We start from the raw sequence: 50,552 nt of genomic DNA on the forward strand, positions 1-50,552 counted from the left end.
CCCACAATCGGGCTCATAACCCGAAGGTCGTAGGTTCAAATCCTACCCCCGCTACTAGCAAAGGCCCTGGTCAGAGCGTTTTCTGACCGAGGCCTTGTCGCGTGATGGGCCGAACTTTTAACGGATCTTCTAACGGGTTCTAACGGAGAAGTGTGCGAGTTCGGTTGATACTGGACATTGTGGCTCCGGTTGGTGGGTTCCACTTTGCGTCTGGAGCTGACGGACATTGCTGACATCTGGGTTCTCCAAAACGAAAGGAGAACTGATGACTGAGAGAGAGCATCAGCGACTGGTGAATCATCGTTTGGCGGTCATCCGCCACGCCGAGGAAGTGACCGGGAACGTCGCTCAGACGTGCCGAAACTTCGGGATCACCCGCCAAACCTTCTACGTGTGGCTACGCCGCTACCAGGAGAAGGGGCTGGAGGGACTCCGAGACAAGTCGCGTCGTCCGCATCACAGTACCAATGCCACCTCGGCTGAGGTGTTCGGAAAGATCATCTACCTGCGACAGATCGACGGGCTGGCCCTACGCCGATCCGCTCTTTGCGGCGCTCATCGGGCTTTTCATCCTTCTCAGAGCGTGGCGGCTCGGACACCAGGCGCTCCGCATCCTCGTGCAGGCGGCACCGTCGGGCCTCGACCTCGACAGACTTCGCTCGGATCTCGCCTCGATTTCAGGTGTGGTCGACGTTCACGACCTGCACGTAGGGGCCCTCACCTCCGAGATGGACGTGGCCACTGTCCACCTCATGACAAGCGATGGAAGGGACTCTCACCAGGTTCTCGATCAGGCGCATTCGGTCCTCGAGGACCGCTACCACATTGCTCACGCCACCCTCCAGGTGGAACCACACGCCCACCAGGGCTGTTCCGAGATGAGCTGGTAGACGGCGGCCACAGTTGACGTAGTCGCGTCGGTTGCTGGGCTTGGTCTACCAACTATCGACGCACTACCCATGATGCCGCCTCGGTTGTTATCGATTCTGATCTGAGCTTTACTCTTGTTCTATAGATTTATAAAATGATGAGATGTCTTCTACTCAAGGTGCCGGTCGGTTGGTCAAGGACGGGTTGTATGCGCAGTTCGCCCGGATCGGGAAAGCGGTTGCTCACCCGAAGCGGATCGAGTTGTTGGATGTGTTGTGTCAGGGGGAGCGCAGCGTCGAGGTATTGGCTGCGGCGGCGGCGACGACAGTGGTGAATACGTCGGCGCATTTGCGGGTGTTGCGTGAGGCCCGGTTGGTGGCGACTCGCAAGGAGGGGACCCGAGTCTTCTACCGGCTTGCCGACGACGCGGTGTGCGAGTTCTACTTCTCGTTGCGTGAGCTGGCTTCGGACCGGTACGCCGAGGTGGACAGGATCGTGCGGGACTTCTTCGACGCCCGGGACGAGCTGGAGCCGGTCAATCGCGATGAACTGCTGTCACGGGCAGGCGAGGGAGACGTGATCGTCCTCGATGTCCGTCCCCGCGAGGAGTACGAGGCAGGCCACATCCCGGGTGCGGTCTCGATACCGCTCGCCGATCTCAAGGGACAAATGGCCAGCCTGCCCCCTGGGGCCGAGGTCGTCGCCTACTGCCGTGGCCCCTATTGCGTGCTCGCCCCCCAGGCAATCGAATTGTTGCGCAAGGGGGGGTTCACAGCTCGACGCCTCGAGGACGGGTTTCCCGAGTGGCGGCGGGCCGGCCTCCCGGTGGCGACCGGAGAGGAACTCACAGCGGATCTGCACCCAACAACAACCACGGAGATGACAGGACCATGAGTGAGACGCTCTTTGTTCTCAACGACCCGCCCTACGGCACCGAACGCAGCTACAACGGTCTGCGTCTCGCTGGATCGTTAGCTAAGCGTGAAGGCGAAACTGTGAGGGTGTTCCTGATCGGCGACGCCGCCTCCTGCGCCAAGGGAGGCCAAAGGGTCCCTCAGGGCTATTACAACCTCGAGTTGATGCTGCGATCGGTGGTCCGCCGCGGCGGCGAGATCGGGGTGTGCGGCACATGTATGGACGCTCGGGGAATCACCAACACGGAACTGGCTGAGGGATGTCACCGCAGCACCATGGAAGAGCTGACCGACTGGACCCAACACGCCGACCGGGTCCTGGTGTTTTGACATGGCGGTCATGAACGAAAGGACTCCATCGTGAATGAAGCCAAAACTGTCGTGATCCTGGGTGGGGGCGTCGGCGGTGTCGTCGCTGCCACCACCCTCCGCAAACAACTCCCGACCCGGCATCGGGTGGTTCTTGTGGATCGTGAACCCGACCACCTGTTCGCACCGTCGCTGCTGTGGCTGATTACCGGTCAACGCACCGCCCGCCAGATCTCCCGGCCCCTCGACCGCCTCGCCAAGAAGGGCATTGAGGTGGTCTGCGGCGACATCGACCGAATCGACCCCGAGACACGCCGTGTTTCGATCGTAGAGCGGTCATCGACCGGCGACAGCTCAAGGGACATCGAGGCCGACCACCTGGTGGTGTCACTGGGAGCCGAACTCGCTCCCGAGACCATCCCCGGCTTGGTCGAGGCCGGTCACAGCTTCTACACGCTGGCGGGAGCCGAGAGCCTCCGTGACGCGCTACGAAGCTTCGATGGTGGCCGGATCGTGGTCCTCACTGCCGCCCCAGCCTACAAGTGTCCGGCCGCCCCCTACGAAGCCGCCATGCTGATCAACGACCACATCCACAAACGGAACCTGGGTGATCGGACCCAGATCGACCTCTACGCCGCCGAGCCCGGCCCGCTCGGAGTCGCCGGACCGGACGTGTCGGCCGGCGTACGTTCGATGGTCGAAGCGGTCGGGATTGGCTATCACCCAGAACATCAGGTTATCTCGGTCGACTCCACAGAACAGCGCCTCACTTTCGCCAACGGGACTACCGCCGACTTCGACCTGTTGGCGTACGTGCCACCGCATCGGGCGCCCCTGGTGGTTCGCGACGCGGGACTCGTGGACGACAGCGGCTGGATTCCCGTCGATCGAGACACTCTTCACAGCCGCTACCCGGGTGTGTACGCCATCGGCGACGTGACGGGGATCCCATTGAAGATGGGTAAACCGCTCCCCAAAGCTGGGGTGTTCGCCGAACGTGAAGCCAAAGTGGTCGCCCACAACATCATCGGGGACATCACCGGCCACGGTGAAACAGAGTCGTTCGACGGTCACGGCGAATGTTTCGTCGAAACCGGTGGTGGGAAGGCAGGGTTTGGACGCGGCGACTTCTACGCCGAACCGACGCCGCAAGTGGTACTGCGCCCGGTGGGCCGCCGCTGGCACTTGGGCAAACTGTTCTTCGAGAAGAATTGGTTCCGTCGATGGTTCTAGGAACCGATCGACGGCTCCAGGACTGCTATCGGATCCCATAGCCGGACTGTTGCGACCCAGTGGCGACTTCTCCGTCAGACGCTGTCGCGGTAGCTTCGTGTGGCAATGGAACACCCCCCGAGTCAGATCCCGCTACCCGATCATGCCGAGCGTGAGCATCGCGGTTTGATCCATCGGCTCCGCCACATGGTGGCCACGAACACGATCACGATTCGGCGTTCGGGGCTCGTCGCGTCCGAGACAGCAGCGACGACGACGCCCCGACGCCACCTGATCGTTACCGGCCCGACCGCGTCTTTCCGACGCCTGCGCCCAACGGGCTCATGGTGCGGGTTCATTGGCCGTTCTCTCGTTCGTCTCACCACCGGCATCAGCGTCCCGCTCGAGCCGCCGGAGCGGCACGCATGAGCTTGTCAGCCGAGGTGGTGGGAACGCCCTGCGAGCGGAGGGGTGAGGCCAGAGACGAGGAGGTGGGAAATCAGCGTTGGTCAACTATACGAGCCGTGCCCACTCGGTCAAGTACGGGTATCGCGCGCCGAAGTGTCTTGTCGCGGTGAGCCCCTTGTCAGCACGTTGTCAGCATGACTGGCACCAACGCACGCCAACCGGCGCATACGAACGGCCTCTCTTTCTCCGGTGATCGGTCGCCTGACCAGGACGTACACCTATGTCTCCCCATCCAAGCGGACGAGCGTCTGTGCGCTCATAACCCGAAGGTCGAGGTTCAAATCCTACCCCCGCTACGAACGAAGGCCCTGGTCAGAGCGTTTTCTGACCGGGGCCTTGTCGCGTTTCCGGTCGGCACCGAGCAGGTGTTCATGACCACTCACCTCGACGCTACGTCAAGCCTTCGGCCTTCCGTGTCCACGCAGAGGTGACTGTGGTCATGGACGGTCAGTACCGGAATGAAGACCGCCTTCTGCGTGCGTTTCAACAACGAACCCGACGAATTCGTCGACCCGCGTCTCGAGTATCCGACGACCACCGATGGATCGATCTCGTGTGCGCGGGGCAGGTGTTCTGGTTGGTTCAGCAAGTGAAAGCGGGTGATCTCGTTGTCTATTGTTGGAGTGTCTCGAGGGCGAGGGGTTGGTGTTGTGCGTATCCACGAGGAACAGGCGCGGCACATATCCTGCAGGGACGATCCTGCGCTTCTCGCCTCGGGGATGATAGTGAGGTGGCTGCCAGTCCGATGACCGGCGGGAGGTTGAAGGTCTGTTGTCTGACTACGAGCTGAGTTGGGCGTTCACATCGGTGGCGATCGGTGAGTTCGCTGGTCCGCGGTCGTACCTGCGCGGTGTGGGATACCAACGAGAGGGCAGGGTCGAGCTCGAAGCAGGGAACGACGTGCGGGTCCGAGCGACGGTGCGTGGGTCGATGCCCTACGCCGTCGAGCTGTGGGCCGACGACGGTGAACCCGGGTGGTCGTGCACCTGTCCCGCTGCCGAGGATGGATCGTTCTGCAAGCACTGCGTCGCAGTTGCCCTCTCGCTGGCCCCTGATGACGCCTCGGCCCCGAAACTCGTCCCGGTGCTGACATCCCCGACCGGCCCGTCGCCGGCCGATGAGCTGGCCGCGTTCGTGGAGGGTTTGTCGCACGAGCGCCTGGTGGAGATCGTGCTCGATCGGGCCGGGTCAGACTGGCGGCTCGGTGAGCGTCTGCTGGCTGAGACTCGCGCCGAGCGAGCCGCAGGGCTCGACCTTGACGTGTGGAAGCGTCGAATCGCCGACGCCTTCGCCCCGTACAGCGATTTTGTCGGGTACCACGAGGCACAGGGGTGGGCGGGCGACGTCGATGAGATGATCGACGCGCTCGAGGATCTCGCGGCGGCGGGCCATGCTGCGGCGGTGTTGCCGCTGGCGGAGTACGCGCATCGCCGGGCGGATGAGGCCGTCCAGTATGTGGATGACTCAGACGGCTGGTTGTCGAACATCTCGACCCGGCTGAGCGATGTACATCTCAGTGCGTGCATCAAGACCCGGCCTGATCCGGTCGAGTTGGCCTGCCGCCTGGTCGATCTGGAGCTCACCTCGGAGCTCGACGGATTCCATCGTGCCGCTGCTACCTACGCCGACGTGCTCGGTGAGGGCGGGTTGGCGGCTTTTCGCGAACAGCTCGAACCGCGCTGGCAGAAACTCGGCCCCGACGATGACGAGGTCGGTGACGAGGACGAGGAGGCGTGGCTGAGTTCGTTCGCAGTACGGCAGGCCATGGTCGGCTGGGCGCTTGGCACGGGTGACCCCGATGCGCTCATCGAGGTGCACAGCCGCGAACCGCTGCGAGTTGATGCGGTCCTGGAGATCGCTCGGTCGCTCACAGACGCTGACCGGGTCGAAGAGGCGGTCGAGTGGGCGACCCGCGGGTTGGAAGATCATGCTGATCGCTCGTGGCAGACCGGGCCGCTGCGGGAGTTCCTCGCTGGGATCTACCGCTCGCAGGGCGAGTCGGAAGCAGCCGTCGGCCTGTTCTGGGATGCATTCGTGGCCGCGCCGTCGCTCACGGCGTATCGGCGTCTGCTCGATGAGGCCACCGGTGAGGATGGTTGGTCGCAGCGCTGTGTCGAGCATCTTCGGCAGCAGCTGGCCGGCGTGGCGCCGCCCCGGTTCGCACCATCGCAGGGGCGTGGGTTCGGTGACGGGTCGGTGCTCGCCGAGATCCTGCTCTATGGGGGCCGCGCCGATGAAGCCTGGCAGGCAGCCACCGACCACGGGTGCGGACGGCGACTGTGGATGACCTTGGCGCGGGCCCGCGAGGACACCCATCCGCTCGACGCCATCGGAGTGTACGAACCCGAGGTCTTCGCGCTGATCGACCAGAAGAAGACGCCCGCCTATCGGTCGGCGGTCGATCTGATGAGCCGAATCCGGCGGTTGGCAACCGCTGCCCGTCAACCCGATCGTTTCGCGGTGGTGCTCGAGCGCGTCCGGGTCGAGCACCGCGCCAAACGCAACCTGAAGAAGCTGTTGGACGACAAGGGCTGGTGAGGCTCGACCCTCTACCGCTACTCCCTGGGTCCCGGCTGGTGCACTCGACCGGATGGTGGAGATCCCGAGCAAGCCAGCATGTACGACAAGACGGCGGAGCCCACACGGACGCGCTGATCGGTTCTGGCTCAGAGCACGGCGAGTAGGTCCGACACCAGGGCTGTCATCGACGCTGCGATCGTGTCGGGGTCGGCGTCGAGCCCAGCGGCACGGATGGCCATTTCGACGCCGACCGCATCGACACGACCGAACAACGGCTCAAGCTGGGCAGCAGCCTCGACGGTGACGGCTGCGCTCAGCTCATGGGCGCGTAGACGATCGATGCGCTCGGCCAGATCCGTGGTCACGGTGGCCTGGAGAAGCCGGAGCACGTCAAGCGCATCCTTGTCCCGCACCCGGTCGTCGGCGTTGGTGCGCTCCGTGATCTTGTGGACCTTCGCAACCAGGAGCGCGCCCGGCCCAGCGACCAGCATGGTGACGGATCGAGCATCAGCTGGATCGAGGGCGCCGATCGTCATCGGTTGACGGTCAACGAGTGCTGCTTCGAGTCCCTTGGCGCGTCGGGCGACGCGCTTGCCATGTGGTCCGAGCCGAGCGCCGCGAGTGCCCGGGCCGGCCAGCGCTTCGGGAACCATCAGATCGACGTAGATGCCATCGGGGTTGAGCCAGCCGCCGGGGTGCTCGCGGGTGGTGAAGCCACGCGCCGTCAGGAGGTCGGCTAGCAGCGGGAAGTCGGCGAGGTCAGCAGGGCCGATCGTGAAGTCGGCGTCGGTGGTGTACTCGACGGCGGCGAGGTCGGCGTCGCCGGTGTGGAGGTAGATGGCCTGGGCGCCGACGAGGACGATGGCGTCGAGATGGACAGCGAGCGCGTCGGTTGCGTCGAGCAGCGCCGAGCGGGCGCGGACATAGAGCGGATCAGGATCGCCAGGCATCCTCGTTCTCCCTCATCCACCGGAGTATCTCCTCGCCCTGTGACGGTTCTCGGCCCGGTCCTGTCAGCAGGTCGACTGCGAGCTGGCTCGGGGCGACGCATCGCAGGCCGTCGCGACTGATAGTCCGGTCGAACACAACCGGATCGAACGGTTCGAGCAGCACGACGTTCGCGCCCGCCTCGGCTTCGCGGAGGCCGAGTCGGTTGGCGGCCTTGGTCACGTCGACGACGTAGAGGGTGGCGGTTCTGGCAGGTGCGATTGGATCGAAACGCTGCGCCGCGAATGCACCGGTCGCGGCGTAGCTGAACTTCGCGTCTCGAACCTTCTTCTCGATCGCCGGGAGCCCACGCGGTTCCAGGAACGTCGCGGCCATGTTCGAGCCCACCTGGTCGTAGTCCGTCGCCCACCGACGAATGGCAGCCTGCCAGTCGACGGCCAGTACGAGACCGCGGGGCTCACGGGTGACGACGCCTTCTCGCTCCAAGAGTTCGAGCACACGCGAGACGGACGCCGCAGACGTGCCGGTCGACTTGGCGAGCTCGCGGACACCGAACGGGGGAGCGCTGTCGATGATCGCCCTCACCGCACGTGCCGCGCCGCGACCGCGAAGCGATTGGAGATCACTCTTCTGAGGCCACGGATCTCGATCCGCTCCCACCGTCGAGATGAACAGTCCAGGCGAGGACCCCTCGATTCGGACGTTCCCGGTCGTGTCGATGTAGCCGATTCTGAAGTCGTCGAGGATCTCCCGGGATCGAGGTGAAAGATACGCGGCGGCGATGACGGGCACAGCAGCCGGCAGGGCTTCGGTAGTGAGCATAGAGATCTGCTCGGCTGCCTCGGGCACGAGACGCGGTTCCAGCAGTCGCTTGATCTCGATCGCCAGGACGGCGCGCTCGCCACTCGGCGAGGTGATCTCGATGAGGAGGTCGATCCGGGAGTCCGCGGCGGACGCGCTGGTCCTCGGTCGGATCGACCAACCCGAGGGGAGGCGCTCGACCAAGATCTGCTCGACGCCGCGAGCGATACGCGTTTCACTGGGCAGCCGTTTGCTCGCCACAGGCAAGTCCTCCTTCCAGGCACCTCGGCTGTTCCAGAAAGGATACTGTTTCAGTGTTGGCGAAACAAGCGTGTTTCTGGAACACTTCCAACGGATCTTCTAACGGATAGGCTGGCACGAGGAGTTATCCACCGGCACAGGCCAGCAAGCCGATTCCGCGAAACCCCTGGTAGACGGTACTTTCCGGCACCAGCCGGCACCAGCCGGGATCACCAGAAAGGAACTCATAACCCGAAGGTCGTAGGTTCCTACCCCCGCTACGAACGAAATCCCCTGTAAACACAGGGGATTTCGGCTTTTCTGACTTCCCTCGGAACGGCCGTTGCGGGCGTCCATACCGCGTCGATACCCCGAACCACTGTGTGCTCCTTCGGTAGATACTGGACACTGTGGCTCCGGTAGGTGGGTTCCACTTTGTGGACGCGGTTCCGGTTGCTGGGCGACAGTGGCTCCGGTACGTGGACGACACCTTGCTGGTTGCATGCTCCTCGGTTCGTCTGAGAAGGTTGTCGCCCGGCCGTCAGACAAATCCTGATCTGGCCCGCCACAACGCCCGGTGGGTCGACCTCAGTTAATGCCTTGTATCCGGTCGACCACCGACAGGCGAGCCAGGTCCGGTTCGGAAGGTGCGACCGGGGTGGCGTTCATGTGAGGGCGCCGGTGAGCAGGGTCTGGAGTTCGGCGACTTTGGGAACCCGCCCGGTCAGTACCACTTGTTCGTCGATGACCAGGGCTGGGGTGGACATGACCCCGTAGGCGGCGATAGCGGTGTAGTCGGTGACTTTCTCGATCTCAGCGTCCAGTCCGAGCAGGTTGACTGCTTGGGTGGTGCGTTTCTCGAGGGTTTGACAGTTGGCACAACCCGAACCGAGCACTTTGATCTTCATGTGAGCCTCCTTATAGGACCAGATTGAATAGGAAACCGACCATCAGGATCCCAACTCCGACCACTCCGACGAAGACGCCGAGCAGGCGGGGTTTGAGGACCCGCCGTAACAAGACCAGTTCCGGGACCGAGAGGGCGACCACCGACATCATGAACGCCAGGACCGTACCCAGGGCGAGGCCCTTGGCATAGAGGGCTTCGACCAAGGGCAGAATGCCGGCGGCGTTGGAGTAGAGGGGGATCCCGAGACCGACCGCTACCGGTACCGCCAGGGGATTGTCGGGTCCGGCGTACTCCACAAAGAACCCCTCCGGGACCCAGCCGTGGATGACGGCTCCGATCCCTATCCCCACCAACAGGTACGGCCAGATCTTTCGAATGATGGTCCGGACCTCTTCACGGGCGATAGCGAACCGGTCTGCCCAGCTCAAAGCAGTAGACATGTCGACGGGTTGGCCTCGAAGGGTTGTCTCGAAGACGAAGGGTTCCACCCACTTTTCGAGGCGGAGACGGCCGATCACCCACCCGGCCACGATCGCCACCGCCAGTCCCGCGGTTACATAGAGGGCGGCGATCTTCCAACCGAACAGCCCGTACAGCAACACGATGGCGACTTCGTTGACCATTGGGCTGGCGATCAGGAAACTCATGGTGATACCCAAGGGAACTCCGGCTGCGACGAACCCGATGAATCCCGGTACCGCACTACACGAGCAGAAGGGGGTGACCACCCCCAACCCGGCCGCAGCGATATTCCCAACCCCCTCGCGGCGGCCCCCCAGCAGAGCCCGGGTGCGTTCCACGCTCATGAAGCTCCGCAAAACGGTCACCGCGAAAATGATCCCGCCCAACAGCAGCAGTATCTTGACGGTGTCGTAGAAGAAGAACTCGACCGCCGAACCCCACCGGCTGACCGAATCGAACCCGGCCAGGTCGAAGACCGCCCACTCCCACAAAGACCTGTTCAGCTGATACGCCACCAGCCAGGCCCCAGCAGCGGCCAGCAACCCACCCCACAGCCGCCACGGCGCACGCACGACCGGCGCAGACTGCAGGCCGGTGCTCACCGCCCGCCCTCAACAAGCTCGGCAGGGAGGGACCCGCGCACCAGGTCAGCCGCCGCGTCTGCGAGCCGGTAGTCGACCCAGCGGCCCCGCTTGGAGGCTTCCACCAAACCGGCTTCCCGCAGCACCCGCAGGTGATAGGACAGCAGATTGGGGGCGACGTCGATGGTCTCCTGTAACTCGCACACACACTTCAAGCCGCAGGTCAGTTCGTCAAGGACCTGCAAACGGATCGGGTCCCCCAACGCCGAAAACAAGGTCGCCCGCTCTTCAAGCGTTGTTGATTCAAGAATCATTGAACTCATAAGCACATTGTGACATGAGCACGGCCCAGCGGTTAGGGGCGAAGGTCCCGAATTGGCCACAGACCGGTGCCTGCAAGCCGCGGCCACCCCGGCAAAGGTCCATAGCGTGGTCTGCCCTGATGCAGTTGCAGAGGGGTCTTGCCAGACTCCCTTGTCGAGTTCTTCGATCTGGCCGCAACCGACAAGATGAGACCGGTGATTGCCGAACGCTTCCCTCTGCTCGAAGCCTCCCATGCCCACGAGTTCAGGGAGCGTGGCGGATATGCCGGCAAGGTGGTCTTGACCTCTGATGCCTGACCGGATCTTGCTCTCCGAACCTGCATGCAAATCCGGCGGTCCAGAACACCGGAACTGGCCGCAGGAACGGACTGGTAGCGAATCGCACAGAACGCCCAATATGCGCCGTATCGCCCGCCACTAGGGGCGCACCGCGGCTATGTAGAGCCGAGGGTTTCTCCCGACGAGAGCCTGCGGATGGTTTCTTCTATTCGGTTGGCACGGGCAGCCGGCCGTTTGGCGGTGTGAATCCACCACAGGTACTGCTTCTTGGCCGAGGCGTAAAGAGCCTGATAAGCGGCCCTAGCGGCCGGGGCGGCATCGAGGGCGGCTTGCAGATCAGCCGGGACAATCAGGGCATCGACCTGGTCGGTCTGAGACCACGAGCCGTCGGCCCTTGCCTCGTCGATCGTCGCCTGACCGACCTCGGTCATGAGTCCGTCGCGTACCAGCCGCTTGATCCGGTCCTTGTTGAGCGCCGACCACAAGCCGCCCTTTCGACGGGGGGAAAACCACTGCATCATTCGGTCGCCGTCAACGCGCCGGGATTGACTGTCGATCCACCCGAAGCACAGTGCTTCTTCGACCAGGTCGTCGTACACCGGACCGTCGAGGCTGCTCGACTTCTTGCGGTAAACGATCCACAGACCCTCTTGCCGGTCGGGGTTCGAAGCGAGCCAACTACGCCAGCCGGCACGGCTGACTGGCGCCATGACGTCTTTTCCATTCGGTGAAGGGGGATCCTCTAGGTCGGCGGTTCGTGTCATCGCTACCGACCCTACGCCGAGGAAGGGGGAGCGGCGCACTTTGCGGTCGTCCATGATCGTCGGCCGTAGCTCGCCCCCGATGTCGAGGCGCCCGGAGACGCCGTCGCGCAGGTCTCACTGGACGGCGTCAATGCTCGACCCGAGAGTCGATCGAACCAGCGTCCGGCGGAGGAGCGGTTCCATTCGCGGGCAAGGGGCGGCTGGACCGGTTCCAGCACCCGAGCGCACCGCTCATACATCTGAATATCTGAGCTCGTATTCAGGTGCTAGTGGTCCGTCGCGGATTTGGTGACTTGGTCTCCTGCCGGACGATCCCCGCTGTGGCAGGGTTCGTGGCACTGCCTACCCCGGTCATCAAATAGCAGACAGACCACTAGTGGCCATATTCTGCCCTGATGAGCCAGTCGAGTGATACTTCTGATCTCAGCCACGATTCGAAGCCTGGTCGGTTGTTGGGACTCGACGATGCCCACTTGCTGGCGGAACGGTTCAAACTTCTGAGTGATTCAAGGCGGTTGCGCATCATCGACGCCCTGCTGGAGACAGGCGATATCTGCGTGAGCGATCTGGCCTGCCTGGTCGAAGCCAGCGAGTCGGTGACCAGCCACCAACTCCGGCAGCTGCGGTTGGCCGGTCTGGTCCGGGCTCGTAAACGGGGCCGGGAGGTGTTCTATGGAGTCGCAGACACCCATGTGCGGTTGCTGCTCGACGTGGCAGTCGAACACTATCTGCACGGGCATGAGGAGCACCGATGAGCGTTCCGCACACTCACGTCCCCCGGGCCGGGCGCCGTCATCTCCGCCCCTTGGCCATCGCTTTCCTACTCGTGGCGTCATTCATGGTGGTCGAGGCGGTGGCCGGGTTCCTGACTGGTTCGCTGGCGTTGATCTCCGACGCCGGGCACATGGCCACCGATGCCCTCGGCTTGGGAATGGCGTTAGCGGCGATCGTCGCCGGTGATCGGGCGCAGACCGGCAACGGACGAACCTACGGGCTGTACCGGCTGGAGATCCTCGCCGCCCTCGCCAACGCGGTGCTGCTCTTCGCCGTGGCCGGCTACGTCATCTTCGAAGCCGTCCAACGGATCCAGGAGCCATCCGAAGTGCTGGCCACACCGATGCTGGTGGTGGCGGTCGCCGGCCTGGCGATCAATTTGATCGGTTGGAGGCTCCTCCGGTCGGGAGCAGAAGAGTCGATCAACGTCAAGGGCGCCTACCTCGAGGTTCTGGCGGATCTCGCCGGTTCAGTGGGGGTGATCGTCGCCGCCCTGGTCATGATCCTCACCGGCTGGCCCTACGCAGATCCGCTCTTTGCCGCACTCATCGGGCTGTTCATCCTCCCCAGAGCGTGGAAGCTCGGACACCAGGCGCTTCGCATTCTCGTGCAGGCGGCACCGGCGGGCCTCGACCTCGACGAACTTCGTTCGGACCTCGCCTCGATCCCCGGCGTGGTCGACGTTCACGACCTCCACGTGTGGACCCTCACCTCTGAGATGGACGTTGCCACCGTCCACCTCATGATCGGCGAAGGAACGGAACCCCACCAGGTCCTCGACCGGGCGCGTTACCTGCTCGAGGATCGCCACGACATTGCTCACGCCACTCTCCAGGTGGAGCCGGACACCCACCAGGGCTGTTCCGAGATGAGCTGGTAATCAGGCTTACAGATTCACTGGATCAGCCGTCGGTTTTGGCTGCCGCCCGTGCTCACGGAGAGGCGATCGAAAACCGGGCGGGGGCCGCGACTGTACTCCGATTTGGGTGGCAGGCCCGATGTTGCCCCTTGACATTCCAGTCGAATGGAAGGTGTATGGTGCTGGAGTGGCAAGTTCCCAACCTTCCCGATGGGTACGACGTACCGGTCGTGTTCGTTCCCGGCCAACCGGGCGAACCGATGTTGCCAAGTTTCCGTCTCGGGACACCGCCTTCGACACCGCGGTTGCCACCATCGACGATCGAAGAGGAGGATGACCATCGTGAAAGATCCTGTCTGTGGAATGGAAGTAGGAGAGGGAGCGATCCGCGTCGAGGGATATGACGACGTGGCCTTTTGCTGCGAACACTGCAAAAAGACCTTCCTTGCCGATCCGTCCGCCTATCTCAGCAAGGATCCCCACTGAGTTGACCGAAAGGAATTAACTGTGCGTTTAGCCAGAATGATGGTCGTGTTCGTGGTGTTGGTCATGAGCGCGGTGGCCTGCGGGGGTGGTGCTGCCCCGGAAGGCACCATCAAAGTGACGGCCTCGGACATGAAGATCGAAAGCAACTACACGACCTTCAAGGTTGGTGTTCCGTACCATTTTGAAGTCACCAACGAAGGGGCGATTCCCCATGAGGTCATGCTGATCCAACCTATTGAGGGTGGGATGATGACCATGGAAGAGATGGACGCAATGGCCCGGGGCATGGTGGAGGCAGATGACCTTCCGTCCGGCGCGACGGCATCCTTCGATTACACCTTCACTTCGGCTGATGTGGGGACTCCTTTGGAGTTGTCGTGCCATGTTGAGGGTCACTACGAGGCGGGGATGTTCCTACCGATTACGGTCGAGGAATAGAACCCTTCAGCTAATGGGGACCGGTGGGCGCTTCGGGTGGTTGTCCATCCGGAGTGTGGGGCGAGACCCGATCGAGCGAAGGAAAACCGTGCGGCGTACGACCCAGGGGTTGGCGGTCAGCGCGATGGCGATTGTCTTGGCAGGTTGCGGTGGCTCTGGTTCCGCCGTCGACATGGAGGTGTTGAATCAGGACCCCGGGTTGGTTGCCATCGGGGCTGACCTGTACGCCACGGCCTGTGCAAGCTGTCATGGTGATGACCTTCGAGGAACCGAGGAAGGTCCCTCTCACCTGTCGGAGGTTTATGAACCGAGCCATCACGCCGATGGGGCGTTCCTGTTGGCGGTCCGTCGTGGCGTTGCGCCGCATCATTGGTCGTTTGGGCCGATGCCGCCGGTCGAGGGTCTCACCGACGATGATGTCGAGGCGATCGTTGCGTTTGTGCGGGATGTCCAGGGTCGGGAGGGATTCGAGTCATACCCGCCCTAGCGGGTAGGTTCGCATACCCTTGGTGCATGCGAAGTGGGCTCTTGTTGGTGGTCGTTGCCGTGTTTTTGGTGTTGGCTGGGTGTTCGAGTGCGGCAGATACGACTACCACCTTCAGTTTGCCGGCCCTTCCGGGAAGCCCAACCGTGCCCGGGGGAGAGCCGTTGCGGGAGTTGGACTCGGATAAGATCGCGGCGGGCGAGGACCTTTACGCCGGTTTATGCGCCTCATGTCATGGCGCCGATCTGAAGGGTGATCCAGATTGGCAAGTGATGAACGCGGACGGCAGTTTCCCGCCACCTCCTCAGGACTCCTCCGGCCATACCTGGCATCACGGCGATGATCTTCTGGTCGAGATCATCCTGACTGGCTCCGAGTTTCCCCAGAGCAGGATGCCGGCGTTTGCGGGTCAGGTAACCGAGGCAGAGGTTCTTTCGATCCTCGAGTTCTTCAAATCGACGTGGGGTCCTCAGGAACGAACCCTCCAATGGGAGGTAACCCTCCGCGAGCGCGCTTCGTCCTGACCAGGGCTTGGTCGAAGCCGGGTCGAGTGCCCAGCGGACTCAGGTTCACCTTTATTGAAGCTTTACCTGTGCCCACATCCTGTCGTGACCTTGATCAGTTTGTATGGCGCCAAGAACAGAAACAGATGGGGGCACCTCAATGGGCGGCTCCCAGAATCAGGAGAGGAAGAATCAGATGCGTAGGTCGATCTTTGTAGGTGTTGTCGTCGCAAGCCTGGTAGCGGTCGGTGCAGCTGTGGCACTGGCCCAGCAGCCGGACCAGGGAAGTAGCCAACTGGATGAGGGGCTGCGACCTCCCAACGAGATGTACTCGCCGATGGCCGAGAACTGGGATGATATGCCCATGAACAGCGGCACTACTAGCGAGTGGATGTCCGGCAACTGGGATGAGATGCCCATGTTCGGCGGTTCGGGTGTGGTCGGGGAGGATTGGCAGCAGTTTCATGATGAGATGCATTCGTGGATGAGCGAGAACTGGAATGAGATACCGATGAACGGCGGTATTACCAGCGGCTGGATGTCCGGCAACTGGGATGAGACGCCCATGCACGGCGGAGGCTTCAGCGGATAGATGGTGGATTGCCGAGGTGAAGGTGAGGTTGGTAGGTGACCTCACTGGCGGACCACTTGCCTAATCCAGCGAAGGTAGGGGCGGACTCTCGCGAGCCGCCCCTACCATATTGGGCATGGAACGGCGAAGGGTCCTTATCATCGACGATGAGCGGGAGTTGCGCACGATGCTCAGCTCCTATCTCCAGGCGGAGGGATTCGAAACCCTCGAGGCAGCCGACGGGCAGCAAGGCCTCGAGTCCGCAACGAAAACCGAACCCGACCTCATCGTCCTCGACGTGGGGCTTCCGGGAATCGACGGCTTCGAGGTGCTTCGCAGACTGCGGCAGCGTTCCGATGTGCCGGTGATCATGTTGACCGCCCGAGCCGAGGAAATGGACCGGGTGGTCGGGCTCACCGTCGGGGCCGACGACTATGTCACTAAACCGTTCAGTCCCCGGGAGGTTTCGGCTCGTATCACAGCCATCCTCAGGCGGAGCTCGATGGCCATGCGGTCCTTGGATGATGCCGAGCCGGTGCTGCGCTTCGAAGGCTTAACGATCGATCCGGCCAGGCGGGAGGTGGTGCGTGACGGGATACCCGTCGAGATTTCGACTCTGGAGTTCGATCTGCTGGCCGCGTTGGCTACCTCACCCGGTCGAGTGTTCAGCCGCGAGCAGTTGATGGAGAAGGTGTGGGGTTGGGATTACTTCGGTGTGGACCGGGTGGTAGACGTCCACGTGGTCAACATCCGCAAGGCGCTGGGCGACGACCCGGCACATCCTCGCTTTGTCGGTACGGTGCGTGGGGTCGGCTACAAGTTCGTGGGAGACCGGCTGTGAAAGGCTGGTTCCGGAGTCTGCGAGTCCGGCTCTTGATCATGCAGCTGGCGGTGATCATTGTCGGGGTGGTGGCGCTGGTGGTGGTGATTGAGCCGCTGGCCAAGACTTTCTTTCAGGGTCACCTGGACACCATGAACCAGATGATGGAGGGGATGATGGGCGACGTGCTGGCTCGTGACCTCGAGTCGGCCTTCGACAATTCGCTGGGGCGGTCGCTAGCCATCTCGGTGGCGGCCAGCACGGTGACCGCTCTGGCTTTGAGTGCGTTCGCTACCCGCCGGATTCTGGCCCCGCTCGACAGCGTTCGCGCCGCCTCCCGGCGGATGGCCGGCGGTTCGTACGGGGAGCGGGTGGCGGCCCCGTCGGAGGTCGAGTTGGCGGCTCTTGCCGATGATTTCAACGCGTTGGCGGAGGCATTAGACACAACCGAGCAGCGGCGGGTTCGTCTCATTTCTGAGATCGCTCATGAGCTGCGTACTCCCCTCACCACCGTCGAGGGATATTTGGAGGGGATGCTGGACGGTGTCTTCGAACCGAGCGAAGAGACCCTCGGGGCGTCCATTCGCGAGGTTCGCCGGATCAAGCGGCTGGCCGATGACCTGTCGCTGTTGTCGAAGACCGAGGAAGCGGTCCAACCTCTCAATCCGGTCGAACTTGATGTTGCAGCGCTGTCCGCGGAGGCCGCCGACCGGCTCCGCCCGCAGTTCGAGGCAGAGGCGATCGACCTGGTGGTTGACGCAGCCGCCGGTCTGATGGTTCGGGCCGACCCCGACCGGATAACTCAGGTGCTCACCAATATCCTCGGCAATGCTCTCGCTTACACCCCGGAGGGAGGCTCGGTGCGGGTCGAGGCAACAGCACAGGACGGGATGGCGCTGGTTCGAGTCATCGATAGCGGCAAGGGGTTGACGGCCGAGCAGCGTGAGGCGGTGTTCGAGCGCTTCTACCGGGTCGACCCGACCGCGCCCGGAGGCTCTGGGATCGGTCTGACGATCGCCCGAAGTATCGCCCGACGCCACGGCGGTGAGGTGCACGCCGAATCGGCGGGACCGGGCCGAGGTTCGACCTTCACCCTCCGTATTCCGATCGCCTGACGCCGCCGGGGCGGGGCCAGGCAATACCTACGGGCCGCGGCACCCCTGTCTTGGATCCGATTAGCTGCCGGGTGCCGGCTGAACGGGGTCGGTCTCGAGGGAATCCGGAGCCCGGCCGGCGAGCATGTCGTCGAGGACGGCCGCCAGTGCGGCAAAGGTTGATTCGCCGCTGATCTTGGCCACCACCACACCTTCTCGGTCGATGAAGAAGGTCTCCGGTATCCCGTAGACTCCGTAATCCACCCCCAGCCGTGATCCCTCGTCGACCACATTTGGATAACCCCGGCCGAGTTCGTTGAGGAAGGCAATTGCGTCTCCGAGTTCGTCCTGAAACACGACGCCGACAAGTCGGGCGCCTTGCTCGCGGTAGGCGTTGGCGGCGGCCAACAGGTCGTCGTGTTCTTGCCGGCAGCCGACGCACCACGACGCCCAGAAGTTGAGTACGACGATCTGACCTCGCAACTCCGAGAGCGAGAGCTGCCCTTCTTGTTCGAGGAAGGGGAGGGTCGCATCCGGGCTGGGTTTGCCGATGAGGGGGGATTCGACCAGACGGGGGTCTTTGCCGAAGCGGCTCCCCAAGACGACACCGAGCGCCAGCGTCAACGCGACAAAGGAGAACACGGCCAGCCGGAGGCCCCACCGTCTCTTTGAACGCGTAGCAGCCGCATCTCTGGTCGTTTGTTCCATATCTGTGAGGAGTTCACTGCTCATAGGGTCTCGTCCTTCAGAGTCATGTCGTACCGGGCTGGTGGTTTGACGGGTCACATCGATGCCTTCAGATGGGCGGCCAGCCGAGCCGCGCAAAGGTGCGTTGCAAGGGGATGAAGATGGATTGCCAGATCCCGGTGGTGAAGAGCACCCCGACGATGATCAGCATGCTGCCGCCTGCCAGCTCGATGCGGCGACCATTGCGCCGCAACCAGTCCAGGGTTGAGTGGGCCTTCTGGAACCAGACTGCCGCCAGCACGAAGGGGATGCCGAGACCAAGGGAATACAGCATGAGCAGGGCGGCTCCCCAGCCTGCGGTCTGGGTGGCGCCGGCGATGGCGAGGATGGTGCCGAGGATCGGCCCGATACACGGGGTCCAACCGAAACCAAACGCCAATCCCAGGGGAAATGCAGAACCGGGACCGCGAGCTATTCGCCCGAGATCGAAGCGCCGTTCCCGTTGGAAACCGGGGAGTCTGAACCAGCCGATCATGGCCGCCCCCATGGCAATGATCCCCAGGCCGGCGATCCTGGTGATGGTATCGGCGTTGCGTAGGAGCAGCGATCCGACCAGCGCGAAACCGGCCCCCAACGCGGTGAATACCACCGTGAAACCGGCCACGAACAGCAGCGATGCTCGCAGGGCGGTTCGCTTTGCCTGTGCCGTTCCCAGTTCGGGTACAGGGAGGGCGGTGATGTAGGAGATGTAGCCGGGTATGAGCGGCAGCACACAAGGCGAGCTGACCGACACGAAACCGGCGACGACTGCTAGAAGGGGGAGCGCAAAATCCATGAAAGGCAAGCTCTGTCGGAGTCGCGGTCGGGCGCAATGTGTGGCATCTTCGGCCGGCTCACAATCCCGGAACCTCCGCCAGGAACTCCTCAGCGGAAACGAACATGGTGGCGTAATGCTTGACCCACTTGACCTCCCCGTCAGTGCCGACCAGGGCGAAGCTGTGGCTGGGGCGATCGCTGTGCCCGTAGACACCCAGCATCTCGTAGGCGTTGGAGACCGAGCGGTCCTCGTCGATCAGGATCGGATCGACGATGCCAAACCGGACGCTCTCGTCTGCGACCATCTGGGCCGGGTCGACCATGACCGGAACGAGGGTGACCCCCCGGGCGGCGAGGGTCTCGTCGATCTCGGAGATCTGCGCAAAGCATCCATCGCAGCCAACCCCCATCGAGAAGTAGAGCATCGCTTCATTGCCCCCCGCCAGGACCTGATCGAGGGTCACCTCGGTACTTGCTGAGGTGGGCAACGCGAAGCCGGGGGCTTCGCTTCCCAGCAGGCCGTGCTGAGGTTCGAAGGTGGAAACTCCTATCGCCACCAGCAATCCGATGGTCAGCAGTGGTGCTGCGAAACCCAGCCACGCCCAGCGACGGGATGTGCGCTTTGATGTCGTGCTCTTGGTGGGGGTGCGCATAGTGGTGCTTGTCTGCAGTTTCGTGGGTCGGCTCATGGCAACTCCCTCCAGTTTCGTTTTGTTCGACTCGACGTCGGCGTCCGGAGATCGCCACGGCGGCAATAGCGATGCCCACCAACCCCATGCCGACCGCCAGGTCGGGTATGGGTTCCATCCATCTGACCACCGGCATGAGGAGGTCTTCGATCCACACTCCGATACCGGCCTGGAAGGTGGGGGCGATGGACTCACCGGTGAACGAGACCACGAACAGGACGATCCCCATCACCGCGAACAGCCCGGCGGAGACCAGATTGATGGTGTTGGTGGTGAAAGTCCGCCCGGCCAGGCTCCATTGGACTTCCCGACCGCGAAAGGCTGGGCGGTCGCCCAGCCCGAGACGGTCCCAGAGGACGGTCATAACGAGGAGAGGAAAGACCATCCCGAACACGTAGGTGAGGCCGATGGCCACACCTTGGGTGAGGCTGGGGGCGATGGCCGACATGGTCAGTACTCCTGCCAGTACCGGGGCGCAGCAAGCGCTGGCCGCCCCGGAGAAGACCCCGAGAGCAAAGATCCCGCCCGAGTCGGTGCGTTGGATGTCCGGGGCGCCGCGCAGCATCGGCAACGCCCAGCTGACCCCCATCGCCGAGATGACCGCCAAACCCAGCAGCAGCACCCCGCCGAGGAAATAGATCGGTCCGTGGAACTGGAGCAGCGACCGGGTGAGGAAACCGATGCCAAGGGTCACCGGCACCAGCACCACGGCGATCCCCGCCGCGAAGACCAGGGTGAGGGGCACCAGCCGCCAGCGGCGATTTCTCACCGCGGCGGCCAGGTAGGCGGGGAACATGAACACGATGCAACAGGGAGCGAAGAGCGCCACCCCGCCGGCGACGAAGGCCGCGAATAGCGACCCGCCGAAGAAGATACCTTCCACGATCATTCCTCCCCATCGACGAGCCGGGTGAGGGCCCGGGTCAGCTTGCGTTCCGAGATGCGCCCGTGGGCGTGGTATTGGCCGTCGATAAGAAGAACCGGCGGGAACGGAACCCGAAAGCGTCGGGCGAGTTCGACGCCTTCGGGGCTGGTCAGGTCGATCCGCTCGATGCTGAGCGGGAACCGCTGTCCGAGGTTGCCGAGCAACTGGTCTGCTTCCCGACAGAAGTGACAACCCGCACTCGTCACCAGCTTCAGATGAATACTCAGGTCACCGGATGCTGGTTGGCCGGTCGGGGCGGGTGACGATGCTGTGGTCACGGTTCCGCCACCGTCAGCGTGCCGCGCATCCCGGCGTTTGCGTGTCCCGGGTAGGTGCAGACGATCGAGAAGGTTCCCGGTCCGGTGGGGGTGAACCCGACCGTCGAGCTTTGCCCCGGCCGTGCCTCGATGTGAACGTCGAGGTCGGCCACCGAGAGATCGTGGGGAACCGATCCGCTGTTCACCAAGGTCAGATTGACCGGCTGACCCGAGGTAACTGTGATCTCAGTAGGAGAGAAGGCGAAATCGGTAGCGGTGATCTCCACCTCTGCCGCTCCCCGGATCGGCGAGTCCGTTCCGGAGCCTTCCCATCCACCCATCATTGGGCCCATCATTGAGTCATGCCAGGACCCCAGGTGGGTTCCCGAGCCCGGTCCGGTCATCACCCCACCCACCAGGGCGGCGGTCACCAGGATCAGGCCGGCGATAAGCAGCCGACTTTCGTGGATCCGGGTCATGATCGCGTGAGTTCGCGGCGTCGCTCGGCCAGTTCGGTGGCGTCGATCTCACCGCGAGCGAACCGCTCCTCGAGGATCTCGAGGGCGCTGCTACCCCTCTGGGATTGCCCGCCGCTCGGTACGAACCGTACGGCCCAGACGATCAGCAGCACGACCCCTACCCAGAACAGCACCATCCATAAACCACCCAGCCAGCTTCCGGTTCCCCATCCCCACATCATCGTGTCGTCTCCTAGATCGGATTCGCACGTATCCAAGCGAGCGCGGGTCAAGGCACGATTCGGTTCTGGGTAAAGCTTCTGTAAAGGCCACCTCGGCAGCTTGTTGAAGGATGTCGTACTCGGCGAGGTGTCTGCTCAGTGCCGGTGTGGAGTCGGCGCCCCGTGTAGCTCGGCTCCCGTCTCTGCCGTTAACGATTTGCGGGGGGCGATGGTCTGGCATCGGTGGGGGTCCGTGCAATCGGCCGGGTCGAGCGCTTGCCCACGTTCGATCATGGTCTCCAGTTCCAGGCGGGTCTTCTGGAGGACGGCGATGCGGGTATCGAGGTCGCGGAGATGATGCTTCAACAGACCGAGGACATGTTGGCAGGTGGAGGCGCCCTGTTCCCGCAGCTCGAGGACCGAAGTGATCTCCTCCAGGGTGAGACCCGTTGCCTGCGCTTCTCTGATGAACCGCAATCGCTCAACTGCGTCGTGGTGGTATGCCCGGTACCCGTTCGGCGCTCGCTCGGCGGGGGGCAGCACCCCTACGTCTTCGTAGAAGCGGATGGTTTTGGTGTTCACCCCGGTTGCCTGGGCCAGTTGACCGATCTGCATGATTGGGAATTTTACTTGACATTCCAGTCGGATGGAAGGTGTAGAAAGGTACAATCGACCACGAACCTTGGAACCAAAGATGACTACCCATGCTGACATGACTCACTCCGGCCACGATCCCGTTGTGCCGACCACAGCCGGTGATGATGCCAATCAGAGCCATGACAAGCATGAGGGGCACAGCCCGGAGATGTTCCGGGACCGACTGTGGGTGAGTCTGGCCTTGACGGTCCCCATCCTCTATTTCTCCACTCAGATTCAGGAGTGGTTTGGTTACCAAGCGGTTACTTTCCCGGGCGACGCTTGGGTAAGTCCAATCCTGGCCACGGTGCTGTTCTTCTACGGGGGGATCGTGTTCCTGAGGGGCGGGTACCGGGAGCTGCGGGATCGGGTTCCGGGGATGATGGTTCTGATCTCGATCGCTATCACGGTCGCCTATGTCTACAGCGTGGCGGTGTCGTTGGGTTTGGACGGCAAGCCGTTCTACTGGGAGCTGGCCACCCTGTTGGATGTGATGCTGTTGGGTCACTGGATGGAGATGCGCTCCGTCCAGTCGGCGAGCCGGGCGTTGGAGCATCTCGCCTCGATGGTCCCGTCCGTCGCACACCGCGTCGGCGTCGACGGGGCGGTCGGGGATGTTCCGGTTGCCGATCTGGTCGACGGTGATTCGATATTGATCCGCCCCGGCGAGCAGGTACCCGCCGACGGCGACATCACCGAGGGCGACTCGAGTATGAACGAGGCGTTTCTTACCGGCGAATCCCGCCCGGTGATGAAAGGAGCCGGCGATGAGGTGGTGGCCGGAGCTGTCAACGGGGAAGGTGCCCTGACCGTTCGGGTCACCCGCACCGGCGAGGCGACCACTCTCAGCCAGATCATGCGGCTGGTCGAGGAAGCTCAAGCATCCCGCAGCCGCTTTCAGATGCTGGCCGATCGGGCCGCCTACTGGCTGACCATCATCGCCGTCGGGGTGTCGCTCCCCACCCTGATCGCCTGGCTTGTCTTCGGAACCGGGGGGATAGATTTTGCGGTGGCCCGGGCGGTCACCGTGCTGGTGATCGCCTGCCCGCACGCGTTGGGCCTCGCCATCCCGCTGGTCAACATGAACGCCACCTCGCTGTCGGCCCGCAACGGGATCCTGGTCCGCAACCGGGAAGCATTTGAGCGGGGGCGCAGTATCCGCTTCGTCGCTTTCGACAAGACCGGAACCCTCACCGAGGGGCGATTCGAAGTCTCGGCGGTCGAAGCAGATGACCTCAGCGAAGACGAGTTGCTGAGGGCGGCCGCTTCCCTGGAGCGATCCTCCGAGCATCCGCTCGCGGCGGCGATCGTTGAAGCAACCCAGAAGCGCAACCTCGAGCTCGCCACGGGGCAGGGAGTGACTGCGGTGCCCGGCTACGGCCTCGAAGGACGAGTGAACGGGCGGCGCCTGCGGCTAGGCCGTCCCGAATGGGCTGAGGAACTTGGCGCCGAGTTGTCCGGCCCGCTGGCCGCCGCACTGGAACAGGCGGACCGTCGAGGGGAGAGCGCGGTGGTGATGATCGAAGACCAACGGACGGTCGGGGTCATCGCGCTGGCCGACAAGATCCGGGACACGGCGAGAGACGCCGTGGCGCGACTGCGAGAGCTGGACGTGACCCCGGTGATGGTCACCGGCGACGCAGAAGCGGTGGCTGCCACCGTCGCCGCAGAACTCGGGATCGACCGCTACTACGCCCGGGTGCTTCCCGCCGACAAAGGAAGGATCGTCAGGGAACTCAAATTGGAGGGCCCCACGGCATTCGTGGGAGACGGGATCAACGACGCCCCGGCGCTGCTGGAAGCAGACCTCGGCATCGCGATCGGGGCCGGTACCAATGTGGCCATCGAATCCGCCGACCTGGTGCTGGTCGACGACGACCCCTCCGACGTGGTCAGAGCACTGGTCCTCTCCCGAGCCACTCACCGCAAGATGATCCAAAATCTGGCCTGGGCCACCGGCTACAACACCATCGCCATTCCCCTGGCGGCCGGAGTTGCCGTCTCCGCCGGGATCCTGCTCAACCCGGCCGTCGGGGCACTCCTGATGAGCCTCTCGACGGTGATCGTGGCGATCAACGCCATGCTGCTTCGACGGGTGCAGCTTGACTGATCCGGCGACAGGAGAGTGCGCCACCGTTCTGCGTTTTGCAGTCAAGGTCCGCTCCGCTGTCAAGAGCCCGCTGTCAAGAGTCCGCCCATCACGCGAGATGGCGCGATGGGCGGGGAAACAACGCGACATGATGGGAAGGGAAAGCGGCTTCGGAGCGGGCGTCTCGCGCATCATACGACTTTGACCGGTATTCGGGCTTTGATGAGCAGCGGCATATGAATGACTGAAACCGAAGACCCTGCGACTGGTGTGAATCGCCACCGTCAATGGCACACCTATTCTGGTTGCGCTGTAGAAGCATCCATCGATCGAGAGAGAAGGTTCGAGATGAACCCGCTAGTCAAGTTCATGGCTTCGGTTAACGGTCGCCTGGTCCGCGTCGTTGCCGGCATCGCGTTGATTGTGTGGGGTATCTGGGGACTCGGAGGCGCGATTGGGGTCATAGTGGCCGTTGTGGGCGCAGTGCCTCTGCTGGCCGGAGCGTTCGATGTCTGCGTATTGGCACCGCTGTTCGGCAACCCTTTCCAGGGCAAAGACATCCGCGCTGAATAGCCCTCGGCGTCCTCCCCACAGTCTCGCTTGGAGGGCTCTATCAGTCACCCGATCCCGCCAGGGACAACGGCCCCGGTCATCACATCTAGGTAACTGCGGCTTCCTCCGATTTCGGGCATTCGCCGATGCGGGGGTGAGTCCGTCATCGCACTCGGGCGAAGCCGGCGACCAGCGTGGCGGCCCGGTCGGCTCGAGCTTTGTCGTTTCGCCCGTGAGGAGGAGGCGTCTCCGCCGCCTTACATTCCATGGCCGTTCGCTGGTGATGGCGGCATGCACAAGTGGCGAGTGCTCATCTCCGCCGCTCGTGTAATCCACGACATCGTCGAGGAGACCTTCGACCTTCTGGACCGGGCGGGATCTACGCCACGCCCACGTACTCGGCGAGGTGCTCGCCGGTCAACGTCGAACGAGCAGCAACCAGATCGGCCGGTGTGCCCTCGAACACCACCCGGCCACCGTCGTGCCCGGCGCCGGGGCCGAGGTCGATGATCCAGTCGGCGTGCGCCATCACTGCCTGGTGATGCGAGATGACGATCACCGACTTGCCCGAATCCACGAGTCGGTCGAGTAGACCGAGGAGATGGTCGACGTCGGCGAGGTGGAGGCCGCTGGTCGGTTCGTCCAGGACGTAGACACCGCCCTTCTCGGCCAGGTGGGTGGCCAGTTTGAGTCGCTGCCGCTCGCCTCCGGACAGGGTAGGGAGCGGCTGGCCGAGGCTGAGATAGCCGAGCCCGACGTCGGCGAGCCGGGCGAGGATGGCGTGGGCGGCCGGGGTGCGCGCCTCGCCGGCGCCGAAGAACTTCTCAGCCTCAGTCACCGACATCGCCAGCACCTGACTGATGTCTTGCCCGGCGAGTTTGTACTCGAGCACCGATGCCTCGAACCCCTTCCCCTCGCACTCTTCGCAGGTGGTGGTGACTGTGTCCATGAAACCCAGCTCGGTGAAGATGAGGCCGGCGCCGTTGCAGATGGGGCAGGCGCCTTCGGAGTTGGCGCTGAACAGCGCCGGCTTGACGCCGTTGGTCTTTGCGAACGCCTTGCGAATCGGATCGAGCAATCCTGTGTACGTCGCCGGGTTGCTCCGCCGAGAGCCGCGGATCACGTCCTGGTCGATCGATATCACTCCGTCCCGCCCCGAGACCGAGCCGTGGATGAGCGAGCTCTTGCCGGAACCCGCCACCCCGGTGACCAAGCAGAGCACCCCGAGCGGGATGTCGACGTCGACGTCCCGAAGGTTGTGCGTCGTGGCGCCGCGTATCTCCAGCATCCCGGCGGGCGCCCGCAATGTCTCTTTGAGGGTGGCCCGGTCGTCGAGGTGGTGGCCGGTGACGGTATCGCTGACCCGCAACTCATCGACGGCGCCCTCGAAGCAGATGCTGCCGCCCGCAGTGCCGGCGCCGGGGCCGAGGTCGACGACGTGGTCGGCGATGGCGATCGTCTCAGGCTTGTGCTCGACGACCAGCACGGTGTTGCCTTTGTCTCGCAGTTGCAGCAGCAGGTCGTTCATCCGCTGGACGTCATGGGGGTGCAGGCCGATGGTCGGCTCGTCGAAGACGTAGGTGATGTCCGTCAGCGACGACCCGAGGTGGCGGATCATCTTGGTGCGTTGGGCTTCCCCGCCCGACAGCGTCCCCGACGGTCGGTCGAGCGAGAGGTAGCCCAACCCGATTTCCACGAAGGCGTCGAGGGTCTCACCCAGCGCCGTGAGCAGCGGTGCAGCAGACGGATCGTCGAGGCCGCGGACCCACCGTGCCAGGTCGCTGATCTGCATGGCGCAGGCGTCGGCGATGTTGATGCCGTTAATCTTCGACGAACGCGCCGGCTCACTGAGCCGGGTGCCGCCGCAGTCGGGACAAGCGGTGAAGGTGGCCACTCGGTCCACGAACGCCCGGATGTGCGGTTGCAGCGACTCGCGATCCTTGGAGAGGAACGACTTCTGGACCCGCGGGACCAGGCCGTCGTAGGTGGCGTTGATCCCATTGATCTTGACCTTGGTCGGCTCCTTGTAGAGGAAGTCGTTGAGCTCCCTTTTGGTGTAGTTGCAGATCGGCTTGTCCGGGTCCAGGAAGCCGGACTCGGTGAACGACCGCACCATCCAGCCGCCCGGCTTGTAACCGGGGATGGTGATGGCGCCCTCGTTGAGCGACTTGGAGTCGTCGAAGAGCTGGGTGAGGTCGATATCGGAGGCCGTTCCGCGGCCTTCGCAGCGCGGACACATTCCGCCTGTGCGGGTGAAAGTGACTCTCTCTCGCTTGCCTTCACCGCGTTCGATCGTGATCGCACCGCTTGCCCGGATCGAGGGGACGTTGAACGAGAAGGCGTTGGGCGACCCGATGTGCGGCCGTCCGAGTCGGCTGAAGACGATTCGCAGCATGGCGTTTGCGTCGGTGGCGGTGCCGACCGTCGAGCGGACATTGGCGCCCATCCGCTCCTGGTCGACGATGATCGCGGTCGTCAGCCCATCGAGTACGTCGACGTCGGGCCGCGCCAGAGTCGGCATGAAACCCTGCACGAAGGCGCTGTAGGTCTCGTTGATCATGCGCTGTGACTCGGCAGCGATCGTGTCGAACACCAGCGAGCTCTTGCCCGACCCGGAGACGCCGGTGAACACGGTCAAGCGCCGCTTCGGGAGCTCGACGCTGACATCTTTGAGGTTGTTCTCCCTCGCCCCGGTCACCCGGATGAGGTCATGGCTGTCGGCCGCCTGCATCAGTCTTCAGGAAGAGCCGCAAAATCGCGCTTGGTGTTCCTGTACCAGCCCATTCCTTTGATGGGGTTCTTCCATCTCCCTTTCATGTCGTTCAAAGCGCTCTTGTGCGCTTCGTCGCCGGCTGCGACAACCTCTTTGAGATGCTGGTCTTGCGCCTTGATCACCTCGTCGGCAGTTTCCCCACGGAGGGGGAGGTCGCATGCTCCACCCAATTGTCTACAAGTCATGGTTTTCATGGGTCTCTTTCGGTTCAGATCGTTCGGGTTGTCGAAGCACCGGCCAAAGGCAATCAGGTCCGTTCTCCGACGAGAAGCTGTTGCACACTTTGAGACGAACGAGCGGCCCGTATCAGGTAGATGCCCAGGGCGAGGTTTCCGGTCAGCATGAGCCCCAGCCACCACGGCGCCGCTCGGGCGACTGAGGCCTCACGCCACCCGATCCAAACACCCGCCACCAACAACCCGGAGGCAAGATCGGCGAGTGTCACCCGACCCCAGGGGTCTCCGACCACGACGCGAAGGCCTTCAACGAAACCGCCCGCGGCCATCCCGTAGGCGATGGCGGCAATCATGGTGATGGCAACGACGGGGCCAATAGCCCTAGCGGTCCGCAGTTGCATAGGATCCCTCTCTCGTCGGCACGATCGACGCTCGACTCTACCCCGCTCGCTCGCGCACGGACCCTCGACGAGTGTGAATTGGAGGGTAGATCCGTGAGGATGCTCGACCCGGTGATCAGCCAGATCCAAGCTCGGTACGGGCTCGCGCAATGGCGGCAGCCTCCTCATCGGTCAGCCGGCGCACTGCCAGGCCGGTGGCCACCAGCACCCAGTCCCCGGGGATGATCACCTCGCCTGCGAGCGTCAGCACGGCCAGGGAAAGGGACACGGTCCGGCCCTCCGAAACGCCAACGGCCCGGCTGCCGTCGGCGTCGACCGCCTCGATACGTGCGAGCCTGCTCAGGCACATACCGCCCTGACCTCCTCTGCGACCTGATGGATGAGACCGGGCAGAGCCAGCTCAACAGCTCTCGACAGACCGTGGCCGTCGCTCAGATCGGCCGGTTCGATGCCGTAGACGACCAACACCCCGGGGTTTCTGTCGAGGGCCCGCCCGAGCGCGACGGCCGACTCCAGGCCGGCACGGTGAGAGCTGAGGTGTGCGAACGTGGCGGGTATCGGGTCGACACCAACCTGGATGCGGTGCACCGTGCCGGGTGGGTCGCCGCCGCGCACGGCGTCGAGCACGATCGCCAGCCGGCGGCCCGCCCAGGCGTCCACGAGCCGGGTGGGCTCTCCATCGAGGAGCAGGACGTCTGCGTCGGGCACCATGGTCATGAGCGCCTCGGCGGCGGCGTGTCCCACTCCGTCGTCGCCCCGATAGGTGTTGCCGATCCCGATGATGACAACGTCGATCATGTTCGTACCACCGTGAGGTCGAGAAAGTGGGTGGCGCAGCTGATGCATGGATCGTGGTTGCGAATCGTCACCTCTGCGCCCTTCCGAAGTTCTTCGTCGTCCAGGCCGATGTTCGCCTGCACGTAGCGGGTCAGGTCGTCTTCGATGGCCGCCTGGTTCTGTGAGGTCGGCGGTGTGATGACGGCGTCGGTGATCACTCCATCATCACTCAACTTGTACCGGTGGTAGAGCAGGCCGCGCGGGGCCTCGGTAGCGCCGTGGCCGGTGCCGCCGCCGATCGTTGCCTCGAGGTACGGCCGGTCGGGTTCGTCGTATGCATCGACGATGGCGAGTCCCACCTCGATCACGTCGAGTGTTTCCACCGCCCGTACCACGATGCTTCGGAACGGATTGCTGCAATCAGCGGTCAAGCCGACTGCCCCGGCCGCGTCTGCGGCGACCGTCGTCAACCGGTCGAAGTTGAGGCGAAAGCGGGCCAGCGGACCGACCAGGTAGGTACCCCTGGCCCGGATCCGCGAGTGCAGCGCCGTCGAATGCTCGACATGTTCCTCCACGAAATGCTCCGGGTACTCCTGATCGGTGATGTCGAGGCCGCCGTCGGAGATGATCCGGCCGTCGAGGATGGCGTACTCGGTGGGATGGCGCAGCGCCACCATCTCATGGTCCACTTCGAGTTCGGGGAAATCGAGGCCGCCCACCAACTCCACCACCTCGGCCGCCATGTCCCTGGCATGCTCCAGCTTCGGTCGGAACGCCAGCAACTCCCTTCGCGTCGGCACCTTGTAGAAGCCGCCCACCTGCACGTTGATCGGGTGGATGGCGCGTCCGCCGATGAGCTCGAGCAGTTCGTTGCCGATCTTCTTGAGAGCCAGTGCGCGCTCTACTGCCGGGCGGTTGATGCCTGCCAGATCTATTGCGCTGTCCAAACCGAAGAAGTCGGGAAGGTGGAGGAAGTGAATGTGGAGGATGTGGCTCTCGATCCATTCGGCGCAATAGAGAAGGCGGCGGAGCTCCCGGAGCTGCCCGTTCACCTCGAGGCCGAGGGCATCTTCGATCGCCCGGCAGGCGCTCATCTGGTAGGCCACGGGACAGATCCCACAGATGCGGGCGGTGATGTCGGGCGGTTCGCTATATCGCCGGCCGCGAAGAAAACCTTCGAAGAAGCGGGGCGGCTCGTAGATGTTGAGTTCGACCCGGCCGACCGTCCCTTCGTGGATCTCCACCCGCATGGCTCCTTCGCCTTCGACGCGGGCGAGCTCCTCGGTGGTGAGGGTGCGGCTCGGCTTGGCCTTGTGGGTCATGGCCTCTCCTCCCGACGGCCGGCGGTGCGGAATGGTTCCGACCACGCGTTGAACGTATGGAACACCCGGTCGACGTCTTCTGCCGGCATGCCCACCTCGGTCAATGCACCGATGAGCGATTCGACATTGGGGGACTCCATGGGGCCGAAGCAGCCGTAGCAGCCCCGGTTGAATGCGGGGCACAACCCCCCGCAGCCCGCATGGGTCACCGGGCCCAGACACGGAGTGCCGTGGGCAACCAGCACGCAGGGGTTGCCGCGCTGCTTGCACTCAACGCACACGCAGTGGTCCCGAACGTTGGGTTTGCGACCGGCCAGGAACGCCCCGATTACCTCGAGCAGTTGCCGTTTGTCGATCGGGCAGCCGCGCAACTCGAAGTCGACCGGCACGTGGTCCGAGATGGGCGTCGAAGTACCCAGTGTTGAGAGGAACGAGGGGGTGGCATAGACCACCGAGAGGAATTCGTCGACGTCTGTGAAGTTGCGGAGCGCCTGAATCCCACCCGCGGTGGCGCAAGCTCCGATGGTTACCAGCGACTTCGACTCCGCGCGGACCTTGCGGATTCGATCCGCGTCGTGTGCGGTCGTGATCGAGCCTTCCACGAGCGACAGGTCGAAGGGTCCCGCCACGCGGGCGCTCGACGCCTCGAGGAAGTGGGCGATCTCGACACGGCCGGCGACTTCGAGCAGTTCGTCCTCGCAGTCCAGCAGGGTGAGCTGGCACCCGTCGCAGCTGGCGAACTTCCATACCGCCAGCTTCGGACGTGAACCCGATCGGTTGTTCATCGTTCCCTCACCAGCATCAGCTTCTCCATTCGGTCCCACGGGAACACCGGACCGTCCTTGCAGACGAACTCCGGCCCGAGCTGGCAGTGGCCGCAGTGGCCGATCGCACAACGCATGTTCCGTTCCATCGACAGCAGGATCTGACCGGGCGGCACACCGCGGTCGGCCAGGCCCGCCGCGACGAAACGCATCATCACCTCGGGGCCGCACACGACGGCGGTGGTATTGCCGAAGTCCACGGGAGCGCGGGAGAGCAACTTGGTGACCACGCCTACATCGCCCCGCCAGGACGGTGGGGCGGCGTCGACGGTGACGGCGACATCGATATCGAACCGCCCCCGCCACTGCTCGAGTTCCCTGACAAACATCAGCGATCCCGGGTCTCGTGCACCTACCAGCAGTACCAGCCGCCCGAACCGGTGGCGGTTGGTCAGCGCCTCCAGCATGGCGGGTCGCAATGGAGCGAGGCCCAGGCCACCGGCCACAATCAGCAGGTCGTGGCCCGTTGCCCGGTCCAGGTCCCACCCGACCCCAAACGGACCGCGCACCCCGATCACGTCGCCGACCGCGGTCGTGCACAGCGCTTTGGTGACGGCTCCCACCGACCGGATCGTGTGTTCTAGCTCACCGCTGCCGTTGCCGAGGCCGCTGATCGAAATCGGTACTTCCCCGACGCCGAAGGCCAGGAGCATCTCGAACTGTCCCGGCTTCGGATCTGCGAGCTGCCCTGCAATGGGGGCGATGCGGATCGTGACCGTGTCGGCCAACTCCTGATGGCGCGCCTCGACGCGGTACAGAACCGGGGTCATTGGGCCCCGGCCGGCGGGCTCGTTGGAGTCAGCCGGCATGGTTCCCGTAGAGGTCGAGCAGTTGGAGCCGGGTCGCCTGGAGGCGATCTCGCATCAGCCGGGCGAAGCTCTTGAACACCTGGTAGCCGAGGAGCGGCTCTTGATCGCATTTGTTCCGCAGGCACTCGGCGTCCATGGCGATCGCCGAGGTGGGATCGATCGCCGTGGAGCTGAACTCCCAGCGGTACGGAGGGAATGGCCAGGATACGCCGATCACCTCGTCTGGTCCGAGCGTTTCGATCAGAACAGTGCCCCGATTGGGTACCGTGACGCCCACCGATGCTTTCCCGCTGCGTATCAGGTAGAACTCGTTGGCGGGTGCGCCCTCGGTCAGTATCTGTTCGCCTGCCGCGAAGTGCACGTTGTGCCCGCAGCCTGCCATCAGCTCGAGCAGATCGGGGTGGAAGTCTCGAAAGAGCAGATGCTCGCCGAGCAGGTCGCGGATCGATTTCATGACGGGCCTCCGGGGTCGAGAGCAAGGGCGGCCATCTCGGCGGTGAGGTCGATGCCGACCGGGCACCAGGTGATGCAGCGGCCGCAGCCGACACAGCCGGATGTGCCGAACTGGTCGTGCCAGGTGACCAGCTTGTGCAGCAGCCACTGGCGATAGCGGGACTTGGTGGACGTGCGCACGGGAGCGCCGGCCAGGAACGAGAAGTCGAGTGCAAAACAGGAGTCCCAACTTCGCCACCGTTCGGAGACGGCACCGCTCAGGTCGGTCGTGTCCTCGGTGGTGCTGCAGAAGCAGGTAGGGCAGACCATCGTGCAGTTGGCGCACGCCAGGCAGCGGCGGGCTACCGCCTCCCATTGGGGATGTTCGAACCGTTCGGCGGCCGCCGTGGGGTGGGTGGGGTCGAGGTGGCGGCCCATGTTGTGGGTGGCGTTGCTCACCAGTTGGCCGGCGGCTGCCAGGTCGGCTTGGTTTGGTGCCCTGCCATTCACCGATCCGAGCAGGTCTTTGCCCTCGTCGGTAGCGGCTTCAGCCAGGAACTCATGGCGGTCTCCGGTGCACAGCTCGGTGAGGGCGATGTCGTAGCCGACGGTGGGAGCAGGACCGGTTCCCATCGATACGCAGAAGCAGGTTCCGCCGGGCCGGGCGCAGGTGGCCGCAACCACAAACAGCTGCTCGCGCCGCGCTGCATAGGTCGGGTCGACCGGATCGAGTAGGACTCGATCGAGGATGTCGAGCGCGTGGACGTCGCACGATCGAATGCCGAAGAAGGCCAGAGGTTGAGCGTCGGGGGCAGGCTCCTCGATGGTCACCGACCCGTTGTTCCGACTTGCCCGCATCAACATGGTGCGCGGCGGGTACAACCAGCTTTTCCACGCCAACGCCGGCGTGGCGTGACCGAACAGCTCGGGCCGGTGGAGCCGTTCGAGCCGGTAGCTCCCGCCATCCTGGTGCTCTGTCCAACCTGCGGGCAGATCGTCGATGCCATCGATTGTGTCGAGGCTGATCGTGGCGTTGCGAAGAACCGGCGCGATCACCTTCCGACCATCGTCTCGCAGATGGTCAATGAGCGCCGCCACCGCGTCGAGGGACAGCATCATCGCCATGAATTCGACGGTACGCCCGACACGTGCTCTGCGCCAGGGACGGAGGTCCTAATCGTCACGGCGACCGGAGTTTGTCTCCAGCTGCTTCTTCACCGGGATCGCGCGGCCTCCCTGGATGGAGCACGGGCGCGAGGGCTAGGTCCACGTCCATGCGTTCCAGATGATCGCTCCGTTGAAGATGAAGCTGAAGATGAGTAGGAAGTTGTCGTAGGCCCCCGGGTACGGCATGCCGATGAGATTGAAGATGACCAGAAAGGCGGCTGCGACGACGTTGACCCAGCGGATGGTGGGATACGGCACGGTTAGGGCAAGGACCACCATGACAATCGGGATCAGCATCAGCACGGCGGCCGCGATCCACATTGCCTGGTTTGCTTCCTGGCCGTCGATTTCACCGGCGGTGAAGTCACCGGCGAAGATCCGCAGCACGTCCCCCAGTAAGTAGGTCAGCATCATTGCTACCCAGAGCCCTGAGAGGATGATCCTCACGTCTTCCATGATTCCTCTTTCTTCACGATGGCCCGGCTGCGCCACTACCGGGTTCCTTCTTCTGCAGCTCTCGTGTCCTACTCCTTGTACAACCCCAGCCGACCCGATTTCTAGAGGACTAGGTCCCTCAACCGGACTGAGGGGGTTACCGGGACGGGCCATTCGGCCCTAGTGATCAACGTGCGTCCGGCTCGAGTTCAGTCCCTCTGTCGATGTCGGGACCCTCAACAGGCCCTTTGGCCCTTGCCCCGAAGCGATCCCTTTCGTCCAATGAACGGAGGTGGGATCGATGACACAAGCTGACTCTGCCCTGAATGAGGAGAACACCATGAAGGCAATGGTTCACGATGAGTACGGTCCGCCTTCTGTACTGGGCCTCAAGGAGATCGACACGCCGCGCCCCAAAGACGACGAAGTGCTGATTCGGGTCCGCGCCGCCGGTGTCAACTGGGCCGACTGGTCCATGGTGCGAGGCATGCCGTACATCATGCGGCTGGGGTACGGGTTGCGAAAACCTAGGAAAGGGCTCCGGGGCACCGATGTTGCCGGTGAGGTGGAGGCGATCGGCGCCGACGTTACAAACGTCAAGCCGGGGGATCAGGTTTTCGGTTGGTGCACGGGCGCCTTCGCCGAGTACGTGTGCACAGGTGAGGGCAGTGTTGTCTTGATGCCGCCCAGCCTCACGTTCGAGCAGGCGGCGGCCGTTCCGATGGCCGGGATGGTTGCCCTGCAAGCCCTCCGCAACGTCGGAAAGGTGCAGCGAGGACAGAAGGTCCTGGTTGTCGGGGCATCCGGCGGTATCGGGTCGTTCGCCGTGCAGATCGCCAGGTCAATAGGGGCGGAAGTCACCGGCGTGTGCAGCACGAACAACATGGAACTGGTCCGTTCGATCGGCGCAGAGCATGTCATCGATTACACCCGGGACGACTTCACGCAGGGAGACCAGCGTTACGACCTCATCCTCGACATCGCCGACAAGCAATCGCTGTCTGTTCGTCGGCGTGTGCTGGTGCCCAAGGGGACTCTCATCCCCAACAGCGGCCACGGTGGCCCGTGGTTCGGGAGTGTTGGCCGGATCTTCAGGGCCTGGATGGTGTCGCCCTTCGTGGGTCACCGCCTGCACCCGTTTCTGTCACTCCCGAAGCAGGAGGACCTCGTTGCTCTGGTCGAGCTGATCGAGTCCGGGGACGTAACGCCGATCGTCGACAGGACGTACCCCCTCATCGAAGCCGGTGAAGCCGTCGCCTATGTCGGAGCGGGCCACGCACGAGGGAAAACCGTCATCAACGTGTGAGGTTTCGACCGCCGTTGATCGGTCGGGCCGTCTTGTGTTACCAGGCGCCGCCCCCACCACCGCCACCGCCGCCACCGCCGCCGCCACTGAACCCGCCGCCTGATGAGCTCGGGGGAGCGAAAGCGCCGCTCAGTGCCGATTGCAGTCCGGCCAGGGCGTTGGTGGAGTGGCCGCCGGAAAACCCCTGCGAGCCGTACCAGTAGATGTGACTGGTCTGGGCTAGTTCCTCCGGTGCGTGGATCCGGGCCGCCTCCAGCACATCGTCCGCTACCCCCAGGGTGATTGCGTATACGAGGTACTCGTCCCAGAGACCTAGCGCGATCGGCGGTGCTTCGTGCAGGCGGCTGAAGTCCTGCAAATACCTCTTGAACGCCTGCCAGCGCACCGCCAGCAGTGCACCCTCGTTGGTGCGTTTCACCCAACCCGTCTGTTTGACCCCGAAAACCAGCAAGACGGCGGCGTTGATGAAGAAGGCAATGACGAGGCCGGGCACGAGCACCGGCGTCCACCTTGTGCCGGCCACGGCAAGCGTGATCATAAATACGACCGCGAACACGGCGATGAGGATTCCGATGGTCAAGGCAAGCGGTTTGCCGCCTCTGCGGTCGAGCAGCCCGAGTCGAACCTGCTCTTCTCGAACTTCGCTCTCGAAGGTCTTGTAGGTGGCGGCGTTGGCTGCGGCATCCTCGCGAATCTCGTGGCGGAACTCGGTGAGCGCCAGAGGGCCGTCCGACAACACTCGCTCGAGGATCTCCATGACCGGCTTCTCCGTGGCCCCATCGGCGAGTTCGGTCCTGGCGAGTCCTATCTCGAGATCGGAGATGTCCTCACGACCCAGTCCCAGCCAGGTCTTCTTTTCGACGTTGACCGGCTGGGCGCGCAGGGCGCCGCGGCGGATCAGGTCAAACATCGTGGCGACGAAGTCCTCGGTGGCTGCCGAGCCTTGCCGGAGCAGTCCTCCGATCACAGCGGGCGGATGGTCGGAGGGCGGCTCCTGTTCATACTCCCGGTCGTAGGCAACCGCCGGTTCGCGCCCATGCCGGCGATAGATGACGAATACCGCAATAGTGGCCGGTAGGAAAGCCATCAATGCGATGATTACGGCCAGGACGACGAGAAGGCTCCGGGCGGTGGCCGCCTGGCTGTCCTGTGTCTGCTCATAGTTGAGTATTTCATCGAGGCCGTTGCCGGCAATGACGGTCGCTCCATCGGTCGATCGCAGGTCGGAGCGAGGGAATACGACCCGGAGCTCCACCCACTGGCCGGCGGGGATTCCGTCAGCCGTCAGGCTCGGTGAGGTTCCACTCGCCCCGAGCGAGGTTGCCCCGTTGACGGAGCGAGGGTGGCCCCACAACAGCACGTCGCCCGACGACTGGTCGCCAGGCAAGTACATCGCCGCAAAGAGGTTGTCGAGCGGCTGCTCCCACTGGTCGCCCCATACCTTCAGGTTGACGTCGACCACATCGTCGTATGCAACTGCCAGTCCGAGGATTCGATAGCTGATCGTGAAAGTGCGGGCTTCGATGTAGGCGTCGTAGTGCCACACAACCCGCACCGACCCGGCCCGCCGCTCGACCCCGAACGTTCCCGGATCGCCGTACGAGCCGAGTTCCGTCGAGGCGCCCGGCTGGTAGGCCACACCAGCCTCGGCGACCCGGACGTCGACCACCTCTTCCCCGGCTCGGAGCGGTATGTCGCGCCAGGCTCCCGAGAACGAGTCATCGAACACGAACGTGATGTGTTCGGCCACCGAAACCGAACCATCCGGTTCGACGACGACTTCGACGTCGGCATTGGTGAGGTCGAAGGACTTGGCGTCTGCAGGTGCGGCCGCGAGAAACGACAACAGCGTCGCCAGGACGGCGACGAAGCCGATCGACCGATGGCGCCCGACTCGCTTCAGAAACGCACCTCCGGCGCCTGATCCGCCTCCGGAGGGGCGTCGAAAAACGGTTTCACGGCGAAGCCGGTCATCGCCGCCACCAGGTTGGACGGCACCGTCTGAACCCGGTTGTTGAACGTGAGGACGGCATCGTTGTAGATCTGGCGGGACACGGCCACCTTGTTCTCGGTCTCGGCCAGCTGCGCTTGGAGCTCCGAGAAGTTCTGGCTGGCTTTCAGGTCTGGATAGGACTCGGCCAGGGCAAACAGTTGCCGGAGCGCACCGGTGAGGAAGTTGTCAGCCTTTGCCTGCTCCTCGACCGTCCCGGCTGCCAGCGCCTGGTTCCTCGCTTCCACAACCTGCTCGAACGTGGATTGCTCATGGGCGGCATAGCCCTTGACGGTTTCCACGAGATTCGGGATCAGGTCGTACCGCCGCTTCAGTTGGACGTCGACCTGCGCCCATGCATTGTCCGTCCGGTTGCGGAGCCGGACCAGCCCGTTGTAGATAACGACAACTGCCGCTATCAGGAGGATGATCACGCCACCAATCGCATACCCCACGCGTTTCCCTTCTCGTCGGCTGTCGAGGATTCTAGGGATTCAACACGGAGGCCCGGACCAAGGGTGGTACGGGAGTTCTTCCACCCGCCGCTCAACTCCTACAGCACGAGGATCCCGCTCGCCCGAGGTTCGAACGCTGCCGCAACCGGAGTGAGAGAATGTGACGGACACCGCAGACAGGCCAATGCCGATTCGTACTCCGGCGGGGGAAGGTTGAGCTGAGTGAACAACGCTACGAATACCCGTCATGCCTGGGATCCGCTCCGGGTGGCGGTGCTCGCCCCGATTTCGTGGCGGGTTCCACCCCGGCACTACGGACCCTGGGAGCAGTTCGTCTCGCTGCTCACCGAGGGGCTGGTGGCTCGCGGAGTCGACGTCACCCTGTTCGCCACGGCCGATTCCGTTACGTCGGCCCGATTGGTGGGCATAGCCCCTACCGGGTACTCGGAAGACCCGACTCTCGACGCCAAGGTGTGGGAGGCGCTTCACATTGCTGCCGTGTTCGAGCGCGCCGGAGAGTTCGACTTGATTCACAACAGCTTCGACTTCTTGCCGCTCACCTTCACGAGACTGGTCGAGACGCCGATCGTCACCACGATTCACGGATTCGCCTCAGACGCCACGCTGCCTGTCTACCTGGAATACGCCGACCGGGTGCGGTACGTTGCGATCAGCGACGCCGACCGACACCCGGCTCTTCCCTACGCGGCAACGATTCATCACGGCATCGACATCGAGTCTTTCGATGTCGGTCCCGGCGGGGACTCGTTGGTATTCTTTGGGAGGATTCATCCCGACAAGGGAACGGCCACTGCGATTGAAGTGGCCGGCCGGGCGGGAATTCCGCTCGTGATCGCAGGTATCGTCCAGGACCGCGAGTACTTCGAGCGCGCCGTTGAGCCGCACATCGACGGCGATCGCGTGAGCTATCTGGGGCCGGTCGGCCCGGAGGTCCGCCAGGAGGTCCTGGGCGGTGCCCGGGCGCTTCTTCACTTGATCGACTTCGACGAGCCATTCGGGTTCAGTGTGGTTGAGGCGATGGCCTGCGGGACCCCGGTGATCGCGCATCAGCGCGGGTCGATGGGAGAGATCATTCAGCCGGGTGTGAACGGGTTCCTGGTCTCGACCGGAGAGGAAGCGGTGGCTGCTGCTCGCGATGCCGGCCTTCTCGACCGCCCGGGCGTCCGCAACTCGATCGTGGGGAGATTCGACGCGGCCAGGATGGTCGACGACTACCTGCGGCTATACCGACGGATTCTCGAGGACGGCTGAGAGGTTCGGTTCAGGTCAACGCGGCTAGGAGCGCATCAACCGGCGCCGTGGCAAAGGTGGTGGACGTATCGGAAGCGCCGTATGCGATCACAAGGCGATCGCCGTGGATCAGCGATCCGCACGAATAGACGACGTTGGGTACGTAGCCATCTCGTTCGCTTTCGTCGGGTACCAACAGGGGTTCGCGGAGGTGACCGATGACCAGGCGGGGGTCGTCGATGTCGAGCAGGATGGCACCGAGGGAATACTGCCGCATTGGACCGACCGCATGGGTGATCACCAACCACCCCGCTTCAGTCTCGATCGGAGCGCCGCCGTTACCGATCTGCATCAGCTCCCATGGACGGGCCGGAAGCTGAATCCGCTCGGCATCGTGCCAGAACCGTACGTTCTCCGACAGCATGAGGTAGTTGCTCTCCCCGTCGCACCTGGCCAGGGCCGCGTACGCTCCGGCGACTCGCCGGGGGAAGATGGCTATGCCTTTGTTCCGGGCGGCCGGTCCGTTGAGAGTGGCGATTCGAAAGGTCTCGAAGTCGACCGTCTCGATGAGCTGGGGGAGAATGCTGAAGCCGTCGAAAGCCGTGTAGGTGGCGTAGTAGAGAACCGATCCGTCGGCCTCGACGAACCGGACCCATCTGGCGTCTTCCATGCCCTGGCTCTCGGTTGGCCCGCTCGGGTACAGCACCCTCTGTGAGACCTCCGAGTGTGGAGGGAACGTGAGCTCATAGTTGGACGAAGCCAGCCAGTGCATCACCTGGAGGACATGTTGGACTTCGTGCGAGGCTTCTGTTCTACCGAGTTCGGCGAGCGACGCGTCGAGGTGTGCCATCGTGAACTTGTCGCCGAGGCGACCCAGCGTTTGGGCGACGAGGCCATCGCCGGCACCCAACTCCTCGAGCTTGGCACCAAACAGCTCCTTGTCGAACTCCGGGGATCGGCGATTGCCGATTACCGGCACGCCGGCCGTTGCGAACTCGATCTCTCCCTCCGGTCCCAGCACTCCGGTCCGAAACTCGATCGACGAGACATGACCTTCGCCAATCGCTCGAAAGCTGACGATTACCCGAAGCGAGCCGTCTGCCACACCGGTTTGGTCGGGAGCTTCGACGATCGAAGGGTTGGTGAGTGCGGCGGATTCCAGGGAGTACTCGTGTGCGAAGTAGGCCCCGATGAGCCGTTGCAGGTCGCCGGAGAGCCCGGCCGCATCGGGAACCGCGTGCGCCACGGCAGAGAAACCTCTTATGAATACTTCATCGAGGTCCAGGTGCCGTTGGCCGAATGTCTTCCGGAGCTGTTCGAGTGTGTCTTCCGACTCATTGGAGGGCAGTGCCAGAATCCGCTGAATCATCTGCTCGATTCGGGTCCTCCCCTCGGCCGAGACCGGATCGGCGGGAAGGTAGGGCTTGGTGATGAGCCGTCGTGGGTCCGGGAGCAACTCTACGTGCGACCGTGTGATGGGGACGGAGGGCATCAGTGGGTCGTCGCCACGTCACCAGCCGGTGTGCACAGGGCGGCAATCTGAAGGGCAGCTATCCCGGCGAGGGTCGATTCTGCGCCACGGTTCTCGTTGACCGAATCCTCCATCAGACCGTCGCAGGTTCCGCCTGTGACCCGGTCGTAGAGCACCATTCCTGTGTCGTTTCGTCCCAAGAACCAGCGGGCCGCATTGACGGCGCGCACTCGCCACACCGGGTTGCCGGTCACGGACCATGCCCGGTAGCAGGCGTCGGCCATCGCCCATGCCTCGATCGGTTGCTGGTCGAAGGCAGGGCGCGGCTCCCCCGGAGTCAATCCGACGGATGGGGTGAAGCTGAAATACTCACCGTTCGTCTCGACGCCGACCAGCCACTCGAGCAGTCTGATGCCGATCGAGACCATTTGGCGATTGCCGAGCGTTGCACCTGCCGCGAGCAGCGCCTCCGGCAGGCGAGGGTTGTCGTAGGTGAGCCGATTCTCCGGCCAGGGAATCCTGGCGCGGGCGGCGCCGGCGATGATTTCTGACGTGCGCTCGAGGAGATCTGTGGCAGCGGCGTGATCTGGATCGGCCCGCAGCATCTCGGCGGCACCGAGCGCGGCGTAGGCGTTGGATCGTAGGTGAGGCGAGTCGAACGAGTTGCAGGTCGCGAAGGCGTCGGCTCCCGCTCGACGCATCCATGCGGTCGTCCCCAGGTGGGCCACAACGCCAAGACCCCACCAGGCTCGGCCCTGGCTATCGTCGCTACCGACCTCATCGGTCCATTCGCCATCGGCCCGGCGGCGATTGTGAAATGTACCGGAGACGGTCCGAGCTTCCAGCAGGAACTCGAGATATGTAGCGGCCATATGTCCGAGTTCTTCGGTCGGCGCGGCCTCCCGGGACACAACTACCAGCGCGCGGGCGTTGTCGTCGGTGCAGAACCCATGCTCGATGCGGGGCGTTGTCATGCGGGCATGCTCCCAGAGGCCGTTCTCGTCTGTGAGGTCTCGGAGATGATCGAACGCCGGGAGCGGGAGTTGCAGCCGCTCGTCGAAAAACGAAGAGGAGGAAGGATGTCCGGAAGCTGTGGCCCGATCATCCGGCGACACGGTGCACCTCCCGTGCGATTCGTGGAGCACCAAAACGGCCTGCTTCTGCCACTCTTCCCATCATTGATCCAAACCGCTGTCCAATCGTTGGCCAATACCATCCGTTTGCCAGAGTTTGCGCTTCGTGGGCCATTTGGGCCGTCAGTCGCGCGTCGGTCAGTAGGCGGCGGAGCGCTGCGCTCATCGCGCCGGGGTCGCCATGCGGCACCGTGATGCCGGCGCCACCTGAGAGGAGTTCGACGGCATGGGAGAACTGTGTGGCGATCACAGGTTTGGACGCGGCGATCGCCTCCACCAGGACGCCCGAGGTCACCTGCTCGACAGACTCGTACGGAAGGACGACGAGGTCGGCGCTGCGCACCAACCTGGCGAGGCTCTTGCGGTCGAGGTACTGGTTGTCGAATTCGATGAGGTCTTCAAGCCCGAGATTGTGGACCAGGGAGATCAGGCTCTGTCGATACGACTCCCCGGCGGCTGCGCGAACGTGAGGATGCGTGGCTCCGGCGATCAGGTAGCGAGGAAGCGGATCAAGGTCGACGAGTTCGCCGAAGGCTTCGATGGCCGACTCGAGTCCCTTGCCTGGTCCAATCAGACCCCACGTGAGGGCGAGTGGACGGTCGCCCGTCACCAGCGAAGGACCGGCGAACAGAGCATCTGCCCCGTGAGGGATCACTTCGACACGTTTCGGATCGACGCCATACCGGAGGATCAGCCTCTGTGATGCCGTCTGGCTCATAACCACCATACGGTCAACCTGTTCGGCGAGACGGTCGACGATCAAGCGCTGGTTCTCCGAGGGGTACTCGAGCACCGTGTGGAACGTGACCACCGTCGGCACGGTGAGTTTCGAGACGAGGTCGATGACCTCATCTCCGTCGGTCCCACCGAAGATCCCGAACTCGTGTTGGATCGACACGGCATCGAATGAGTTCAACGTTCGCGCCGCCTTCCTCAATGAAGCCCGGTCGCCGGTTCGGTGATGGAAGACAACGTCGGGCGTTATCGAATCGCTGGAGCGATCTGTGAGGTCGACGACCCCTAGACCGAATCTGGAGTCCCGGTCGCTGGCAACGGCGTTGACGAGCGATGCGGTGTAGCTGGCTATGCCGCAAACGGTGGGCGCGTATGTGCTCACGAATCCGATCGATGTGTCGTGTGAATCGATGTCCAATGAATCCTCCATTGAGTAGGCCCATCCATGTGACGAGCTGTGACGATCACTCGTCAAGCAGGGAAACCGGGTGCCAGGTCGGAGGCTCCGCGAGTAGAAGTGAACGGCGACTGAACCGCCGTGGTATGGATATGGTACACGGATGGCATGACTACCGATTCGCCTGGCCCTCATCGTCGGCAAATGGGACGTGTAGGGTGCACAGCGTGCGACAATGAGCATGGCAGCCAATTCGGCGGCCGGCATGGAGGCACTGATGGCAAGCAAAGACAAAGGTGGCAGAAGCGCCAAGAAACCAGCCGCCAAAGATCTGAAGCAGAAGCGCCTCGAGAAGAAGGCGAAGAAGAGTTCCCTCGAAGGAAAACCGAGCAAAGTCGTCTGACGAGACCAACGCCTCGAGTTGCCGGTGGGTCAACCATCCTCGGTCTTGCCGACCGGACTCATCGGGCGATTCATGGCGGCGCTCGTTGTTGCGATGCCCGCTTTCCGCCGCTATCGGCTAACCTTTCTTATTGCATAGGCAGAAACATTGAGGACGCAACCTCATCGTTCGCCGATTCGACACGGGTCCTGGGTGTGAATGTCCGCGGGTATTGCAGCCCGGTTCACTCGCCAAAGCCGGTATGCAGACCCCAGGAGGTCACCTCAATGACATCGACCGCAGCTTTTGTTTTGTTCAACCGACACCTTTGCTTCAGTTCTATCACCTTGTCCGCCGGTCGGCCGGCCTGACATGGCACAACGAGGACGCGAAGGCATGGCAAAACGTGCTCGAGAGCGGGCACGGCAGGAAAGACAGGACGCCAAGCGCATCAAGCGCGAATCCGGTCCCGACGCCGCTTCGGAGCCTGTTGAGGCCGACGACGAGTCGGCACTCATGGAGGAGTTCCATGAGTTGAGCGAGCGCCACGCCGCCGGGGTGGTCGGACAGGACGCCTACGACCAGGAGCGCCGGCGGATATTCGTCGAGCTCGGCATTGAATCTGAAGAGGATGGCTGAGCCGCTCAGCTCGCCGTCTCAACAACCCGGTCACGCCACGGTATCCCGTCGCGTTCGACCACACCTCTATCAACTGCCCCACCGGGGCCAACATCAAAGGAGTGCCATGAGGGCACAAATACAACCGCGAGAAGCGGCAACCATCGACATCAACCACCTCCAAATCGGTGGCACTTATGAAGCAAGAACTCAGGCGGGTCACGTCACGCTGGGGGAGTACCTCGGTATCGAGGTTGCCTACGACGACCGGCGGATCTTGCTGCGCGGCCGCGCAGGCACCGACTCGATCATCGTTGACCACCTAGCCTCGGTGGCCTGAGCGGAGGACTGAGACCCCGTCGTTCCTACGTTGGGGCTCCCGCCGACGAAGGACACTCGACGCAAGAACGGTCTCCGGTTTCGGGATTCCCTGCTATCGTTCCGCAAGCCGCACCGGGTGGAGGCCAGCGAATAGTCGCTTCCCCGGAGATCTCACGGCTTAGTTTCTCATCCGGTTGGACCGCCTCTTCGGCCGATTCTCGATCACCAAGGCGATGGACGCCGCGCGGTCGAGCGAGACATCGGCATATCCAACTATCGGTCCCCGTTGGGGGCCAGGAGTCATCATGACCACTACATTCGCCCATCTCGGGCTACCCGACACGCTCGTCCGTGCCCTCGCTAAGCGGGACATCGTCGAGCCATTCCCGGTACAGGCCGCCACCATCCCGGACGCCATTGCCGGAAGGGATGTGTCCGGCAAAGCCCCAACGGGATCCGGCAAGACGCTGGCGTTCGGGCTACCCCTGCTCGCCATGGTCGATAAGGCAACCCGCCATCAACCACGGGCGCTGATCCTGGCTCCCACCCGGGAACTCGCCGAGCAGATCAAGCAGGAACTTGCCCCGCTCGCCAGAGCAGTCGACCGCTCCGTCCACGCCGTATACGGCGGGGTTTCCTACGGCCCACAGAAGGGCGCCCTGCGCAACGGTGTCGACGTTCTGGTGGCCACTCCCGGGCGACTCGAGGACCTCATGGAGCAGCGATCCGTGGACCTGAGCCGCGTTGAAGTCGCCGTGGTCGATGAAGCAGACCGGATGGCCGACATGGGATTTCTTCCTGCGGTGCGGCGAATCCTCGACCGTACGGCCAAGCGTCGTCAGACCTTGCTGTTCTCGGCGACGCTCGATGGCGACATCGCTGTGCTGAGCCGTGACTATCAGACCAAACCCGTCCGGCACGAGGCCGGCACGGTCGAGCCGGAAACGATCGACGCCCGGCACCTGTTCTGGCTTGTGCAACACCATGACCGTGTTCAGCACACCGCAGACCTCATTGAGGCGGCCGGTCGCTCGATCGTATTCACCCGGACCCGCCACGGCGCCGACCGGCTCGCCAAGCAGTTGGACAAGCTGGGTGTCGCGGCGGTTGCCATGCACGGCGGGCGCTCCCAGAGCCAGCGCAGCAGGGCCCTCCAGACGTTCTCGTCCGGTCGGGCTCAGGCGCTCATTGCAACGGACGTTGCCGCGCGCGGAATCCATATCGAGGCGGTTGCATCCGTGATTCACTTTGATCCGCCGGGCGACGCCAAGGACTATCTCCATCGATCCGGTCGTACGGCTCGCGCCGGCGCCACCGGAACGGTGGTCAGCCTTGTAACCGGCGAGCAACAGAGAAACGTCCGCATCATGCAGCGAGATCTCGACCTGCGGGTTCCGATCGAGGCGCCCCAACTCGACGCGATCCAGCATGGCGGGTACAAGATGGGTGACCTGTCGCCGGTAAGCCGGGGCCGGGGAGCTTCCGGTCCGAAGAACGGAACTCATCGCGAACGGGCCGCCACCAGTCGGCCGGCTCCATCCGAGAACGTACCGCGTCATCCGGCCAGGGATGAGCAAAGTGTGTACGTGGCCAACCTGCCGTGGGACGCCACCGCCGACGACATTCAGACGTTGTTCGGCCGCTTCGGCGAGGTACGCCAGGCCACTGTGATCATCGACCGGCGTTCCGGGCGATCCAAGGGATTCGGCTTCGTCGACATGTCCGAGACCGCTGCGCGAACCGCGATCGAGGCGTTGCACGGCTCTGATTTGAAGGGTCGCGACCTCACGGTTCGCCTCGCCCAACCGAGGCAGTACGGCGGCTAGCCGTCCAACCTCAACGTTCCAGGTGGATCAACTCCCGGGTCGCAAGGCCCGGGAGTTTCACATGGCAGGCAATGAAGCCGGGATTGCGGCTTGTCAGTTGTAGTGACGGACCTGGTCCCAGATGTCGGCGAGCTGACCCTCTGGAGCAAGACACAGGAACAACGGCAAGCCGGCTTCCTCGTTCTCAACACCGTAGGGGTTCGTGATCGTGCCTGCCTGGACGGTGGTCGGGCAGATGCCGGCAAGAACGTCACCGATTTGACCAACCCCGATGATCGGCCCGTGGTGGCCCGGCGGGCCCCACAACCAGTAGTTGTTGTGCCCGCTCGTAGCGGGCGGCAACCCTACCTCGGGCCCGAGCACGTCAACCGCCCCGGCCTCGCCGTACGAACCGGTGAAGATGGCGACGTCGGCGCGCTGATCGACCGGGATCATCTCATAGACGGCGACGACCTGGTCGATCAGTTCGGGCCACCCGACGGTCTCGCCGAGTTCACCGGTGGCGTCCAGTACCGACATGTCCGACGGCGGGAGCAGCGGGAGCGCGATGAATAGCCCGATGAAGATTCCTGCTGCTGTGGCGCCGATCATGATCTTCCGCCGCCTCCCCTCCAGGCGTTCGAACCAGAGGGAGCCTGCCGCCAGCAGCGCCGGATACATCGGCGCAACGTAGTAGGCCTTGCCGCCGGTGAGGAGGAAGAACACGAACAAGAGCACGAAAGCGAGGCCGATCGGCCGCCAACGCTGCAGGTCGTCCGCCCGGAGGAGACGCCACAGTCCGACCGCCGCCGGAACTGCCAGGACGATCGAGAGCAGGCCGATCTGCTGCAATACGAACGCCACGGGGCCGTCGCTTCGCCCGGCGAGGGATCTGGCCATTTCCAGCTGCGGCAGGTCGTTGCCGATCTGCCAGATGAGGTTGGGGACGGCAATCAGAGCGGCCGTCCCCGCCCCGATCCATGGCCACTTCCCGCCCAGCAGGCTGCGCCGGGAAGAGGCAAGCAATGAGATCAGCACCGCCAGCGCCAGGAGGCCGATGAGATGCTTGTTCTGGAGGCCGACGCCGACGGCGAGTCCCAGCCCGAGCCACCAGCGGGGATCGTCGCCGTCGAGCAGGCGCACGAGCATCCAGGCGGCAAGGGTCCAAAGGAAGTAGTCGAAGGCGGCTGTGCTCAAGAGATGCCCCATTGCCAGGGCTACACCCGCTCCGCCGGCCGTGACCCCTGCGTAGACCCGGCTTTTCGTGCTGCCACCGAACCGCTTGGCCATCGCAGCCGCAAGGATCACGACGCCTCCGATCGCCACCGCCGGGAGAACGCGCAACGCAACCGGTGAGGTGCCGGCGAATTGCTCCGCCGCGTTGGCGATCAGAGGCGTGAGCGGTGGCTGGTCGACGAAGCCCCAATCGAGCCGCCGGCCGGCGACGAGGAAGTACAGCTCATCGCGATGGAATCCGTATCTCCCCGACGTCGACAACAAGAGGACGACGACGGCACCTACCGTCAACCATACGCGGCCGGGCAGCCGGCTCGGGTTGGGGTCAATAATGGTCATAGGCTGTGTTCCGGCGCTCGGGCAGGATCTCTTCCGTTGTGGTCCTCAGGGAAACATGACGTGAGCACGTCCCGCGCAGTACACAGGAGAAGATTCTCAGCTCTTCTCACAGTCCGCGTTCTCGCCATGTAGGTTACATGCAGGCTGGTGAGATTCCGGCGGTCACATCGGAATCCGGATTGGGATTATTCGCATGGGAGGCGCAGACCCTAACCTGCTCTGTTGTTACGACGGGGCCCATCCTGGGGACCATGGGTGGGCCGATCTCCGCTCGGGCTTTCGGCCTGCGGCATCCAACACCTTCCCTGTGCCACTTTGGCGCGTCCACGTGTCGACTTGGATGACACGTCGGCGCCGCATTTCGCGGACGGCAGTCCATTCTGAAGGCGGAGGTATCACAACATGATGCGCTGGTTGGTCGAGTGGAGTCTGAAGTTCCGCCGGATCGTTCTTGCCCTGACTGCGGGGATGCTGGTCTTCGGCATCTTTCAGCTCAACGACGTCAAGAAAGACATGCTGCCTGAGTTCAGCCCGGTGACCGTCGAAGTGCAGACCGAGGCCCTCGGTTTGTCGGCGGCCGAAGTAGAGCGCCTCATGACGATCCCACTCGAGCAAGACCTACTCAGCGGGGTCGCCTTTCTGGAGAGCATCGAGTCGGCCTCGTTGCCGGGACTGTCCTCGGTGGTTATGACGTTCGAACCGGGCACAGACCTGTTGGACGCCCGTCAGGTGGTCGCAGAGAGGCTGGCGCAGGCGGCCGGTCTCCCCCAGGTGGCCGCCCCGCCGCTGATGATCCAACCTTTGTCATCCACGGGGCGGGTGGCGATGGTGTCGATGTCTTCCGACGTGCTGAGTCCCATTGAGACGTCGGTGCTCGCCCGCTGGGTGGTAGTGCCGCGGCTCCTCGGGGTGAAGGGCGTTGCCAACATCTCGATCTGGGGTTTCCGGGACAGGCAACTGCAGGTGCTGGTGGATCCGGAGCGGCTGCAGGCTCAGGACGTGACATTGAGTCAGGTGATTCGCACTGCGGGCAACGCGCTCGAGGTTTCGCCGCTCACTTTCCTGCAGGCTTCGAGTCCGGGAACCGGGGGCTTCATCGACACGGTCAACCAGCGACTACACGTATTCCACGAGCAGGCGATCTCGACCCCCGAAGAACTCGCCCGGGTTACCGTGGAAGGCGAGGAAGGGGAGGCCGTCTACGTCGACGGACGACCTCTCTCGCTGGGCGAAGTAGCACAGATCGTGACGGGCCACCAGCCGCTCATCGGGGACGCCAGGTGTAGCTCCGGTCCATGCGTGTTGCTGGTAATCGAGAAATTCCCGGGAGCGAACACGCCGGAGGTCACGAATGACATCGACGCCGCGCTCCGCGCCCTCGGTCCGGGACTTCCCGGGTTGAAAATAGACAGTTCGATCTACCGGCCGGCGTCCTTCGTAGCGACTGCATTCAACAACCTGGGGATGATCTTGCTCATCGGCGCCTTCATGCTGCTGCTCGTGCTCGTGCTGTCGTTCCTGGATTGGAGGATGGTTCTGATTGCCGCAGTATCGATTGCCGCGGCACTCACCACGGCCGGCCTGGTGTTGTATGTCAGCGATGCGACGGTCAATGTGATGACTCTCGCCGGCCTCGTGCTGGCCGCCGGGGTCATCGTCGATGACGCGATCGTCGGTGCCTGGGCTCAATCAGCGGCTGCCCTGGAGCAGAGGGTCGAGGAGCGATCACCACTTCACCGTGTCCGCGATGCGGTCCTCCAGAGGCGGGGACCCACGCTCTACGCGGCAGTGATATCGGGTGCGGTGGTCCTGGTGTTCTTCTTCCTCGAGGGTGAGGGGGGCGCGTTCCTACCGCACATCGCATCCTCCTATCTGCTGGCGATAGCAGCCGCGCTGGTGGTGAGTTTGTCGGTCACCCCGGCGCTGAGTGCGCTTCTGTTGCAGGATCCACACGTCGTCAGAGCCGACGGTCGCGTCGTTCGGGCGATGAAGGAGAGGTACTCGGTAGGAATAGAGCGAATCGTTGGAAGACTCACCGCAGCTGCGGTCGTCTTCGTCGTGTTCGTCGGAGCGGCTCTGGCTGTCCTTCCGTTCTTCGATCAGTCCCTGCGCCCCGCCCTGCAACAGCGCGACGTGCTGGTCCGGTTGGATGCACCGCCCGGCACCTCTCTGGTTCGGATGGATGAGATCGCCGCACAGGCGGTCTACGACCTGGGGTCCTTGCCGGACGTCACCGGTGTCACCGCCCACGTAGGTCGGGCAATGACGTCCGACCAGGTAGTCAACGTCAATTCTGCCGAGATCTGGGCCAAGCTGGATGCAACGGCCGACTATGAGCCGGCACTGGTAGCCATCGAGCAACTGGCAGCCGGTATCGAAGGAGTGACCAGCAGAGTGCAGACGTACTCTGATCAGCGTGTCACCGAGATTCTGGGCAGGCCGGCGAACGAGCTGACCGTCCGCGTCTACGGCAACAACCCTGATGTCCTGCGGACATCTGCCGAAGAAGTCCTGGCCCTCGTTGAAGAGACGGATGGAGTGGCGAGCGCCGGCATCGATCTGCCCGCGGAGCAACCGACGATCGAGGTCGCCGTCGATCTCGACCGGGCGTACGCCCATGGCCTCAAACCCGGGGACGTCCGGCGGCGGGCGGCGACGCTGGTGTCGGGCATCGTCGTCGGGAACCTGTTCGAAGAGCAGAAGGTGTTTGACGTCGTCGTGTGGGGCGCTCCCGCCATCCGCCAGACGGTTGACGACGTTCGCGCCATCCAGATTCCGACTCCCGGCGGAACGGTCGTAACCCTCGGGGATGTTGCCGACGTGTCGGTGGAGCCGAATGCCACCGTCATCCGGCACGAAGCGGTGGAGTCCTACCTCGACGTTCTGGCAGCCGTCGATGGTCGCAACATCGAAGACGTGGCAGCTGAGATCGATGACGGTCTGGCGAAGCTGGCGCTACCCTGAGGTGTATCTGACTCTTTGATATAGGTCGCCGGGTTCCTAACCCAATTCATGGTCGGGTCCGGGGCGGGTTGTT

Annotated in this window: 56 protein-coding genes and 1 pseudogene; 26 read left to right on the forward strand and 31 right to left on the reverse strand. The window is 63.6% G+C overall.

Annotation, left to right across the window (positions count from 1 at the left end):
* The first annotated feature begins 265 nt into the window (after nucleotides 1-265).
* From P1T08_09545 to P1T08_09575, 7 genes and pseudogenes are all read left to right on the forward strand, one after another.
* Nucleotides 266-454, forward strand: a pseudogene (locus tag P1T08_09545) (helix-turn-helix domain-containing protein).
* Between the two features lie 13 nt (nucleotides 455-467).
* Nucleotides 468-890: a hypothetical protein gene (locus P1T08_09550; GenBank protein MDF1596319.1), complete on the forward strand. Its 423-nt coding sequence runs from the start codon at nucleotides 468-470 to the stop codon at nucleotides 888-890.
* Between the two features lie 142 nt (nucleotides 891-1,032).
* Nucleotides 1,033-1,764 carry a metalloregulator ArsR/SmtB family transcription factor gene (locus tag P1T08_09555; protein MDF1596320.1) on the forward strand — a complete coding sequence of 244 codons (732 nt, stop codon included), beginning with the start codon at nucleotides 1,033-1,035 and terminating at the stop codon, nucleotides 1,762-1,764.
* Complete coding sequence (locus P1T08_09560; protein ID MDF1596321.1) at nucleotides 1,761-2,114, forward strand: DsrE family protein; 354 nt, start codon at nucleotides 1,761-1,763, stop codon at nucleotides 2,112-2,114. Before P1T08_09555 ends, P1T08_09560 begins: the two co-directional genes overlap by 4 nt.
* A gap of 30 nt (nucleotides 2,115-2,144) precedes the next feature.
* The gene (locus P1T08_09565; protein MDF1596322.1) at nucleotides 2,145-3,326 is read left to right on the forward strand and encodes an FAD/NAD(P)-binding oxidoreductase; all 1,182 of its coding nucleotides are present in this window, start codon (nucleotides 2,145-2,147) and stop codon (nucleotides 3,324-3,326) included.
* A 105-nt stretch (nucleotides 3,327-3,431) separates the two neighbouring features.
* Nucleotides 3,432-3,734: a hypothetical protein gene (locus P1T08_09570; protein MDF1596323.1), complete on the forward strand. Its 303-nt coding sequence runs from the start codon at nucleotides 3,432-3,434 to the stop codon at nucleotides 3,732-3,734.
* Between the two features lie 810 nt (nucleotides 3,735-4,544).
* Entirely contained in the window at nucleotides 4,545-6,311 is a 1,767-nt protein-coding gene (locus P1T08_09575) for an SWIM zinc finger family protein (protein MDF1596324.1), read from the forward strand.
* Nucleotides 6,312-6,439: 128 nt separating this feature from the next.
* Here P1T08_09575 and P1T08_09580 read toward each other — a convergent pair whose 3' ends face one another.
* The 5 genes from P1T08_09580 to P1T08_09600 all read right to left on the reverse strand — a co-directional run bounded on the left by P1T08_09580 (nucleotide 6,440) and on the right by P1T08_09600 (nucleotide 10,558).
* Nucleotides 6,440-7,243: a hypothetical protein gene (locus P1T08_09580; protein ID MDF1596325.1), complete on the reverse strand. Its 804-nt coding sequence runs from the start codon at nucleotides 7,241-7,243 to the stop codon at nucleotides 6,440-6,442.
* Nucleotides 7,227-8,303 (reverse strand): helix-turn-helix domain-containing protein, encoded by a 1,077-nt coding sequence (locus P1T08_09585; GenBank protein MDF1596326.1) that lies wholly within the window; start codon nucleotides 8,301-8,303, stop codon nucleotides 7,227-7,229. Before P1T08_09585 ends, P1T08_09580 begins: the two co-directional genes overlap by 17 nt.
* Before the next feature lie 644 nt (nucleotides 8,304-8,947).
* The gene (locus tag P1T08_09590; GenBank protein MDF1596327.1) at nucleotides 8,948-9,190 is read right to left on the reverse strand and encodes a thioredoxin family protein; all 243 of its coding nucleotides are present in this window, start codon (nucleotides 9,188-9,190) and stop codon (nucleotides 8,948-8,950) included.
* A 10-nt stretch (nucleotides 9,191-9,200) separates the two neighbouring features.
* Nucleotides 9,201-10,256: a permease gene (locus P1T08_09595; protein MDF1596328.1), complete on the reverse strand. Its 1,056-nt coding sequence runs from the start codon at nucleotides 10,254-10,256 to the stop codon at nucleotides 9,201-9,203.
* Nucleotides 10,253-10,558, reverse strand: coding sequence for a metalloregulator ArsR/SmtB family transcription factor (locus tag P1T08_09600; protein ID MDF1596329.1), 306 nt, complete (start codon nucleotides 10,556-10,558; stop codon nucleotides 10,253-10,255). The genes P1T08_09595 and P1T08_09600 overlap by 4 nt, the downstream gene beginning before the upstream one ends.
* 138 nt (nucleotides 10,559-10,696) lie before the next feature.
* On the opposite strand from P1T08_09600, the gene P1T08_09605 reads away from it, so the two are divergent.
* A complete protein-coding gene (locus P1T08_09605) occupies nucleotides 10,697-10,855 on the forward strand; it encodes a zinc-binding dehydrogenase (protein ID MDF1596330.1) in 159 nt (52 codons plus the stop codon).
* Between the two features lie 137 nt (nucleotides 10,856-10,992).
* Here the strand turns inward: P1T08_09605 and P1T08_09610 are convergent, their stop codons facing one another.
* The gene (locus P1T08_09610; GenBank protein ID MDF1596331.1) at nucleotides 10,993-11,547 is read right to left on the reverse strand and encodes a YdeI/OmpD-associated family protein; all 555 of its coding nucleotides are present in this window, start codon (nucleotides 11,545-11,547) and stop codon (nucleotides 10,993-10,995) included.
* Between the two features lie 449 nt (nucleotides 11,548-11,996).
* Here P1T08_09610 and P1T08_09615 point away from each other — a divergent pair, with 449 nt between their 5' ends.
* From P1T08_09615 to P1T08_09655, 9 genes are all read left to right on the forward strand, one after another.
* Complete coding sequence (locus P1T08_09615; GenBank protein MDF1596332.1) at nucleotides 11,997-12,356, forward strand: metalloregulator ArsR/SmtB family transcription factor; 360 nt, start codon at nucleotides 11,997-11,999, stop codon at nucleotides 12,354-12,356.
* A complete protein-coding gene (locus tag P1T08_09620) occupies nucleotides 12,353-13,255 on the forward strand; it encodes a cation diffusion facilitator family transporter (GenBank protein MDF1596333.1) in 903 nt (300 codons plus the stop codon). Before P1T08_09615 ends, P1T08_09620 begins: the two co-directional genes overlap by 4 nt.
* Nucleotides 13,256-13,576: 321 nt before the next feature.
* Complete coding sequence (locus P1T08_09625; protein MDF1596334.1) at nucleotides 13,577-13,720, forward strand: YHS domain-containing protein; 144 nt, start codon at nucleotides 13,577-13,579, stop codon at nucleotides 13,718-13,720.
* A gap of 21 nt (nucleotides 13,721-13,741) precedes the next feature.
* Nucleotides 13,742-14,158 carry a hypothetical protein gene (locus P1T08_09630; protein MDF1596335.1) on the forward strand — a complete coding sequence of 139 codons (417 nt, stop codon included), beginning with the start codon at nucleotides 13,742-13,744 and terminating at the stop codon, nucleotides 14,156-14,158.
* Nucleotides 14,159-14,246: 88 nt separating this feature from the next.
* Nucleotides 14,247-14,645, forward strand: a complete 399-nt coding sequence (locus P1T08_09635) for a cytochrome c (GenBank protein ID MDF1596336.1) — start codon at nucleotides 14,247-14,249, stop codon at nucleotides 14,643-14,645.
* Between the two features lie 26 nt (nucleotides 14,646-14,671).
* Nucleotides 14,672-15,166, forward strand: a complete 495-nt coding sequence (locus P1T08_09640) for a cytochrome c (protein ID MDF1596337.1) — start codon at nucleotides 14,672-14,674, stop codon at nucleotides 15,164-15,166.
* A gap of 175 nt (nucleotides 15,167-15,341) precedes the next feature.
* Complete coding sequence (locus P1T08_09645) at nucleotides 15,342-15,737, forward strand: hypothetical protein (protein ID MDF1596338.1); 396 nt, start codon at nucleotides 15,342-15,344, stop codon at nucleotides 15,735-15,737.
* Nucleotides 15,738-15,852: 115 nt separating this feature from the next.
* Nucleotides 15,853-16,557 carry a response regulator transcription factor gene (locus P1T08_09650; GenBank protein MDF1596339.1) on the forward strand — a complete coding sequence of 235 codons (705 nt, stop codon included), beginning with the start codon at nucleotides 15,853-15,855 and terminating at the stop codon, nucleotides 16,555-16,557.
* The gene (locus P1T08_09655; protein ID MDF1596340.1) at nucleotides 16,554-17,651 is read left to right on the forward strand and encodes an ATP-binding protein; all 1,098 of its coding nucleotides are present in this window, start codon (nucleotides 16,554-16,556) and stop codon (nucleotides 17,649-17,651) included. Before P1T08_09650 ends, P1T08_09655 begins: the two co-directional genes overlap by 4 nt.
* A 60-nt stretch (nucleotides 17,652-17,711) precedes the next feature.
* Here P1T08_09655 and P1T08_09660 read toward each other — a convergent pair whose 3' ends face one another.
* The 8 genes from P1T08_09660 to P1T08_09695 form a co-directional block, all read right to left on the reverse strand.
* On the reverse strand, nucleotides 17,712-18,362 hold the full coding sequence (locus P1T08_09660; protein ID MDF1596341.1) for a redoxin domain-containing protein: 651 nt from the start codon (nucleotides 18,360-18,362) through the stop codon (nucleotides 17,712-17,714).
* A gap of 64 nt (nucleotides 18,363-18,426) precedes the next feature.
* Entirely contained in the window at nucleotides 18,427-19,152 is a 726-nt protein-coding gene (locus P1T08_09665; GenBank protein MDF1596342.1) for a cytochrome c biogenesis protein CcdA, read from the reverse strand.
* Between the two features lie 58 nt (nucleotides 19,153-19,210).
* Entirely contained in the window at nucleotides 19,211-19,597 is a 387-nt protein-coding gene (locus P1T08_09670; protein MDF1596343.1) for a redoxin family protein, read from the reverse strand.
* Nucleotides 19,563-20,705, reverse strand: a complete 1,143-nt coding sequence (locus P1T08_09675; protein ID MDF1596344.1) for a cytochrome c biogenesis protein CcdA — start codon at nucleotides 20,703-20,705, stop codon at nucleotides 19,563-19,565. Before P1T08_09675 ends, P1T08_09670 begins: the two co-directional genes overlap by 35 nt.
* 2 nt (nucleotides 20,706-20,707) lie before the next feature.
* Nucleotides 20,708-21,025, reverse strand: coding sequence for a glutaredoxin family protein (locus P1T08_09680; GenBank protein MDF1596345.1), 318 nt, complete (start codon nucleotides 21,023-21,025; stop codon nucleotides 20,708-20,710).
* Nucleotides 21,022-21,483 carry a cupredoxin domain-containing protein gene (locus tag P1T08_09685; GenBank protein ID MDF1596346.1) on the reverse strand — a complete coding sequence of 154 codons (462 nt, stop codon included), beginning with the start codon at nucleotides 21,481-21,483 and terminating at the stop codon, nucleotides 21,022-21,024. Before P1T08_09685 ends, P1T08_09680 begins: the two co-directional genes overlap by 4 nt.
* Nucleotides 21,480-21,704: a hypothetical protein gene (locus P1T08_09690; protein ID MDF1596347.1), complete on the reverse strand. Its 225-nt coding sequence runs from the start codon at nucleotides 21,702-21,704 to the stop codon at nucleotides 21,480-21,482. The genes P1T08_09685 and P1T08_09690 overlap by 4 nt, the downstream gene beginning before the upstream one ends.
* A 135-nt stretch (nucleotides 21,705-21,839) precedes the next feature.
* Nucleotides 21,840-22,298: a heavy metal-responsive transcriptional regulator gene (locus tag P1T08_09695; GenBank protein MDF1596348.1), complete on the reverse strand. Its 459-nt coding sequence runs from the start codon at nucleotides 22,296-22,298 to the stop codon at nucleotides 21,840-21,842.
* A 97-nt stretch (nucleotides 22,299-22,395) separates the two neighbouring features.
* Between P1T08_09695 and P1T08_09700 the strand changes: the two genes are divergently transcribed.
* Both P1T08_09700 and P1T08_09705 read left to right on the forward strand, forming a co-directional pair.
* Nucleotides 22,396-24,429, forward strand: a complete 2,034-nt coding sequence (locus tag P1T08_09700) for a heavy metal translocating P-type ATPase (GenBank protein ID MDF1596349.1) — start codon at nucleotides 22,396-22,398, stop codon at nucleotides 24,427-24,429.
* 327 nt (nucleotides 24,430-24,756) lie between these two features.
* On the forward strand, nucleotides 24,757-24,981 hold the full coding sequence (locus tag P1T08_09705) for a DUF2892 domain-containing protein (GenBank protein ID MDF1596350.1): 225 nt from the start codon (nucleotides 24,757-24,759) through the stop codon (nucleotides 24,979-24,981).
* A gap of 358 nt (nucleotides 24,982-25,339) precedes the next feature.
* Here P1T08_09705 and P1T08_09710 read toward each other — a convergent pair whose 3' ends face one another.
* The 11 genes from P1T08_09710 to P1T08_09760 all read right to left on the reverse strand — a co-directional run bounded on the left by P1T08_09710 (nucleotide 25,340) and on the right by P1T08_09760 (nucleotide 34,097).
* The gene (locus tag P1T08_09710) at nucleotides 25,340-27,691 is read right to left on the reverse strand and encodes an excinuclease ABC subunit UvrA (GenBank protein ID MDF1596351.1); all 2,352 of its coding nucleotides are present in this window, start codon (nucleotides 27,689-27,691) and stop codon (nucleotides 25,340-25,342) included.
* On the reverse strand, nucleotides 27,691-27,927 hold the full coding sequence (locus P1T08_09715; protein ID MDF1596352.1) for a DUF1059 domain-containing protein: 237 nt from the start codon (nucleotides 27,925-27,927) through the stop codon (nucleotides 27,691-27,693). Before P1T08_09715 ends, P1T08_09710 begins: the two co-directional genes overlap by 1 nt.
* A gap of 53 nt (nucleotides 27,928-27,980) precedes the next feature.
* The gene (locus tag P1T08_09720; GenBank protein MDF1596353.1) at nucleotides 27,981-28,310 is read right to left on the reverse strand and encodes a hypothetical protein; all 330 of its coding nucleotides are present in this window, start codon (nucleotides 28,308-28,310) and stop codon (nucleotides 27,981-27,983) included.
* Nucleotides 28,311-28,425: 115 nt separating this feature from the next.
* A complete protein-coding gene (locus P1T08_09725) occupies nucleotides 28,426-28,659 on the reverse strand; it encodes a HypC/HybG/HupF family hydrogenase formation chaperone (protein MDF1596354.1) in 234 nt (77 codons plus the stop codon).
* Nucleotides 28,650-29,108 carry a hydrogenase maturation protease gene (locus P1T08_09730; protein MDF1596355.1) on the reverse strand — a complete coding sequence of 153 codons (459 nt, stop codon included), beginning with the start codon at nucleotides 29,106-29,108 and terminating at the stop codon, nucleotides 28,650-28,652. The genes P1T08_09725 and P1T08_09730 overlap by 10 nt, the downstream gene beginning before the upstream one ends.
* The gene (locus P1T08_09735; protein MDF1596356.1) at nucleotides 29,105-30,409 is read right to left on the reverse strand and encodes a nickel-dependent hydrogenase large subunit; all 1,305 of its coding nucleotides are present in this window, start codon (nucleotides 30,407-30,409) and stop codon (nucleotides 29,105-29,107) included. Before P1T08_09735 ends, P1T08_09730 begins: the two co-directional genes overlap by 4 nt.
* Nucleotides 30,406-31,194, reverse strand: a complete 789-nt coding sequence (locus tag P1T08_09740; GenBank protein MDF1596357.1) for an oxidoreductase — start codon at nucleotides 31,192-31,194, stop codon at nucleotides 30,406-30,408. The genes P1T08_09735 and P1T08_09740 overlap by 4 nt, the downstream gene beginning before the upstream one ends.
* The gene (locus P1T08_09745; protein ID MDF1596358.1) at nucleotides 31,191-32,003 is read right to left on the reverse strand and encodes an FAD/NAD(P)-binding protein; all 813 of its coding nucleotides are present in this window, start codon (nucleotides 32,001-32,003) and stop codon (nucleotides 31,191-31,193) included. Before P1T08_09745 ends, P1T08_09740 begins: the two co-directional genes overlap by 4 nt.
* Nucleotides 32,004-32,031: 28 nt before the next feature.
* On the reverse strand, nucleotides 32,032-32,496 hold the full coding sequence (locus tag P1T08_09750) for a cyclic nucleotide-binding domain-containing protein (GenBank protein MDF1596359.1): 465 nt from the start codon (nucleotides 32,494-32,496) through the stop codon (nucleotides 32,032-32,034).
* Nucleotides 32,493-33,599: a 4Fe-4S dicluster domain-containing protein gene (locus P1T08_09755; protein MDF1596360.1), complete on the reverse strand. Its 1,107-nt coding sequence runs from the start codon at nucleotides 33,597-33,599 to the stop codon at nucleotides 32,493-32,495. The genes P1T08_09750 and P1T08_09755 overlap by 4 nt, the downstream gene beginning before the upstream one ends.
* A gap of 135 nt (nucleotides 33,600-33,734) precedes the next feature.
* A complete protein-coding gene (locus tag P1T08_09760; GenBank protein ID MDF1596361.1) occupies nucleotides 33,735-34,097 on the reverse strand; it encodes a DUF6326 family protein in 363 nt (120 codons plus the stop codon).
* Nucleotides 34,098-34,377: 280 nt separating this feature from the next.
* On the opposite strand from P1T08_09760, the gene P1T08_09765 reads away from it, so the two are divergent.
* Nucleotides 34,378-35,382 (forward strand): NAD(P)-dependent alcohol dehydrogenase, encoded by a 1,005-nt coding sequence (locus tag P1T08_09765; protein ID MDF1596362.1) that lies wholly within the window; start codon nucleotides 34,378-34,380, stop codon nucleotides 35,380-35,382.
* Between the two features lie 37 nt (nucleotides 35,383-35,419).
* Here P1T08_09765 and P1T08_09770 read toward each other — a convergent pair whose 3' ends face one another.
* Both P1T08_09770 and P1T08_09775 read right to left on the reverse strand, forming a co-directional pair.
* Entirely contained in the window at nucleotides 35,420-37,228 is a 1,809-nt protein-coding gene (locus P1T08_09770) for a DUF2207 domain-containing protein (GenBank protein ID MDF1596363.1), read from the reverse strand.
* Nucleotides 37,229-37,281: 53 nt separating this feature from the next.
* Nucleotides 37,282-37,827, reverse strand: coding sequence for a LemA family protein (locus P1T08_09775; GenBank protein ID MDF1596364.1), 546 nt, complete (start codon nucleotides 37,825-37,827; stop codon nucleotides 37,282-37,284).
* Between the two features lie 222 nt (nucleotides 37,828-38,049).
* On the opposite strand from P1T08_09775, the gene P1T08_09780 reads away from it, so the two are divergent.
* Nucleotides 38,050-39,099, forward strand: coding sequence for a glycosyltransferase family 4 protein (locus tag P1T08_09780; protein ID MDF1596365.1), 1,050 nt, complete (start codon nucleotides 38,050-38,052; stop codon nucleotides 39,097-39,099).
* A 10-nt stretch (nucleotides 39,100-39,109) separates the two neighbouring features.
* On the opposite strand, the gene P1T08_09785 is transcribed toward P1T08_09780, so the two are convergent.
* The 3 genes from P1T08_09785 to P1T08_09795 are packed head-to-tail and all read right to left on the reverse strand — an operon-like array spanning nucleotide 39,110 to nucleotide 42,847.
* On the reverse strand, nucleotides 39,110-40,570 hold the full coding sequence (locus P1T08_09785; protein MDF1596366.1) for a glycoside hydrolase family 130 protein: 1,461 nt from the start codon (nucleotides 40,568-40,570) through the stop codon (nucleotides 39,110-39,112).
* Nucleotides 40,570-41,664, reverse strand: coding sequence for a glycosyltransferase (locus P1T08_09790; protein ID MDF1596367.1), 1,095 nt, complete (start codon nucleotides 41,662-41,664; stop codon nucleotides 40,570-40,572). Before P1T08_09790 ends, P1T08_09785 begins: the two co-directional genes overlap by 1 nt.
* Nucleotides 41,651-42,847 (reverse strand): glycosyltransferase, encoded by a 1,197-nt coding sequence (locus tag P1T08_09795; protein ID MDF1596368.1) that lies wholly within the window; start codon nucleotides 42,845-42,847, stop codon nucleotides 41,651-41,653. Before P1T08_09795 ends, P1T08_09790 begins: the two co-directional genes overlap by 14 nt.
* 202 nt (nucleotides 42,848-43,049) lie before the next feature.
* Between P1T08_09795 and P1T08_09800 the strand changes: the two genes are divergently transcribed.
* The 4 genes from P1T08_09800 to P1T08_09815 all read left to right on the forward strand — a co-directional run bounded on the left by P1T08_09800 (nucleotide 43,050) and on the right by P1T08_09815 (nucleotide 45,961).
* Nucleotides 43,050-43,217, forward strand: a complete 168-nt coding sequence (locus tag P1T08_09800) for a hypothetical protein (protein ID MDF1596369.1) — start codon at nucleotides 43,050-43,052, stop codon at nucleotides 43,215-43,217.
* Nucleotides 43,218-43,592: 375 nt separating this feature from the next.
* Nucleotides 43,593-43,835, forward strand: coding sequence for a hypothetical protein (locus tag P1T08_09805; protein ID MDF1596370.1), 243 nt, complete (start codon nucleotides 43,593-43,595; stop codon nucleotides 43,833-43,835).
* A gap of 106 nt (nucleotides 43,836-43,941) precedes the next feature.
* Nucleotides 43,942-44,154 carry a hypothetical protein gene (locus P1T08_09810; GenBank protein ID MDF1596371.1) on the forward strand — a complete coding sequence of 71 codons (213 nt, stop codon included), beginning with the start codon at nucleotides 43,942-43,944 and terminating at the stop codon, nucleotides 44,152-44,154.
* Nucleotides 44,155-44,440: 286 nt separating this feature from the next.
* On the forward strand, nucleotides 44,441-45,961 hold the full coding sequence (locus P1T08_09815; GenBank protein ID MDF1596372.1) for a DEAD/DEAH box helicase: 1,521 nt from the start codon (nucleotides 44,441-44,443) through the stop codon (nucleotides 45,959-45,961).
* Nucleotides 45,962-46,054: 93 nt separating this feature from the next.
* Here P1T08_09815 and P1T08_09820 read toward each other — a convergent pair whose 3' ends face one another.
* On the reverse strand, nucleotides 46,055-47,515 hold the full coding sequence (locus P1T08_09820) for a glycosyltransferase family 39 protein (protein MDF1596373.1): 1,461 nt from the start codon (nucleotides 47,513-47,515) through the stop codon (nucleotides 46,055-46,057).
* A gap of 402 nt (nucleotides 47,516-47,917) precedes the next feature.
* On the opposite strand from P1T08_09820, the gene P1T08_09825 reads away from it, so the two are divergent.
* A complete protein-coding gene (locus P1T08_09825; GenBank protein ID MDF1596374.1) occupies nucleotides 47,918-50,479 on the forward strand; it encodes an efflux RND transporter permease subunit in 2,562 nt (853 codons plus the stop codon).
* Nucleotides 50,480-50,552: the final 73 nt, after the last annotated feature.

This window comes from Acidimicrobiia bacterium, assembly GCA_029210695.1.
GTDB lineage: Bacteria > Actinomycetota > Acidimicrobiia > Spongiisociales > JAHEDJ01 > JAHEDJ01.

What these genes read in the sequence shown, in the direction of transcription:
- P1T08_09740 (MDF1596357.1), bottom strand. Translation starts at nt 31,194, where the DNA reads ATGAACAACCGATCGGGTTCACGTCCGAAGCTGGCGGTATGGAAGTTC.
- P1T08_09665 (MDF1596342.1), bottom strand. Translation starts at nt 19,152, where the DNA reads ATGGATTTTGCGCTCCCCCTTCTAGCAGTCGTCGCCGGTTTCGTGTCG.
- P1T08_09750 (MDF1596359.1), bottom strand. Translation starts at nt 32,496, where the DNA reads ATGAAATCGATCCGCGACCTGCTCGGCGAGCATCTGCTCTTTCGAGAC.
- P1T08_09695 (MDF1596348.1), bottom strand. Translation starts at nt 22,298, where the DNA reads ATGCAGATCGGTCAACTGGCCCAGGCAACCGGGGTGAACACCAAAACC.
- P1T08_09720 (MDF1596353.1), bottom strand. Translation starts at nt 28,310, where the DNA reads ATGCAACTGCGGACCGCTAGGGCTATTGGCCCCGTCGTTGCCATCACC.
- P1T08_09555 (MDF1596320.1), top strand. Translation starts at nt 1,033, where the DNA reads ATGTCTTCTACTCAAGGTGCCGGTCGGTTGGTCAAGGACGGGTTGTAT.
- P1T08_09785 (MDF1596366.1), bottom strand. Translation starts at nt 40,570, where the DNA reads ATGCCCTCCGTCCCCATCACACGGTCGCACGTAGAGTTGCTCCCGGAC.
- P1T08_09615 (MDF1596332.1), top strand. Translation starts at nt 11,997, where the DNA reads ATGAGCCAGTCGAGTGATACTTCTGATCTCAGCCACGATTCGAAGCCT.
- P1T08_09570 (MDF1596323.1), top strand. Translation starts at nt 3,432, where the DNA reads ATGGAACACCCCCCGAGTCAGATCCCGCTACCCGATCATGCCGAGCGT.
- P1T08_09825 (MDF1596374.1), top strand. Translation starts at nt 47,918, where the DNA reads ATGATGCGCTGGTTGGTCGAGTGGAGTCTGAAGTTCCGCCGGATCGTT.
- P1T08_09735 (MDF1596356.1), bottom strand. Translation starts at nt 30,409, where the DNA reads ATGACCCACAAGGCCAAGCCGAGCCGCACCCTCACCACCGAGGAGCTC.
- P1T08_09580 (MDF1596325.1), bottom strand. Translation starts at nt 7,243, where the DNA reads ATGCCTGGCGATCCTGATCCGCTCTATGTCCGCGCCCGCTCGGCGCTG.
- P1T08_09795 (MDF1596368.1), bottom strand. Translation starts at nt 42,847, where the DNA reads ATGGAGGATTCATTGGACATCGATTCACACGACACATCGATCGGATTC.
- P1T08_09560 (MDF1596321.1), top strand. Translation starts at nt 1,761, where the DNA reads ATGAGTGAGACGCTCTTTGTTCTCAACGACCCGCCCTACGGCACCGAA.
- P1T08_09620 (MDF1596333.1), top strand. Translation starts at nt 12,353, where the DNA reads ATGAGCGTTCCGCACACTCACGTCCCCCGGGCCGGGCGCCGTCATCTC.
- P1T08_09660 (MDF1596341.1), bottom strand. Translation starts at nt 18,362, where the DNA reads ATGAGCAGTGAACTCCTCACAGATATGGAACAAACGACCAGAGATGCG.
- P1T08_09690 (MDF1596347.1), bottom strand. Translation starts at nt 21,704, where the DNA reads ATGATGTGGGGATGGGGAACCGGAAGCTGGCTGGGTGGTTTATGGATG.
- P1T08_09760 (MDF1596361.1), bottom strand. Translation starts at nt 34,097, where the DNA reads ATGGAAGACGTGAGGATCATCCTCTCAGGGCTCTGGGTAGCAATGATG.
- P1T08_09600 (MDF1596329.1), bottom strand. Translation starts at nt 10,558, where the DNA reads ATGAGTTCAATGATTCTTGAATCAACAACGCTTGAAGAGCGGGCGACC.
- P1T08_09645 (MDF1596338.1), top strand. Translation starts at nt 15,342, where the DNA reads ATGCGTAGGTCGATCTTTGTAGGTGTTGTCGTCGCAAGCCTGGTAGCG.
- P1T08_09745 (MDF1596358.1), bottom strand. Translation starts at nt 32,003, where the DNA reads ATGACCCCGGTTCTGTACCGCGTCGAGGCGCGCCATCAGGAGTTGGCC.
- P1T08_09805 (MDF1596370.1), top strand. Translation starts at nt 43,593, where the DNA reads ATGGCAAAACGTGCTCGAGAGCGGGCACGGCAGGAAAGACAGGACGCC.
- P1T08_09800 (MDF1596369.1), top strand. Translation starts at nt 43,050, where the DNA reads ATGAGCATGGCAGCCAATTCGGCGGCCGGCATGGAGGCACTGATGGCA.
- P1T08_09730 (MDF1596355.1), bottom strand. Translation starts at nt 29,108, where the DNA reads ATGATCGACGTTGTCATCATCGGGATCGGCAACACCTATCGGGGCGAC.
- P1T08_09640 (MDF1596337.1), top strand. Translation starts at nt 14,672, where the DNA reads ATGCGAAGTGGGCTCTTGTTGGTGGTCGTTGCCGTGTTTTTGGTGTTG.
- P1T08_09650 (MDF1596339.1), top strand. Translation starts at nt 15,853, where the DNA reads ATGGAACGGCGAAGGGTCCTTATCATCGACGATGAGCGGGAGTTGCGC.
- P1T08_09765 (MDF1596362.1), top strand. Translation starts at nt 34,378, where the DNA reads ATGACACAAGCTGACTCTGCCCTGAATGAGGAGAACACCATGAAGGCA.
- P1T08_09820 (MDF1596373.1), bottom strand. Translation starts at nt 47,515, where the DNA reads ATGACCATTATTGACCCCAACCCGAGCCGGCTGCCCGGCCGCGTATGG.
- P1T08_09725 (MDF1596354.1), bottom strand. Translation starts at nt 28,659, where the DNA reads ATGTGCCTGAGCAGGCTCGCACGTATCGAGGCGGTCGACGCCGACGGC.
- P1T08_09815 (MDF1596372.1), top strand. Translation starts at nt 44,441, where the DNA reads ATGACCACTACATTCGCCCATCTCGGGCTACCCGACACGCTCGTCCGT.
- P1T08_09705 (MDF1596350.1), top strand. Translation starts at nt 24,757, where the DNA reads ATGAACCCGCTAGTCAAGTTCATGGCTTCGGTTAACGGTCGCCTGGTC.
- P1T08_09590 (MDF1596327.1), bottom strand. Translation starts at nt 9,190, where the DNA reads ATGAAGATCAAAGTGCTCGGTTCGGGTTGTGCCAACTGTCAAACCCTC.
- P1T08_09715 (MDF1596352.1), bottom strand. Translation starts at nt 27,927, where the DNA reads ATGAAAACCATGACTTGTAGACAATTGGGTGGAGCATGCGACCTCCCC.
- P1T08_09700 (MDF1596349.1), top strand. Translation starts at nt 22,396, where the DNA reads ATGACTCACTCCGGCCACGATCCCGTTGTGCCGACCACAGCCGGTGAT.
- P1T08_09810 (MDF1596371.1), top strand. Translation starts at nt 43,942, where the DNA reads ATGAGGGCACAAATACAACCGCGAGAAGCGGCAACCATCGACATCAAC.
- P1T08_09610 (MDF1596331.1), bottom strand. Translation starts at nt 11,547, where the DNA reads ATGGCGCCAGTCAGCCGTGCCGGCTGGCGTAGTTGGCTCGCTTCGAAC.
- P1T08_09685 (MDF1596346.1), bottom strand. Translation starts at nt 21,483, where the DNA reads ATGACCCGGATCCACGAAAGTCGGCTGCTTATCGCCGGCCTGATCCTG.
- P1T08_09710 (MDF1596351.1), bottom strand. Translation starts at nt 27,691, where the DNA reads ATGCAGGCGGCCGACAGCCATGACCTCATCCGGGTGACCGGGGCGAGG.
- P1T08_09755 (MDF1596360.1), bottom strand. Translation starts at nt 33,599, where the DNA reads ATGGCGATGATGCTGTCCCTCGACGCGGTGGCGGCGCTCATTGACCAT.
- P1T08_09550 (MDF1596319.1), top strand. Translation starts at nt 468, where the DNA reads ATGCCACCTCGGCTGAGGTGTTCGGAAAGATCATCTACCTGCGACAGA.